Genomic DNA, 53,844 nt, shown 5'->3' with positions numbered 1-53,844 from the left:
TTGTACGGCCCCGGCGTCGCGTGGTGGGCGATTCGATCGTGGCGTCGCGTCTCGTCGGTCACGGCCGGAGGTTCGAGGGGTTCGGTCTTGAAGGTGGCTGGTCCGGGTCGGCTCACTCCGAGAGCATCCGGAACACGGGATCGAGATCGGCGGCGGCGTCGGTCAGCTCGACGCGGCTCTCGGCCGGGTCGTAGTCGACGACCCCTGCCTCCGCGAGCCGGGGCAGGTGGCGGTGGTGGAGCGCGGTCGCGGTCCGCTCGCGCTCGTCGTCGGCCACCCCCTCGGGGTCGCGGTCCTCGGCGATCGCGACCGTCGCCGACGCGAGCTCGCCGAGCGACACGGCGCCGTCCGCTCGGCGGAGCACGACGAGCGCACACCGCCGGTCGGCGTCGCTCAGTAGCTCGAAGACCTCGTCGGTCGTCAGCGTCGCCGATCGCTCGCCCGAGTCGAACATATCCTCTGTGAACAGGCTACCGGGCTTTGTTATGTGTCGCTTTCGACTCGACAAGCCCGACTTGACTACCGGCTCCGGAGGTCGGCGACGTGGTCGATCCGCCGCTGGACCAGATCGGGTTTGCCGATGTCGTGGCGCACGTCGAGGCCCTCCTCGCCCGCGACCGCGAGGGCGTCCTCGGCGATCGCCTCGGCGTCGGTGACGGTGTCGGCGACGCCCACCACCGCGAACGCCCGGGAGGTGGTGGTGTAGATGCCGTCCTCGCGCTGGTCGACGCTCGCGTAGAACAGGAGCGCGTCGCCCGCGTTCTCCTCGGTGATCTCGACCTTCGCGCCGGCCTCCGGATCGGTCGGATACCCCTCGGGAACGGCGTACTTACAGACCGTGGCGTTCGGCGCGAACGAGAGGTCGGGGAGCGACTCGCCCTCGCGGGCCGCGACCAGCACGTCGAGGAAGTCGGTGTCGAGCACCGGCAGGGTGTTCATCGCCTCGGGGTCGCCCAACCGGGCGTTGAACTCCACGACCTTCACGCCGTCGGCGGTGAGCATGAACTGCCCGTAGAGGACGCCCTTGTAGCCGTCGAGGGCGTCGACGGTCGCCTCTAGCACGTTGAGGGCCGCCTCGTAGTCGTCGTCGGTCATGAACGGCAGGGCGGAGTCGGCGTCGCTGTAACTCCCCATACCGCCGGTGTTTGGCCCCTCGTCGCCCTCGTAGGCGCGCTTGTGGTCCTGCACCGCCGGGGTGACCCGGAGGTCGCCGTTCGCGACGAACGCCTGGACGGTGAACTCCTCGCCGACCAGTCGCTCTTCGAGGACCACCCGGTCGTAGTCGGCGTCCCGGAGGTACGTCTTGGCCTCCTCGGCGGTCACCTGATCGCCGATCACTCGGACGCCCTTCCCGCCGGTGAGTCCGGCGGGCTTGACCGCGAGGTCGCCGTCGGCGGCGTCGATGTACTCGCAGGCGGCCTCGACGTCGTCGAACGTCTCGAACTCCGGACACCCCGGGACGTCGTGGTCGCGCATGAACCGGCGCTGGTAGGCCTTGTCGGTCTCGATGCGGGCTTGGGCCTCGTTGGGCCCGAACGCGTAGATGCCGGCGTCGTCGAGCGCGTCGGCGACGCCCGCCGCGAGCGGCCCCTCCGGGCCGACGACCGCGAGGGTCGCGTCCACGTCCTCGGCGTAGGCCACGACCGCGCTCGGGTCGGTGGTTTCGAGGGTCTCGAACCCCTCGGCGATCGACGCGATGCCGGGGTTGCGGTTGCCCGCGCAGGCGTACAGCGTGGCGTCGCCGTCCGCCAGCGCACGCGCGATGGCGTGTTCGCGGCCGCCGCCGCCGACCAACAGCACTGTCTCGCTCATGCCCGGAGAGTGTAGGCACGGGAGTGTAAAGTTTGCTCTTGACGAACGAAGATGTATGCACGAGTATGGGGGACGTCGGCGGGAGAACTATTAGCTGTCGGACGCTACCGAGTCACATGACCGAGTTCACGGGCGCGTGGGCGGAGCCGGCGGTCGAGTCGTATCTCGCGGAGGCGGCGATCCCGATCCGGCTGGCCTGCCACCGCCCCGACGGGTCGCTGTGGCTTGTCGCGCTGTGGTACCGCTACCGCGACGGCGTCTTCGAGTGTGCGACCGGGGCGAACGCCGACGTGGTCGGCTACCTCCGGGGCGACTCCGCGGTCGCGTTCGAGGTGTCCGAGAACCGGCCGCCCTACCGGGGCGTCCGGGGCAACGGCACCGCCGCACTCTCGCCCGACGCCGACAAGTCGGTCCTCCGGGATCTCGTCGAGCGGTACCTCGGCGACGCCGGCTCGCCGCTCGCCGAGTGGCTCCTCTCGGAGGACCGCGAGGAGGTCCGGATCCGCATCCGGCCCGACCGCGTCCACAGTTGGGATTACAGCGACCGGATGGCGGCCGACGGGGCGTAGGGTGGCCGGTCGGCCGGTCGCTCCATCGGAACCCCGACTTTACGTCGGTCAAGCCCCTCCGGTCGCCCATGAGCGAGCCCGACGCCGACCCGACCGACCGCAATCGGCTCGACGACGAACAGAGCCCCTACCTCCGCCAGCACGCCGACAACCCCGTCAACTGGCAGCCGTGGGACGAGACCGCGCTCGCCGCGGCCGAGGACCGGGACGTGCCGATCTTCCTGTCGGTCGGCTACTCGGCGTGTCACTGGTGTCACGTCATGGAAGAAGAGAGCTTCGAGGACGAGGGCGTCGCGGAGGTGCTCAACGAGCACTTCGTCCCGATCAAGGTCGACCGCGAGGAGCGCCCCGATCTCGACAGCGTCTACCAGACCATCTGTCAGGCGGTCACCCGCCGGGGCGGCTGGCCGCTCTCGGCGTGGCTCACGCCCGACGGCCGGCCGTTCTACGTCGGGACCTACTTCCCGAAGGAGGCCAAGCGCGGCCAGCCCGGCTTCCGGGACCTGCTCGAGAACATCGCCGACTCCTGGGGCGACGAGGACGACCGCGCCGAGATGGAAAACCGGGCCGACCAGTGGACCGACGCCATCGAGGGCGAACTCGAATCGGTGCCCGAGGCGAGCGAACTCCCCGGGGACGGCGTCCTCGAAACCGCCGCCGACGCCGCGGTCCGGAGCGCCGACCGCGAACACGGCGGGTTCGGCACGGGCCAGAAGTTCCCGCAGGCCGGACGGATCCACCTGCTCTTGCGGGCCGCCGCCGATCTGGGCGACGAGGAGTACCGCGAAGTCGCCGCCGAGGCGCTCGAAGCGATGACCGACGGCGGGTTGTTCGATCACGTCGGGGGCGGCTTCCACCGCTACACGGTCGACCGGGAGTGGGTCGTCCCCCACTTCGAGAAGATGCTGTACGACAACGCCGAGATAACCCGGGCGTTGCTCGCGGGGTATCAGGCCGTCGGCGACGACCGATTCGCCGAGGCCGCCCGCCGGACCGTCGGGTTCGTCGAGCGAGAGCTCACCCACCCGGAGGGCGGGTTCTACAGCACCCTCGACGCCCAGAGCGAGGGCGAGGAGGGCGCGTTCTACGTCTGGACGCCCGACCAGATCCGGTCGGCGGTCGCCGACGAGGACGCCGCCGACCTCTTCTGCGAGCGGTTCGGCGTCACGGAGTCGGGCAACTTCGAGGGGTCGACGGTGCTCACGATCTCCGAGTCGATCCCCGAACTCGCCGACGCCTCCGACCTCGAGGAGTCGACCGTCCGCGAACGCCTCGAAGACGCCCGCGAGCAGGTCTTCGACGCCCGGGCCCAGCGGGTCCGACCCCGCCGCGACGAGAAGGTGCTCGCGGGGTGGAACGGTCTGATGATCTCGGCGCTGGCCGAGGCCGCCCTAGTGCTCGACGATCGCGACCGGTACGCCGGCCTCGCGACCGACGCGCTGGAGTTCGTCCGCGAACGCCTCTGGGACGACGAGGAGAATCGGCTCTCTCGGCGGTACAAGGGGGGCGACGTCGCGATCGAGGGCTACCTCGAAGACTACGCCTTCCTCGCGCGGGCCGCGCTGAACTGCTACGAGGCGACCGGCGACCGCGACCACCTCGGGTTCGCGCTCGACCTCGCCGACGCCGTCGCGGCCGAGTTCTACGACGAGTCGGCCGGCACGATCTACTTCACGCCCGACAGCGGCGAGGAGTTGGTCGCGCGCCCCCAAGAGCCCCACGACCAGTCGACGCCCTCCAGCCTCGGGGTCGCGGTCGATACCCTCCTCGCGCTCGATCCGTTCCGGCCCGACGACGAGTTCGAGGCGATCGCCGAGCGCGTCCTCGAAACCCGGGGACGGGGAATCACGTCGAACCCGCTCCAGCACGCCTCGCTCGCGCTGGCGGCCGACCGGTACGCGACCGGGTCGCTCGAGGTCACCGTCGCGGCCGACCGACTCCCCGAGGCGTGGCGCGAGGAACTCGCCGCCCGGTATCTCCCGCGGCGCGTGGTGTCGGTCCGACCGCCCGCCGACGAGGGCCTCTCGTCGTGGCTCGACGCGCTCGGGCTCGCGGAAGCGCCGCCGATCTGGGCCGACCGGACCGCCCGCGAGGGCGCCCCAACCGCGTACGTCTGTCGCGGGTTCGCGTGCTCGCCGCCCGAGACGGACGTGACGGCGGCCCTCGACTGGGCCGACGCGTCGTAGCGGCGGGCCCGCGATCACTCGCGCGGGACCGCGATGTTGCGTAGTGGGCCGTCACACTCCGGGCAGGACCCGGGGTGGTCGGGCGCCTCCGCGCGGTGGAGACACCGCCGGCACTCGTAGGTTCCGCCGTCCGGACTGTATGTGTCAGTTCTCACCATGACAATTGGTGGCACTGACCGAATGTTAACGGTTTCCCTAAGTGCATACCGGGCACTACTAGGTGTTTAATCACGGACGAGGGGCCGGCGGTCGGACCCGACTCGCCGGGCGCTCAGGCCAGCACGTCCGACGAGAGCAGTCGGTCGGCGACGTACTCGGCGGCGGGTCGGTCTTCGCTCTCCTCGAAGCGGGCCAGCTCCTCGCCGTCGCGCTCGACGACGATAGTCGGGATGTGGGTCACGTCGTACGCCTCGACGCCTTCGCCGTCCTTGTTCTCGTCGACCTCGTGGACGGCGATCTCGTCGTCGGGGACGCCCGCGGCTTCGAGCGCCGCGAACAGGTCCGGGAGGACCGCCCGGCAGTCGCCACACCAGTCGGCGCCCCAGATCCGGTAGGTGACCTCGCCGACGCCGGCCTCGATGGCGTCGACGGCTTCGCTGTGTGCCGCTGTGTCCCACGTCGGACTCGGTTCGGTCGTCTCCATGTGAGACCTGTAGTGGCCGGACGGATTTAACCACACAGGCCCCGGCGAAAATCCCGGCACGACCTGCCGACGAGCAGTACGTGTTTATGCCTGCCGGCCGTACTCCCGACGATGAGAGAGTCCATCCTCGATACGATCGGTTCGCCGCTCGTCCGGGTGGCCTCGCCGGAGGGTGCGACCGTCGCGGCGAAGGTCGAAGCGTTCAACCCCGGCGGGTCGGCCAAAGACAGACCGGCCAGAGAGATGATCGCCGCCGCCGAGCGCGCCGGCGAGATCGAGCCCGGCGACCGGCTGGTCGAACCCACCAGCGGCAACACGGGCATCGGGCTCGCGGTCGCGGCGGCCGCCCGCGGCTACGATCTCACTATCGTGATGCCCGCCTCGAAGTCGCCCGAGCGCCGCGAACTGCTTCGGGCGTACGGCGCGGACGTGGAACTGGTCGAGGGGAACATGGAGTCGGCCCGCGACCGGGCCGACCGACTCGCCGAGACGGAGGGCGCCGTCCAGATGGGGCAGTTCGAGAACCCCGCGAACGCCGCGGCCCACTACCGGACGACCGCCGAGGAGATCCTCGAACAGGTCGAGGGCCGCGAGATCGACGCCTTCGTCGCGGGCGTGGGGACCGGCGGCACGATCACCGGCACGGCGTCGCGCCTGCGCGAGGCGTTCCCCGAGATGGAGGTCGTCGCGGTCGAGCCCGAGCGCAACGCCGTCCTCAAAAAGGAGTTGGACACCGAGAGCGGCGCGTCCGGCGACGACCGTCCGATCGGCGACGACGACTATCAGGGGATGGGGCCGGGGTTCGTGAGCGAACTGCTCGACACCGATCTGCTGGACGCCGTCGAGACGGTCGCCCTCGACGACGCCGAAGCGGAGGCCCGACGACTGGCCCGCGAAGAGGGGATCCTCGTGGGTCAGTCCTCGGGGGCGGCGTCGGTCGCGGCCCGCCGGGTCGCAGACCGCATCGCCCGACCCCAGCTCAACTGCCCGGAGGTGCCCGACGAGCTCGCCGATCTCACGGGATCGGACGGCGAGGACGGCGCGGCCTCCGCGGAGCTGTCGTCCGACGGCGGCGTCGACGACGGCTACGACGACTGTCCGCTCGTGGTGACCGTCTACCCCGACAGCGGCGAGCGGTACCTCTCGACCGGGATGTTCGACTGAGCGGCCGCGACTCCGTCTCGATCGGTCGCGTTCGAAACCGACGGCTCCGAACGCTCGGCGGGCGACGGTCCCAGACTCTGCGAGTAAGTGAAACGATCCAGCGAAGACGTCGGCGAGATATAGGTCTATCCGCCGAACTCAGACTCGGTGACCCGAACGACGACGGTGTCCGGGACGTCCCGCAGGTCGTACGCCGGGATGTCGCCGTCGGTTCGCGAGAGGTACATCGGCTCGACCAGCTCGTCCTCGGCGGTCAGGCCGTACACCTTGAGGTACTCGTCGGTCTCGGCCGGGTCGACCGCGCCGTCCCGAACCGCGGTCGCCAGCTCCCGGGAGAGCCACTCCTCGTCGGTGACGCTGGGCTCCATCACCAGCGCGTCGTCGGCGAACCGCACCAGATACCAGTTCAGGTCGTTGCACAGCGCGATCGCCGACCCCAGACTGATGGTGTCGACCGCCAGCGAGTTGCGGTACGGCTCCCGGAGGTCGTAGGTCGCGAGCGCCTCGCGGGCGGTCTCGCGCGATCGGAGCTCGGTCCGGAGATCGACCCCCGGCGAGCCGACGAAACAGACCCGAGTCACACGCTGTGGAAGGAATCTGCGCCGTAAAGCGATTTCGTTCGGCGGCCGGGAGACGTCGGCCGCAGGAACGGGTCTGTTCCGAGCGCTCCCGGAGTCGCGCCCACATCGAACACGTAAGCCCTTTGGTGCTAATCTGGAAACACGTCGGACGTGACGAACACGGGCGAGAGCCGGACGTTCCTGCGCGGCGTCGCCGTCGTCGGTCTGCTCGGCGCCGGCGCGTCGTATCTGTACGGCGGGTCCGACTCGTTCGGGACGTACGTCGAGGTACTGATTCCCGTCGTCGTGGTTCTTTCGATGCTGACGCTGGCCGTCCACGGCGACGAGTCGTAACGACGGCCCCGATCAGACCTCGACGACCGTCGCGTCCTCGGCCGCCTCGCGGGCGCGCTCGAACAGCCCCGCCGGCCGGGCGTTCTCGACGATTTCGAGCGTGGCGTTCGTCTCGGGGTAGTCGGGTGCGATCCGGTTGCATCCCGCGGGGATCGTCGAGTCCCGGTACGTGCCGATCCGGCGGGCACGCTCGGTGATCTCGGACTTGTCCATCGTCAACAGCGGACGGTGGATCGGCAGCGCGGTCGCCTGACTCGTCGCCCCGAGGTTCCGAGTGGTCTGAGAGGACTTCTGGCCGATCGCCTCGCCGGTCACGATGCCGGCGGCGTTGACCTCGCGGGCGACGTGCTCGGCGACCCGGTACATGAACTGGCGATACACCAGCATCCGGGCGGGTCCGACCTCCTCGGCGAGCAGGTCCATGACGTCGCCCGCGGGAACCTTCCGGATCGCCAGCTCGAAGTTGGGGGCGTACTCCCGGAGCCGCCGGACCGTCTCCATCGCGCGGGCCTCGTGGTCGGCGCCGCCGTAGTCGCCGAGTTCGAGGTAGACGGGCACGATTGGCGAGCCCCGCTTCATCAGCTCCCACGCCGCGACCGGCGAGTCGATGCCGCCGCTCACCAGCGCGACGACCGGCGCCTGCGTCCCGAGCGGAAGCCCGCCGGGACCGGGCCGCTTCTCGGTGAACACGTACGCCTCGTCTTCGCGACACTCGACGTAGAAGACCGCATCGGGGTCGTCCAGATCGACCTCGGGATCGTCGAGCGCCTCGAAGACCGCCGCCCCGGCCTCGTTTTCGAGGTCCTTGCTCGTGAACGGGTGGGCGTCGGTCGTCCCCGCACGGCGGGCGTCGACGGCGAAGGTATCCCCGACCGCCCCGCGGTGCTCGCGGGCGGTCCGGCCGAGCGCCGACACGATCGCGTCGGCCTCGGCCGGCACCACGAGCGCGGGGCTGGCCGACCGGACGCCGAAGGTGTCGGTCGCGGCGTCGGTGGCCGCGTCGACGCTCTCGGGGTCGGCGTGGACGAACAGCCGGGACCACCGGCGCTCGACCGTCGCGTCGACGCCCCGATCCTCGACGATCGCTTCGAGGTTGTCCCGGAGCCGCCGCTCCATCTCGGCCTGCACCTTCCCGCTCTTGACGCCCACGTCCGCGTGACGGACCAGGACGGTGTCGGCTTCCGGGGGTCGCATGTCCCCCCGTAGACGCGAGCCGGATAAACGGCCTTCGGTTGGCCGACGCGCCGACGACGCTCGCCCGCCTCAGAACGTCGACAGCTCGCCGTCGATCACCCGCTCGGTGATCGAGGTGACGTCGGCGAGCTCGCGGTCGATGATGGCCGCGATGTCGGCCTCGATGTCCGACAGCGCGACGCCGTCGGCGGTGACGACCTCCGCGTCGGCGACGTGGGGCTGGTCGATGGGGCGGCCGATCTGACTGAGCAGTCGGATCCGGAGGTCCCGGATCCCGTCGACCTCGGCGACGACCGACTCGGCGATCTGGGTCCCGAGCAGGTTGTAGATCTTCCCGATGTGGTTGACGGGGTTTTTGCCCGAGGTGGCCTCCATCGACATCGACCGGTTCGGGGTGATGAGCCCGTTCGAGCGGTTGCCCCGACCGACCGAGCCGTCGTCGCCCATCTCGGCGCTGGTACCGGTGGTCGTGAGGTAGACGTTCTCCTCGCCCTCGCCGTCGGTGTCGGCGGTGTTGACGTAGACGGTCACCTCGCGGTCGGTGTACTCGGTCGCGACCTCGCGGACGAACTCCCGGATCGACTCGACGGTCTCGTCGTAGGCCGCGCGGTCGTCGACGTACTTGTCGATCAGCGCCGCCGCGACCGTGATGTCGATGCTGTCGCCCTCGCGTTTGCCCATGATCTTCACGTCCTGACCGAGCGCGGGGTCGTCGTCGGCGAACTCGCCGTTGAGCCGGCGTTCGGCGTTCAACACGATCTGTTCGGTCTCGGTCAGCGGCGCGTGGCCCACGCCGAAGCTGGTGTCGTTCGCCATCGGAACGGTCGCGCCCTCCTCGCCGAAGACCTCCTTGAGGTCGCCGCTTCCCTCTCCGAGCTTCACGTCGACGATGATGTCGGTCCCGAACTCGAGTTCGGGGAAGTGCTCGTCGATGTACTCGCGGGCCGCCTCCAGCGCGATCTTCCCGGTCGGGATGGTGAGGCCCTCGTACTCTTTGGTCGCGCGACCGACGATGAGCAGATAGATCGGATCGATCATCTCCCCGCCCCCGAACGCGGGGTCGGCCCGGCCCGCGACGAGTTGTGTCTCGTCGGTGTTGTAGTGGAGCACCTTCCCCACTCGATCGAGGTACGCCTGCGCGAGCGCCCGAGAGACGCTCTCGGCGATGCCGTCGGAGATCGAATCCGGGTGGCCCAGCCCCTTCCGCTCGACGATCTCGATCTCCTGGTCCTCGACCGCCGGTCGGTCGATGGGTTCGACTTCGATGTTCCTGTCAGTCATTACTCGGTCTTCCCGGCGCCGGAATCTATAACTTGCGGAAACGGTTCCGTCCCGTAAAATGACTACCAGTTATCTCCCGCCCCGAGTCTCTCACTCGCCGGCGAGCAACAGGCCGAGATACGACGTCCGGATCTGATCGTCGGCGTCGAGTCCGAGTGCCGCGAGCACCTCGATCGCACCTTCTCGGGCGGATTCGACGCCCTTCTCCTCGGCGTCGGTCTCGACCTCGACGAACTCGCCCAGCCCCTCGACCGCGTCGAGCGTGACGGTGTAGCCGTCAAGGGCGAACCGCTCGCGCTCCTTGCGGACCGTCGCCGCGGGCTCGAACCCGAGCGCCTCGAAGATTTCCGCGGCCGCCTCGCCGTCGGCGACCGCGGTCTCGATCTCCCGGCGGGTCTTCGACTCGGCCTCCACCAGCGGCCCCTTGTAGGTGAGTTCGGTGGACGCCTCGCCGGCCGCGGTCGTCTCCTCTCGGAGCCGCAGGGCCTCGTCGGTCTCGGCGAACTCGCGGTGGGGCGCGTCGTAGTAAGTGTCGATCTGTGTCACCTCGTCGACGGGATCGGCGTCGCGGTCGGCGAGCCGGTCGCGGACCCGGTCGTGGTCGGCGCGGACCTTCAGTTCGACCTCGTACATTCGTCTGGTAGTCGGGGCGTCGGCGTCTTTGGGGTTGTGCTTCGGTCGGCGGCCTCGTCGGTCCCTGGCGGTTATCCCAGCTGGATCGCGCGCTCTTGTGCGTTCGAGCGGTAGACGCCGTCGATGACCCGCTGGACCTCCAGGGCCTGCTCGACCGTGTTTCGCCCGGGCGGGGTTCCGGTCCGAACCGCGTCGAAGAAGCTCCGCTGTTCGGCCTTGTGGGGGTCCTCGTGGCGCGTCTCGATCTGGGAGTCCGAGAAGTGGTCGGTACCCTGCCGGCCCGTCTCGTAGAGCGTGAGCGAGTCGTCGGCCTTGTCGAAGCACGCGCCCGCGTCGGTGCCCCGGATCACGAACTCCTCGTTCGGCGCGCGGTTGGCGGCCCACGCCACTTCGAGCGAGACCGTCTTGCCGTCCGCACACCGCAGGAACGCGCTCACCGAGTCGTCGACCGAGAACTCCCCCGACTGGGTGTCCTCGCCCCACATCTCCAGATAGGCGTAGTCCTCGCGGGAGCCGAACTGCGACCGGATGGTGCCGGTGACTTCGGTCACGGTCGGGAAGTCGTGGAAGTGTAGCGCCAGATCGATGGCGTGGACGCCGATGTCGATGAGCGCGCCCCCGCCCGCGATGTCGTCGTTCGTGAACCACGATCCCCGGCCGGGGATCCCCCGCCGGCGGACGATGTTGGCCTCGACGTGACGGGTCTCGCCGAACCGTCCCGACTCCTGGTACCCTTTGATGACCTCGATCGGATTCCGAAACCGGTTGTGGAACCCGACCATGCAGAAGCCCTCGGCGTTGCGGGCCGCCTCCGCGATGCGTTCGGCGCTCTCGAGCGAGTGAGCGAGGGGCTTTTCCAGCAGGACGTCGAGGCCCGCCCGGAGCGCGGCCACCGCGTACTCCTCGTGGAACTTGTTCGGGGTCGTGACCACGACCGCGTCGACGTCCGACTCGTAGAGGACCTCGTAGCTCTCGAACGACTCGACGCCGTACTTCTCGGCGAAGCGAGCCCGGGCCTCCGGGTTGATGTCGACGCCGCCCGCAATGTCGACGCCCGACAGTTCGACGACGCGGTCTGCGTGGTAGTGACCGATGTTCCCCAACCCGACGAACCCCACCCGGACCAACTCACTCGATCCAGTCATAACTAGTCGTAGCCAACCGTGAGTTGTTGTTAGGTGTTTCCCTTCGCCCGTTCGTCAGGCCGCGGTCACGTCGCGACCCCCGATAGGTCGCGACCCGACGCCGGGCGGCGCGTTTCCCGACCATCTAGTACAACTGCCGTTCGGTCTCTTCGCGTTCGGCCTCGGCCTCCGCGTCGGCCCGCGCCCGCTTTCGCGAGTCACGCCACTGCTTGGCCGCCGGAACGAACTTGTTCTTCACGTCGAGCGCGAACGAGACGATGCCGTACGCCCAGAAGAAAAACAGGACGGTGCCCCCGACCAGATAGAACCACCCGAAAGTCGTCACCATCAGTCGTCGCCCTCCGCTTCGGTGCCGGTCCGACCGGGCTCGACCGTCGCGAACTCGAGGCCGTGGCTGAGCGCCTCGCCGGACTCGGTGTCGAACAGGTGGATGCGCTCGCGGTCGAGCACCACTTCGACATCGGTGTCGGCCGCCACGTCCGAAGCCGGGTCGACGCTCATCAGGAGCTGGTTCTGGGGCGCCTCGGCCTCGGCGTCGATCTCCATCTGTGCGTCGCCGTCGCCCGTCAGGAGGTAGACGAAGATCTCGTCGCCCATCGGCTCCAGCACGTCGGTCCGAGCCGGGATCGGCTGAGTCGGGTTGGCGACGGTCTCGCGGTCCTCGCGGAGGTAGACGTCCTCGGGGCGGACGCCGAGCGTCACCGCGTCGCCCTCGGCGATCTCCGAGAGCTGTGTCGGGTCGAACTCCACGTCGAAGTCCCGCGTGAGGAGTCCGCTCGCGGTGACTTCGGCCTCGACGAAGTTCATCGAGGGCGATCCGATAAAGCCCGCGACGAACAGGTTCGCCGGCTCGTTGTAGCAGGTCAGCGGCGGCGCGATCTGCTGGAGGTGGCCGCCGTCGATGACCGCGATCCGATCGGACATCGTCATCGCCTCGGCCTGATCGTGGGTGACGTAGATGATGGTCGTGTCCAGTTCCTTGTGGAGCCGCTGGAGTTCGGTCCGCATGTGGACACGGAGCTTCGCGTCGAGGTTCGCCAGCGGCTCGTCCATCAGGAACACCTCGGGCTCGCGCACGATCGCTCGCGCGATCGCGACCCGCTGGCGCTGGCCGCCAGACATCTCGTCGGGCATCCGCTCTAGCATCCCTTCCAACTGGACGATGTCGGCGGCGCGCTCGACCCGGCGGTCGATCTCCTCTTTGGGGTAGTCCCTGAGCCGGAGCCCGAAGCTGACGTTGTCGTAGACGTCCATGTGCGGGAACAGCGCGATGTTCTGGAACACCATCGCGATCCCCCTGTCTTTGGGCGGCAGGTTCGTGACCTCCCGGCCCGCGATGGTGATGGTCCCGCTGGTCGGGGTGGTCAGTCCGGCGATCGTCTCCAGCGTGGTCGACTTCCCACACCCCGAGGGGCCGACGAAGGTGACGAACTCGCCGTCCTGGATGTCGAGGTTCATCTCTTCGACCGCGGTGACGTCGCCGTAGCGTTTCGTGACGTTGCTGAGTGTGACTCGTCCCATGGTTACTCTTTGAGTGCGCCTTGCGTGAGGCCGCTGACGATCTTCTCCTGTGCGACCACGACGAGGACCGCCACGGGGAGCACGCCGACGATGCTCGCGGCGGCCATCAGGTTGTACAGTTGCGTGTACTGGCCTTGGAAGCCGAGGATGCCCTTCAGGAGGGGCGCCCAGTGGTTCTCGTTCGAGAGGTAGAGGAGCTTGCCGCTCTCGTACAGCATCTCGGGGATCTGGCCGTCGTTCATCAGAAACGAGAAGAAAAACTCGTTGTACACCATGATGAACGTCAGCACGCCGGCGGTCGCGACCCCGGGCGCCGACAGCGGGACGATCACCCGGAAGAGCGCCCCGAGCCGGGTCGTCCCCTCGATGCGGGCGGCGTCCTCCAGACCGTCGGGAATCTGGCCGTAGAACGTCGTGAGGATGAAGATCGACAGCGGCATGAACAGCGCGCTGAACGGGAGCACCATCGCCCACGGCGTGTTGAACAGGTTCGGGCTCGAGATCGACGCGCCGAACAGCCCGATCGTGACGTTGCCGTTGAACAGTCGGAACAGCGGCAACAGGAACGCCGCCGGCGGGAAGTACGAGATCGCGAGCACCGCCAGCATGAGCGGCCCCCGGCCCGGGAACTGGAGCCGGCCGAACACGTAGCCCGCGAGGCTCGCGATCACCAGCACGAACACGGTCGTCATCGCCGCGAGGATGAAGCTGTTGAGCATGTAGATGTGGAACGGCAGGATCTCGAAGATCCGGACGAACGCCTCGGGGTTGAACCCGTTCGGGAACAGCCCGACGTTCGCGAGCCGGTTGAACGGCGTCAGCGCCAGCACCAACAGCCAGTAAAACGGGAACAGCGTCGTGAACAGGAAGACGATCATGGCGGTGTAGAACATCGCCCGGTAGGCCCGCTCTGGGTTCCTGATGACTCGGCGAACCCACCGCTCGAACGGGCCGCGGTCGACCTCGTCGTCGACCGGCGTCTCGGTCGCCATCTCAGATCCCCTCCTGTCCGCTCGTCGCGTAGTTGTAGATGTAGACCAGCACCAGCGCCCCGATGATCGCCGCGGTCAGGAACGCGACGGCCGCGGCCGTGCCGTACATCCGGTTGCTGAACGTCGTCACGACCAGACACGACAGCGACGGCACCACGTTACAGCCCGAGACCGTCTCGATGACGCCGAAGATGCGCATCGCGGCGATGGTCCGAAACAGCATCGCGACCATCACCGTCGGGAACACGAGCGGTAGCGTGATGTACTTGAACTGTTGCCACTTCGAGGCTCCCGAGACGCGGGCCACGTCGTAGAGGCTCCGGTCGATGCTCTGGAGGCCCGCGAGGATGAGCAACGCCATGAACGCCGAGGTCTTCCAGACGTCGGCGACGATGATGATGACCATCGAGTCGACCGGGTTGGCCAGCGGCGTCTCCGAGAACGAGAAAAACGGGAGTTGCTGGACGAGGTCGACCCCGAAGCCGATGCCGGGCTGGAACATGAGGTAGAAGATCATCCCCTGAATCACGATCGGAACCGCCCACGGGATGATGATGGCGACCCGGACCCACCGACGGCCCCGGAAGTCCTGATCGAGCACGAGCGCCTGCCCGAACCCGATCACCGTCTCGAACGCCACGCTGACGACGCTGAAGATCAGCGTCGCGGAGATGGCGCTGACGAACAGGTTGTCGAAGTGGACGAACGGGAACGTCGCGTCGACGGCGACGTCGGGCAACAGCGGCCGGACCAGCAAGGCGTCGCGCTCGCCGGTCAGCAGTTCGACGAAGTTGTTCAGACCGACGTACTCGCCGAGTTGCGCCCGGCCGACGAGCGCGTCGGCGTGCAACGCCATGTCGAACGTACGAACGAGCGGCCAGAACGCGATGAGTCCGAGGATGAGAAACGTCGGGACCAAAAGCAGGTAGGCGAACTGCGTCTCGCTCAGGTTCTCCATCCACCGGACCGTCGCGGCGTAGGGGCCGCCCCTGTCGCCGCCCCGAAGCGTCTCGCCGGATTCTGCGCCCATCAGCGGTCCCTCCGATTCATGCGTCGTCACCGACTGTCATGTGAACTCTCGAACGAGGTGATCAGACGCTCTGTTCGATCTGCTCGACGGTCGCGGCCAGTTGGTCGAGCGCGGGCGCCGGTTCGGACTCCTGAGCGAGAACGCTGTTGACCGTCTGGGCGATCTGCTCGGACTCCTGGGGCCAGACCGCGGTGGCGGGCCGCGGGATCGCGTTCTCGACCGACACCTTGATCGTGTCGATGTACCGGCCCAGAACGGGCACGTTCCGGACCGTCTCGGAGTCGTACACCGCCGGTTTCGGCGGCAACCATCCCACCGCCTCGAACTGCGCGGCCTGATAGCTGTCGGTGGACATCGCCTCGATGACCTCGACGACCGCGTCTTTCTTCTGGGAGTTCGGATTCACGGTGAGGTTCCAGCCGCCGAGCGCCGCGGCCGCCCCGCCGGTGCCCTCGTATTCGGCCTCGTCGGGCGACACCCCGGAGGGGATCGGCATCGTGCCCAGATCCTCGCCGAACCCCTCGTCTTCGCTGCCGTTGATGTTGATGGCGTAGGGCCAGTTGCGGTGCATCACGGCGTTGCCGTTGGTGAACGGCTGGCGCGAGGGCTCTTCGGACCACTGCAGGACGGCCTCCGGCGCGATGTCTCCGGCGAACCCGTCGAGCGCGACCGGGTCGTCCGAGCCGTTGATGAACGTCCGGACCATCCGGAGCGACCGAACGACCTGATCCTGATTGATCGTGATCGGCCGGTCGCCGATCGGCCCGAACAGGTTGTCGAGGTCCCCGAAGTACGCCCCGCCATACGAGCTCATCCACTCGTTGAAGTTACAGCAGGCAAGCCCCTCGTAGGCCTTCCCCTGGAAGGTGAATCCGTAGTCGATGTCGTCGTTCTGGTCGAGCACGTCGCTGGTGACCTGCGAGAACTCTTCCCACGACAGCGGCTCGGTCTGCCAGCCGCTGGTGTCGTAGCCGGCGTCCTCGACCAGATCCTTGCGGTAGTTCATCGTCGGGACGCCGAGGAACATCGGAACTCCGTACAGATCGCCCTCCGGCCCCGTCACGCTGTCGACCGCTCGGGCCTGATAGTCGGAGTTGACGGTCTCTTGGAGATCCGACGGGAGGAGATCGCTCATGTTCTGGACCTGCTTGCGTGCGATGAACGGCTGGGTCCAGCCACTGTCCATCATCAGCAGGTCCGGCTCGTTTCGGCCGGCCGAGAGCCACTGCTGGTACTGGTTCTGTCGCCTGCCGGTCTCCCACGCGCCGGCGATGATGTCCAGTTCGATGTTCTCTGACAGGCCGGCGTCGTACAGCGCCTGCTGGAGCGTTTCGCTGTTGTCGTTCGCCAGACTGTCGGAGGCGAACTGGACCACGGTGGTGTCGTCCTGGGCGCGGGCGTACCCCGAGAACGCCGCGACCGCCCCGGTCGCGCCGGTGGCCTGGATGAATCGCCGCCGGGTAACCCCCCTGTCGGTCCGCTCGCCCCGCGTTGTGTGTCTGTGAGACATTCCCTCATACTTCAACAATAGAACGGAACTTATAACTAACGAGCGAACCGACGCGCGCCACGGCCGTCCCCCGCCGCGAACGGGGCCGCGACCGGCTCAGGTCCACGGGCCCGGGGCCGAGACGCCGAGTCGTCTCGGTTGGGCTGTCACTGCGAGTCCGCCGACTTGTCCAGCACCCTCCGGGTCCACGGGCCGATGGGGTCGTCGGTCCGGTCCATCCACTCGCCCAGTTCCGACCGTAACTCCCGGTACACCTCGCGGTAGTCGGGATGGTCGACGAGGTTCCGGAGCTCGTGGGGGTCCTCGGCGAGGTCGTACAGCTCGTCGGTGTCGAAGGCATTGTACACCAGCTTGTAGTCGCCCGCCCGGACCATTCGCTGGCTGTACAGGCCGAACTCCTCGCCGTGGTACTCGGCGACCAAGCGCTCGCGCCAGTCGTCCGGGGCGTCCCCGGTGAGTAGCGGAACGAGGCTCCGGCCGTCGACGCTCGACGGTGAGTCCACGCCGGCGAGGGCGCAAAACGTCGGCATCAGATCGTGCAGGCCGACGAACTCCTCGACCGTCCGGCCCGCGTCGGCGGCGTCCGGCCACCGGACCACGAGCGGAATGTGGTACACCTCCTCGTACATCAGCGGGCCCTTGTTGAACTGCCGGTGGCTCCCGGTGAAGTCTCCGTGGTCGGCGCTGTGGACGACGACGGTGTCCTCGTCGAGCCCCAGCCGATCCATCGCGTCGAGGACGCGGCCGATCTGCTCGTCGATGAACGTCACGAACCCGAAGTAGTGGCTGATCGCCCGCGCCCACGTCTCCCAGTCGAACCCCTCGACGCCGCGGTAGGCGAGGTGTTGCTCGTGGACGTACGGCTTTCCGTCGAACGTCTCGGCGTAGTTTCCCCATCGGGGTATCTCGTCGGGGTCGTACATCGAGGCGTACGGCTCGGGGACGACGTACGGATGGTGGGGCCCCGGGAAGTCCGTCCGGTGGAAGAACGGCTCGTCGCCCGACGCCGCCGACTCCAGTCGGTCGACGGTGACTTCGGCGAGATAGTAGGTCAGGGTGGCCTCCTTCGGGACCGGCGTCGTCGCGGACACGAGGAGGTCCTCGCCGGCGTACTCGGCGTAGATCTCGTCTTCGAGTTCGATCCCGTCGGGGTCGACGCCGTGCGCGCGCTGGTGGGCCGCGAACCCGCCGTCGGCTTCGGTCGTGTCCTCGCGCGCGAGCGTCTCGAACCCGAAGTCCTCCGGGCGCTGGTCGCGACCGACGTGCCACTTCCCGGCGTAGCTGTTCGCGTAGCCGGCGTCAGCGAGCAGTTCGCCGAACGTGACGTGGTCCTCGGGGAGGTTGGGCCGGATCGCGTCGGGCTCGTGGCAGTTGTTGAGCATCCCGTGATTGTGCGGGTAGAGCCCGGTCAACAGCGACGCGCGCGCGCTCGAACAGATGCCGATCGGCGTGTACGCGTCCTCGAACCGGACGCCCTCGCGTGCGAGGCGATCCATCGCGGGCGTGTCGACGGCGGGCCCGTCGGCGGCCGAGACGTCGTAGCGCTCCTGGTCGGTCAGCAACAGCAGGATATCGCGACGGTCGGTCACCCCCGACACCTCCGGCGGGCCCGTCCCGACGAGTCGGCCGCTATCGTGGGATCGACTGGCATGACGGGGCTACGCCGTCACGCCGGATAAGCGACGTGGGAATCTGGACGGCCCCGCGGGGCGTCCCCTTGGGTCCGCCGGGACTCCCGGACGGTCAGCGCTCGGGCGGGCCGTCCCGACCGATCATGATTTCGTGAGCCTCTATGTCCTCGATTGCGGCGACCTGTCCGCCGACGGTGACCTCGCCGGCGTCGATCTCGACGGTCATGCCGGCGACGCGCTCGCCGCCCTCGAACGAGAAGCCCACGACCTCCCCTTCGATCACGCGCGTCGATCCGGTCTCGATGTCCCGACCCTCGATGGTGGCGTAGAAGTCCCCCCCGAGCGCCTGCAACTCTTTGACACACCGACGGATGGAGGCGTAGCGCCGGGGGAACGGGCGGTCCTCGCCGTCGGCCGCGAGCGTGCGCTCGGCGGTGGTCCAGAGCACGGTGCCGAAAAAGCCCGAGACCAGAAAGCCCAGCGCCGACCGATTGAAGATGACGCCGTACCGGTCCTCGTCGTCGCGCAGGGCGTCCTGCGTGGCGTAGATCGAGTACTCGCCGTCCGCGACCGCCACGACCGGCGTGGTGATCCCCCGGCGCGCCCGGGCGGTCGTCGCCACGTCGAGGTACTCGTACTCGTCGGGGTCGGGCGCCTCGGAGGCCGGCGTGACCAGCAGTTCGACGCTGACACCCGAGTCGACGGCGTCGGCGAGTCGGTCCTCGAAGCGCGCCAGGAGGTCCGGCGTCAGCGAGAGCGCGAGCTCGAACTCGGCCGCCTCGATCACGTCTTCGAAGTACCGGAGGATCGTCGACCGGGACTTCACCAGCGACACCGCCTCGGTGTCGCGGGCCGGCGCGGTGTAGCGGGCTTCGAGCTCAGAGACCATCTCCGAGAGCGACGACTGGACGCCCGAAAACGCCTCGTCGGGGTCGACCGCGATGACTTTCATCGGGCGCGACTCCCGGAGTTCGACGAGTCCGCGGTCGCTGAGGCTCCGGACCGTGTCGTACACCCGCGGCTGTGGGATGTCGGTCCGGTCGGCGATCTGGCTCGCCGTGAGATCGCCGTGTTCGAGGACGGTGAGGTAGGCGTCGATCTCGTACTCCCCGAGGTCGAACCGCTCGCCCACCCGTTCGATCGTCGCGTGGAGGTCGTCGGAGGTCATAGGTGGGCGGTCACACCCGAGCGGTAAATGGTTTACCCACTTTCGAGTAGCACCGGCTTTCGAAACCGGGTTGCATTAGCGTCCGGACCCGGTAGGTCGCCGACGCGTTTCGGGGCGAGTCACCGTCACATGTACATCCGATCGTCCGGAACCTCGGCCTGAGTCTGCTCGGCGAGCCGCTTCGAAAGCTCCTCGTAGTACTCGCGGATCTCCCCGGCGAACGCTTCGAGGGGCCCGGTGTCGAGTTCGAGGCCGTAGACCGACGAAACCGCATCGAGGAGTCGGATCGCGGCCTCGACGTCTGGCGCCTGCGAGTGGACCGGCGTGAGGTACACCCCGGTCCTGAGTGACGATTCGAGCCCCCGGGCGACGAGTTCGGCGTTCACCCCGTCGAGGAACCCCTGAGCCATCGGCGTGACGTCGGCGTCCCCGAGCCGGTGGTCGCGGTAGTCGTCGGTCGCGACGTAGAACACCTCGTGTTCCTCGGGGGCGTGCGGGATCGTCATCCCCTGGAGGATCGCGATCTCCTCGACCCGGTTGGTCCGTGTCCACTCGAGGACCGCCTCACTGAGCGACTCGGCGGCCCACGCCGGGACGAACAGTTCGCCGACGAGCACCGTCAGGTCGCGGTCGGCGTGCGAGAACAGCCGGGTGTGGTGGCGCGGCCGGCCGTTCTCGAAGGGCGTGATCGCGGGAAGCCGGTCGGCGGTGACGTTGCCGACCGGCTCGAACTCGAAGTGGTCGACGAGGTAGTCGACCGCGGTCAGCCCCGCGAGACCGAACTGAGAGAACCCCGCGATCAGCGTCTCGTCGGCGGTTTCGGCGTTGACTTCGAACGAGGCCGCCCGCGGTGGGGCCGATGGATCGGTTGCCATACCGACGTGTACGGAGACCGGTCGGTTAGTTCTTTGTAGGCTACGGGTCGGGACCGACGTCGGGCCGCGGCCGCCGTTCGGGCGGATGACTTTATGAGTGACGCCCGCGAATCCGTAGCCGATGAGCATCCGGCGGTTGGTTCGGGGAACCATCGAGTGGGAGCGACTCGAGACCGTCTTCGCGGAGGTGGCTCGGCGGTACGACCAGCCGACGGTCCGCGTCGAGTTTCTCGACGCCGACAACTGGCTCTCGACGCCCGCGGTCGTCGACGACCGGTGGTTCGTGAAGATCGTGACCGAACAGAACTCGCTGGTCCACGCGCTTTTCACCGGCGCGCGCAACCTCGGGGTGTTCTCGTCGGGCACCGAAGGGTTCTTCGAGCACTTCGACGACCCGATGGAGATGGCCGACCACGAACTAGACGCCACCCGGCGAATGCGCGAGATCGGGGTGAACGTCCCCGCGCCGGTCGAGACGTTCGAGGTCGACGGGATGGGCGTCCTCGTGATGGAGTACCTCCCGGAGTTCCGGCCGCTCGACGAGATGAATCCGGATGCTGTCCGGCGGTTCGCCCCCGAGGTGTTCGGGGCGCTGGCGGCGATGCACGATCATCGGCTCGCCCACGGCGACCTCCGGGGCGAGAACGTGTTGGTCCGCGACGAGGAAGTGTACTTCATCGACGCGACCAACGTCCGCGAGAACGGGCTCGCGGAGGCCCGCTCGTACGATCTCGCGTGCGCGCTCGCGGCGCTCGAACCCCTGATCGGCGCGAGCCCCGCGGTCGCGGCGGCGACCGACCACTACTCGTCCGACGAACTGCTCGCGGCTCGGGAGTTTCTCGACTTCGTGAACATCCGCCCCGACCACGACTTCGACGCGGTCGAGGTCAAAGCCGAAATCGAGAAGCTCGCGGAGGCCAACAGCGCCGGCTGAGGCCGGGTCGAGCCACGCGACGGGGGGTTCCGGATCGTTCGGCCGGAATAGGGAGTCTTTTTTATCATGGCGGTTCCACGTTCGACCAGAGATGAGCCAACAAGCCAGCGAGCAGACGTACGAGCACTATATCGGCGGCGAGTGGACGGCCGGCGACGGCGACGAGACGTTCGAGAGCGTGAACCCGGCGAACAAGGAGACGCTCGGGGAGTTCCACCGCGGGACGCCCACCGACGTCGACGCCGCGCTCGCCGAGGCCGCCGAGGCCGAAGACGAGTGGGCGTCGCTGTCGTACATCGACCGAGCCGAGTACCTCTGGGACATCTACCACGAGCTCCGCGAGCGCACCGACGAGCTCGGCGAAGTCATCACCAAAGAGTGCGGCAAGGAGATCTCCGAGGGGAAAGCCGACGTTGTCGAGGCCGCCCACATGGTCGAGTGGGCCGCGGGCAACGCCCGCCACCCCCACGGCGACGTGGTCCCGTCCGAGATTCCGAGCAAGGACGCCTACATGCGCCGGAGCCCTCGCGGCGTCGTCGGCTGTATCACCCCGTGGAACTTCCCGGTCGCCATCCCGTTCTGGCACATGGCGCTTGCGCTCGTAGAGGGCAACACGGTCGTCTGGAAGCCGGCCGAGCAGACCCCGTGGTGCGGTCAGATCATCGCCGAGATGTTCGAGGACGTCGGCATCCCCGACGGCGTCTTCAACATGGTTCAGGGCTTTGGCGACGCCGGTAACGCCATCGTCGAGGACGAGCGCGTCGACACCGTCCTGTTCACCGGCAGCAGCGAGGTCGGACACAAGATCGCGGGCAAGGTCGGCGGCGAACCCGGCAAGCTCGCGGCCTGCGAGATGGGCGGCAAGAACGGCATCGTCGTCACCGAGGAGGCCGACCTCGATGTCGCGGTCCACTCGGCGATCATGTCCTCGTTCAAGACGACCGGCCAGCGGTGTGTCTCCAGCGAGCGGCTCATCGTCCACGAGGACGTCTACGACGAGTTCAAAGAGCGCTACGTCGATCTCGCCGAGGACGTGTCGGTCGGCGACCCCCTCGACGAGGACACCTTCATGGGGCCGATGGTCAACGAAGATCAGGTCGAGAAGTTCGGCAAGTACAACGACCTCGCCCGCGAGGAGGGCGCGAACGTGCTCGTCGACCGGGAGGAACTCGACGACAGCGAGATCCCCGACGGCCACGAGGACGGCTACTGGGTCGGTCCGTTCGTCTACGAGATCGACTACGACGAGGACCCCCGGTGCATTCAGGAGGAGGTCTTCGGTCCCCACGTCGCGCTCATCGAGTACTCGGGCGACATGGACCGCGCGATGGAGATCCACAACGACACCCCCTACGGGCTGGCCGGGGCCGTCATCTCCGAGGACTACCGCCAGATCAACCAGTTCCGCGACGAGGCGGAGCTCGGACTGGCGTACGCGAACCTGCCGTGTATCGGTGCGGAGGTCCAGCTCCCGTTCGGCGGCGTCAAGAAGTCGGGCAACGGCTATCCGAGCGCCCGCGAGGCCATCGAGGCCGTCACCGAGCGCACCGCCTGGACGCTGAACAACAGCAAGGACATCGAGATGGCACAGGGCCTCTCGGCGGACATCAAGACCTCCGGCGACGACTGATCCCGAGCGACGATCACGCGCATTTTTCGGCCGACCGAACGCGAACGCCTCCGACGGTTTTCGAGAAGCGAGTGGACCCTGCGAGCGGTTCGGTCGCCGTCTCGCTCGTGAGCCGGTGGGACGGCCGCGAGCCGACCGACGGCGGCCTCAGGCGGGGAACCAATCGGTGGTGTAGCCCGCGGCTTCGAGATGCCACCGCTGGATCGGACCGTCGGCGCCAACGCCCACCTCGACGACCGCGTCGAACAGCGGTTCGAACGTCCGCACGACCTCGGCGTCCCGCGGGGCCGGGAGGACGTAGTGGCCGATCCCCGAGACCCGATCGACCGACCGGATCACCGACCGGAGGAACGACGCGACGTCCGCCGAGTCGTGGGACCGAGCGAGCGAGCCGAGCGAATCCAGACAGAAGCGGAGTTCGGCGGGGTCGAGCTCCGACTGGCGCTCGAACGACTCGATCGCGTCGTCGATCCTCGTCGCCAGGTCGTCGAGGCCCCCGTCCGCCTCCGAGACGCGAACGCCGGTGTCGGGGTCGACCGCCGTCGCCGAGCGAGCGCTGGCCCGGGAGTCGATGACGTGTGCGTCCGCTCCGGTGGTCTCGACCGACCGCAGGCGCGCGCAGGCGGTCTCGACGGTCGTCCCGTGGAGCGCGATCAGCCGCGTCCGATCGAGGTCGGGGGCCCCGAGAAGCGGCGCGCTCACGGCGCCGATCACGTCGTCGGGGACCGACCCGACGACCAGCACGTTCCCGCCCGTGCGCTTGAGCCGCGACAGCGTCGGCCGGAGCTCGATCGTCCGATCGGCGAACACGGTCACGTCGTACTTCCGGAACGGAAACCAGACCGCACCGACCTCCCGGCGGCGGTCGTTCGCTCTCGGCCGAAACAGGGTGTCGATCGCGTCGGTTCCGAGGAGGTCCGCGAATCGGTCTGTCACGGCGGCCGGTTCGAGTCCGGTCGTGCTCGCGACGGCTCTCAGGAGGCCCTTGGACAGCCGTTCGTCGTCGTCGGCTCGGTGGACGACGACCGAGTCCCGGACGGTGGGCTCGGGGCGGAGCCGCTCGCGGCGGGCGTCGCGCGCGACCGGGCTCGAAACGCCGATCCGACCCGCTCGGGTCACGGAGACGAGCCGGTCGTGAAACGGGAACGCGACCGTGACGTGGCCGGCGCGGTCGGACGCGTCGGTCGCGGACGCGACGAACTCGTTTAGCGCGTCCGGACTGACCTGCTCGTACAGCGGGGGTAACTCGAGCGAGTCAGCGTCGGCCGCCGCCGCGACGGTCTCGATGACCGTTGTGGTGACCGGGCGGTCGCTCCGGGGGTCGTGACACGTCCTGCGAGCCGCGTCGACGAGGGGAGCGGGGTCAGGCGGGGACCTCTCGTTCATTCTGGTTGGCTGTACTCGGGACTACAGCGGTGAATATCCATCGTTCGTTTGTTCGCGACGATCGGTCCGACGCGGGGCGGCTGTCCGGTTCCGGTGATTTATGATCGTCCGTCACGTCCCGACCAGTAATGGCTGACAACGGTCGCGGCCGCGACGAGGACACATTCGATCCGGAAACGCCGCTCGACCTCGCCGAACGGTTGGCGTCCGACGAGACGCGCTCGCGGCTCGACGCGACGCTGAACGCGCTGGCCCACCGGCGCCGTCGCGACGCGCTCTACTGTCTGGCCGAGCGCGATCCGGAGACGGTGTCGGGGCTCGCGAGGGAGCTGGCGGCCCGCCAGACGGGCGTGTCAGTCGACGAGATGTCGAGCGAGGGCGTCGATCGCATCGAGACCGACCTGTATCACGTCCACCTCCCGAAACTCTCTGAGGCGGGCATCGTCGAGTACGACGACCGGAGCGGCGCGATCAGCTACTCCTGGCCGCCGGAAACGGTCGAGACGCTTCTGGACGTCTGTCGGACGATAGAACTGGACGACTGAGCGGACGTTCGCCGGCGCATCGCTCCGGACCGCCCCGTCTCCTCACCGGTCTCACTCGGACTGTAGAATCTTCCGGCCCTCGACCGCCATCACGAACGAGACGCTGAGCATCATGAACGCCACCGTGAGCAGGCCGTAGAGGTCCTCGGTCGCGAGGTGGGTCGCCGGCGTCGTCCCCAGCCAGTGGCCCGCGATCACCGCGCTGCCGACGACCGCGGTGAGGAAGAAATACCGGCTCCACCGGCGGGTGTCTCGGGGCCGGGCCGGCTCGGTCACGTCGAGGAACCGCCGGAGGTACGCGGCGTCGCCGGTCAGTTCGACAACGCGGTCGTCGGCGTCGTAGCGCGCCAGCCCGTGGTCGTCGAGCCGCGGGACGTGGGTCTGGTAGAGCGAGGAGTACACCTGCTTGCGCTGGCGTCCAGAGACCGCCTCGACGGTCGTGTCGTTCTCCCACGCGGCGATCCGGGCGCTGAGGTCGGTGATCGGGATGCGCGACTCGTCCAGCAGGTGGCGGAGCGTCCGCCGACGACGCGCGTTTCCGAGCAGGTCGAACATCGCGTCCCGCGAGGGTCGGGCCGTGCTCCGGTCACCGTCGACGGTCCCGGAGTCGGTTCCACTTACCGCCCCAGACATCTGTCTATTGTCGTATATTTGTACAGAGAGTAATTAACGTTCGGGTTTCGACGGCCGACCGACTCAGTTCCCGGTCACTTCTTCGGCGAGCTCGTGAGCTTCGAGTCGGACGTAGCCGGCGTCACAGTTCTCGCCGCCGACCACCCGGTAGCCCTCGTCGAGCGGGAGAGCGCCGGCCGAAACCGGCGTGAAAAGCCTCGTCTCCGTGACGCTCCCGATCCCTCCGGTGAGCGCGTCCGGGAACTCCACGTCGCCTTCGAGCATCCGGCGTATCCGTTCGAGAGCATCGTCCCCGCCGAACAGTTGGAGCGAGTCGGTGGCGTCGACCACGACGCCGTCCCACACGTACGCCCCTTCGTCGAAGTTGTCCACGTCTCGCTCCTCGGTTCGTTCGAAACACCCTGCGAACGGGACCGACTCACGCTCGCGCCGGGAAGCCGTCACGAACAGGAACTTGTTGACGTAACTGGTCCCCGGAACCGAGTCTTCCGGGACGACGAAGTCGTAGGTCTGGATGCCCGGCTCCTCGGGCGTCGACTCGTCTTGGGAGCCGAATCCGAGGCCGAGACCGACGCCCACCGACCCCGCGGCGCTCCGTTTCACGAACGTCCGGCGATCGAGCGATACCCCCCGCGTCCGTTCCGGATCAGATCCCCCCATTACGGGCCTGTCGTACAGCGACGACGAGGATAGGCGTTTTCGTACGCTGAGTGAGCTGTCAGCGCCGCCGATCGTGCCACGCCGGGAACTCCTCGCGGACCCGACCCACCCGGTCGAGGTCGACGTCCGTCACCACGAGGTCGGGCTCGTCGCCCGTGCTCGCGAGCGCGGTCCCCCACGGGTCGAACACCGTCGACCGTCCGAGCAACGTGGCGTCGTCGTCCGACCCCGAGCCGTTGACGGCCGCGACGAACAGTTGGTTCTCGACCGCGCGGGCCCGCGGGAGGAGCTTCCAGTGTTCGACCCGGGGGTACGGCCACGCGCTCGGCACCACGATCAGGTCGGCGCCGCGCTCGGCGAGTTCGCGGTACAGCTCCGGAAACCGCAGATCGTAGCACGTAGTCATCCCGACGGTCGCGCCGTCGAGGCTCGCGACGCCGAGGGACTCGCCCGGGACCAGCAGTTCGGCCTCGGCGGACTCGTAGCCAAAGAGGTGGTGCTTGCGGTACACCGCCCGCCGGATCCCGTCCCGATCGAACAGCACCGAGGTGTTGGCCAGCCCCTCGTCGGCCGGCGTCTGGACGCCCTCCGTCTCGGCGAGGTCCTCGACGATGCTCCCGGCCAGCACCGCGACGTCGCGGTCGGCGGCGGCGTCGGCGATCGCCGAGAGGGTCGGCCCGTCGAGGGGTTCGGCGGCCCGGGCGTAGGCGTCGAACGCGAAGTAGCCGACGTTGAAGATCTCGGGCAACGCCACGAGATCAGCGCCCCGGTCGGCGGCCGCGCCGACGGCGTCGAGCGCCCGCCGTCGGTTGCGCTCGACCGCGCCCGACTCGATGTCGAGCTGGGCCAGCGCCAGCCTCACGCGGTCGCCTCCTCGCTGAGGGCGTCTTCGAGGTTGTCGAGTTCGTCGTCGAGGTTCTTCTTGAAGTAACCCTCGATGCCGGGGACCCTGCCCTCGACGACGAACTGGTTCACGAGCCGGCTCCCGGTCTCGGTCTCCTGTATCTCGTGTTCGCCGGTCACTCGGAGCGCCGAGGATTTGCCGACGAACTTGACGTGGGTCGGCGGGTCGCGTTCGACGTCTTCGGTCTCGACCTCCACGGTCGCGTCCAGAAAGGGAATCGGGACCGAGATGTGCCAGATCGAGGAGTGTTCGCCCGTCCGCTCGTAATCTTTGACGACGCTGATGACGCTTGCCCGTCGCTCCGGGTCGGAGATGAATTCCCACACGTCTTCCGGCGGTACGTCGAGCTCGAACGTCCGCTCCACCCGGACTGTCATATCGGGCCTTGGGGCCACGCCGCCAAAAAGCCGCCGGACTAACTCGGCGTTACCTTCCACGTCGTCGAGCGCGCACGCCCCCACTTCTCGATGTCGACCTCCTCGGTCTTCTCGGCGAGCCGCGGGAGTCGAACACCGACCTGTTTGGACGACAGACCAAGCTGCTCGGCGATGTTCTTCGCGCGGAAGTATCGCTCTCCGCGCGAGACGCTCTCGCTGAGGTACGCGATAATGCGCCGTTCCTCGTCGGTGTAGTCAGTCATCCTCACCGCCCTATAGGGCGCTCGCACCCTTAACGATTTCCCGCCCGGCGAGAAACGTGCCCGACCCGGTTACCGCCAGAAGAGGTGGACGGCCGCGACTGCGAGTACGCCGCCGATCATCGCACCCGCGAACCCCCACGCGGCGAGTTGGCTCCCCGGCGTGAGGAGCATCGCCCCGGCGGCGACGACGGCCAACAGCGTGAACAGCGTGGCGAGTCCGATACCTTTGTCGGTCGAAACCGTCTCGTGTTCGGCCATGCCGAGTGCTTTCGCCGGCCCCAACTTAGTTCATTCTACTCGCCGCCCAGACCTCGCGTCGCCGGCCTCGCCCGCGACGGCGTAGCCCCAACCCACCGTTACTCGACGGTATGCCCGGAGTACTCCGAGCCCCGCCCGTCGAAGTCTGCGCTCGCCACCACACGGGCTTGCGAGCCGTCGAACCCCGCGAGGACGGACGCGTCGGCGTAACCTTTGCGCTCGCCGGTAGAACTTTAATGCCCGAGGTAAGAGATACGAGTACATGACCCGGAGTGTTCAGGCTCCTGATCGAGTTCTTCTCGGTCGATGAGAACGACGTAACGGTACGACGAGACGGTGAATCGATAGTTCTGGCGGTCGACGGTGACGACTACGAACTGAGTAGAGACGAGGCCGCGGACCTGCAGGAGGCGGTCGGGTCCGCGCTGACCGAGCGCCGGGAGTTCTTCCGGACCGCGGGCGTCCACCGCGAGGACGGCACCTACGAGGTGTCCCGGCGGGGCGCCGACTCGGCGGGCAACTCCAAGGTGTTCGAGAGCTTCGGCGCGTTGCGCCGGATGTTCGACCGGCTCCCCGCGGAGTTCACCGCCGACCACGTCGGCCGGACCGGGATCACGGGCTCGCGGCGCCACATGCTGGTGCGTCACTTCGCCGAGCACCCCGCGTTCGACTGCGGAATCACCCGACGGAACCCGCTGACCGCAGAGAAGACCACCGAGGCGGCGGCGAGCGAGGACGGCGAGCTCGCGAGCGCGGACTGACCGACCGCGGCCCGACGACGGGCCGGACTTACTCTTCGAGGGAGTGAATCTGGTCGACCAGCGTCTTGAGCTTGTGGACCGTCTTGTCCTCGAACGCGTTCGGATCGAGGTGGAAGTGAGTGACGGCGTTCACCTCGGCGAGCCGCCCGGTGAACATGTGCAGGAACTTGTAGGTCGACTGGACGTCGTTGTACTCGAGCAACGGCGTGAGCGAGTCGAACCCCACGGTGAGCGGCCGGTCGTCCGACAGCCCCTCTTTGACGATGTCTCGCAGTCGCATCGCGAGCCCCGTCAGATCGTTGGGATGGGCGGTCACGACCGTCACGTTCTCCTCGACCGGCGACTCGTCGTTGAGCCCCCGACTGCTCTGGGTCGCGACGACGTAGAGGTTCGCCGGAAGGGTCCCGACGTGCTCTCGCCACTCGGCGACGATGTCCTCGGCCGACTTCGTGTACGAGACCTGAATCACGTTGATCTCGGAGGGGTCGACCGAAGGCGCCGTCAGCAGACGGTAGCACAACCGCACGCGCTCGGGGTTCATCCGATCGCTCAGAACGAGGTGATTCGTCCCCGGACCGACCGCGCCGTCGGGGGCGTCGGCCATCAGCGGCCACCCCCGTCGGCGGGACGGGGCGGCGACTGAACGGTCATGTACGGCTCGTCGTCGGTGTACTCGACGAGCCGCGTCGAGCCCATGTAGCCGCTCGGGGACTTTTCGAGCTTGACGTACTGGAGCCCGGTGGCGTCGATCCAGGTCCGCAGGACCTGCCACGCGCCGTTCTTGTAGAACATCGACAGCTCCTCGCCGACCGTCTTCGGATTGAAGAAGTACACCGAGGTGTCGCCGGGTCGGTAGAAGTTCTCCTCCTCCCAGAAGCGGACTCGACGGAGCTCGTCCTCGTCGAGGACCGGGAGCTGTGCCTCGATGTTGACGAGGCTCAACACCGGCCGGTCGGCCGACCGATCCTGGACCGTCCGGAAGACGCTCTCGGTGGTCTCGTCGTCGTGGGCGACCGGCTTGAACACGTTGCGTCTGGTGTTCTCCCAGATGTTGGTGTAGTCGAGCAGAAAGAGCCGGTCGTCGTTCAGCAGGTCGTCCATGTACCCGACCCGTTCGTCGATGATCGACCGGAGCCGCTTGGGGGGGAGTTCGACCGGCGGGACGATCAGGATCGACATGTCCGCCTCGATCGCCCGGGCGATCAGGTTCGTCAGCACGGAGTGAGGGCTGGCCTGACCGTCGTGTTGCAACAGGAGACTCCCCCCGAGCGCGACGCCCCCGCCCATGAGCGCGTCGAGGCCCTCGATCCCCGTCTCGAAGTACTCGTCGGGCCGGAACTCGCCGGGGTGGGTCCGCATCCGCGGGTAGGTCCGGAGCCCCGCGTCGTCGAAGCCCAGTTCGAAGACCCGCGTGTCGTGATCGACCCCGCGCATCTTCATCACCTCCACGAACCGGTGGTAGTCGCCCTCGACGTTCTCGCGCCACAGTCGGATCACGCCGTGGGTGTTAAACTGGATCGCGTCGGACGCCGCGACCGACTGGGTGCCCTCGACCGAGCCGGTGGCCTCGCTCTGCTCTGCGGTCAGCATGGCGGTCGCGCCGAACTCGTCGTTGAACAGCCTGACGAGGTCGAACACCGCCCGGCGGTAGGTGTCGTAGTCCTCGCCCATCGCCGACAGCCCCGAGACGCTGTCGAGCACCACGCGGTCGACCGGTCCGTACGACGAGAGCTCTTCGACGATGTACTGGGGTTCGAACGGCGCCGCGTAGTTGTCGTCGAGCGTTGGCCCGCCGTCGAGCGTCTGGAGGGTCAACACCTCCTCGTCGTCTTCGAGCGTCTCGCCCGACCGGGCGTGGAGCGACGTGAGCGTGAGGTCGGGGTGGTCGAGATCGAACGCGAACGACTCGAACGACGCCCGCACTTCCTCGTCGGTCTGTTCGGTACTGACGAACAGGCAGCGCTCGCCCGCCTCGAGGCCGGCCTGCAGGAACTGCATTCCCAGCGTCGATTTGCCCGTTCCCGGGCCGCCGGTGACCAGCACCGTCCGCCCCTCGGGAAGCCCGCCGTTCAGCGCTCTGTCTAACACGGTACTGCCCGTCGCGTCTGTCATTGACCAACGGTCGAACCAAGCGCGTAAAAATCTGCGGGAACGCAGAGAGCCGCGATCGGCGTCGGCGATCGCCCACCGGACCGGACGGCGGCTCAGTTGATCGTCGTGTGCTCGCTCTCCTCGTTCAGCGCGAGGTTCGCGGCGATCTCGGCGTTCCGAACGGCGTACTGGGCGGTCTGTTGGAGGCTGACCAGCACCTCCCGGACCGCCAGCAGCGAGTCGTTGTCCATCTCGGGCAGATCCGAGAGGATGTCGGACTCCCGGTCGCCGATCTCGTGGAACAGCGCGCCGACCTCACGGGTCTTGTCGTAGTCGCGCTCGACCGCGGCTTCGACCGCGAGCGCGGTGATCTCGTCGACCTGATCGGTGAACTCCCGGATGCGCCGCATCGTCTGGCCGTCGACGTCGAGGGTGTGACTGTCGGATTCGAGGACGATCTCCGCGATGTCCTCGGCGTTGTCCGCGGTGAGTTCGAGGTTCTTCGCGATCGAGCGATAGCCGATGAGCGGGAAGCCGGTGTCGAGGTCGACCGCCCGAGCCAACACCGGGTTCTGGTAGGCGGTGAAGATCAGCCGGAGCAACAGCACGAAGATCTTGTTCGCCTGGCGCTCGCGGTTGAGCGCCCGCTGGGCCAGATCAGGGTTGCCGTGGGCGAGCGCCTTGACCGCCTCTCCGCGCATCGTCGAGCCCGTGTTCTCGAGGCGTTCGAGCAGGTTGTCGAGGTTGAAGTCCTCGGGGTCGACCGAACACCGGATGGCGATGCTGTCGGGAGTCTCTTCGACCACGCCCAGTCCCATGAGCTGGGTCTCGGCCTTGTACACCGCGTTGATGTGTGCACTCTCGAGGGTGTCCTCGCTCTCGACGTGGATCACCCGCCGTCCGAGTACGTACTGGGCGACGATGGCGCGCTCGACCGCGTCCGCGTCGAGGTTCTCCGCGTGAATGACCGCTTCGGACTCTTCGGTGTGGGCCGACTCCGGCAGGACCGTCAGGGTCCCCTTGCCGCCCATCCGGAGCGACACCTCGTCGCCTTTCTCCACGCTGTTCTCCGAGGCCCACTCCGCCGGGAGCGTCATCGCCAGCGTCGAGGGGCCGAGCCGTTGGACCTTCCGCGTCTCCATACGCCCCTAGTCAGAGAGCGAGCACCTTAAGCTTCCCTAGATGCCACTTATTGCCCCTTCGACGCTACTCCACCTTCATCATCCGGCGCTCGAACCGGCCGACCCGGACCTTCCGCCATCCACGGAGCGACTCGTCGACCGCCTCGTCGCCCGTATCGACTCGGAGGACGCCGATGTCGTCGAGCTTGCGCTTCGAGGCGACGACTTCGACGGTCGAGCGCCCGAGCACGTCCGGCGAGATCTGATCGTTGCCCCGGCCGAAGACGAACCCCTGCCCGCCGATCGGCGAGACCACGACCACGTTGCGCTCGCCGAGATGTGAGAGGATCTCGTCGGCGCTGGCGTCCCGGACGAGCACCTCGCCGTCCCGCCACACGTCGACGCCGAGCGGCGAGCCCTCGAAGCCGAGCGCCTCCTTGATCGCGCCGACCGTCCCGCCCGGCCCGAGGACGTAGGTCGCTCGCTCGCTCGCACCGTCGCCGGCCTGCCGTTCTGACTCGGCGCGGGCGTCGTCGGCGACGCCCTCGGCGAGGCTCTCGACCGTGCCGCCGCCGACCTGCTTGCTCGACTGGAGGTCCTCGGCGACCGGCACCGTCGCGAGCGCCTTCAGTTCGGCCCGGACCTCGCCCTCGCGGTAGGCCGACTCGTCGATGTCGTTCACCTCACGTCGCTCGGTCCGGTCGAAGTCGGCGGCGACCCGGCCCGCGGCCTCGGGCGTGACCGCGAACACCGCCGAGTACACTTTCACGCCGGCCGGGACGCCGAGCATCGGGACGTCGGCGTCGAGGTCCGCGAGGGTCTGGGCCACGTCGACCGCGGTGCCGTCCCCGCCGACGAAGAGGACGAGGCCGACGCCGGCTTCGGCGAACGCCCGGACGGCGTCGCGGGTGTCGCCGGCGCTCGTCTCCGTGCTCGCGGGGTCGCCGACGATATCGGGGTCGAACCCCGCCGCCTCGGCCGCCCGCTCGCCCATCTCCCCGCCGTAGGTCACGATCTCGGCGTCGGGCGCCCGTTCGCCGAGCGCCGCCAGCGCCGCCCGCGCCCGGTCGGGAGCGCGCGGGTCGGCGCCGCGTTCGCGGGCCTCCTCGACCTTGCCGTCGGTGCCCTTCAGCCCTACGCGGCCGCCCATCCCCGCGATCGGATTGACGACTACGCCGATGCGTCGCATGGGCGTGGCTACGGCCGTCGGTCGCAAAAGCCGTCCGGTCCCAGAAAAATGAGCGACGTCGGGGTCAGTACGACTGGCCGCCCTGGAACGACTGGGGCTGTGGCGTCTGGGTCTGCTGGCCCTGGGGCTGGTGGCTCTCTGTCAGCTCCTGGAACCCCTGCTGGCCGGCCGCCTCCTGCGGACCGCCGATGGATTTCAGGAGCTTCTCGGTCGAGTCGATCGCGAAGTTGACCGCCTGAAGCGTCTCCTGAACGTGCGGGGACTGCTGGTGTTGCTGGAGGATCGGCATCCCCTGGCGGGCGATTCGCAGGAAGGTCTCTGCGACCTCCGGGCCGTTGATCGAGTCGCGGGCGATCAGTTTCTCGTTTAGCTCAGCCAGCTCGGAGAGGTCATCACACAGCCGGGCGCACTCGGCCATCTGCGGTCCGCTCTCGATGCACTTGTCGGCGCACCACGACGCGATCTCGACGACGCGGTCGAACGATTCGAGCGCCTCGTTGAGCTCCGGGGTGATCTCGGCCTCGAACTGCTGGCCGACCTGCTGGTGTGTCGTCCGGTGTGCGCCGCCCATCTGTCCGCCGGTCTGGCCCTGCATCCTCTGGGACTGGCCCGTCGGCTGTTGGCTCGTCTGGCCCGTCGATTGGTGGCTCATCTGACTCATTGGCTGTTGGCCCATCTGGCCCATTGGCTGTTGGCTCGTCTGGCCCGTCGATTGGTGGCCCATCTGGCCCGTCGGCTGTTGGCTCGTCTGGCCCGTCGATTGGTGGCCCATCTGTCCTGTCGACTGCTGGTGGCCGGACTGCTGGGTCGGTTGGGCGCCGTACGTCTGCTGGCCGCTGGTCGGTGATTGCTGATACTCTTGTGTCATTGGTCTACTCCCGCCCTTAGGCGGCTCTTACGGCCGCTTCGTCGGGCGACCCGAGCTTCACCCGACTTATAAATAAACGGCTCAGACCGTTGGCGTCAGTTCAGCCCGGAAAGGGGGCATTTCGGCCGCGTCTGATTCCGAAAATCGGCTTCGGGCGTCGACGTGTGAACGACGGTACGTCCCCGTTACGGCGGTGAGTGTCGATTCAAGCGTCCGTTTCGGACCGACCGAACGGCCCGTAGTCTCCCCGTCGCCGGACGCCGCGGTTGGCAAGGGTTAAGAGCGCGGGACCGGTAGCGTCGGACATGTTCACACTCGCAGGATCGGTTCCCGCCAACGCGTCGGGGATCGTCGCCTCGGTCGTCGGAATCGCCATCACGGTCGCGTGGCTCGCGTACCTCTATCGCTGAGGCGTCTCGACCCGCTCGCGGAGCCACGCCGCCGCGGCGTCGAGTTCGGCCTCGTCGGTGCTCTGGAGTTTGACCCGAACGTGGTCGCCGGGGTAGCTCCCCACGGTCACGTCGAAGCGGTCCCGTAGCGTCGCGAGGCGTTCGACCAGTGCGCTCTCGGGTTCGTCGGCCTCCACGACCGCGACGTGGCGATAGGCCCCGGCGAATTCGTCTTCGATCCGCTCGAACATCGCCTCCATCTCGTCGGGGACGCCCGGCAGGACGTAGACGTTCTCGACCGCACACCCCGGCGCGACCCCTGCCTCGTTGGGAAGCAGTCGCGATCCGGCCGGGAGGTGGGTCGTCCCCTCCACGAGGTCCGCACGCGAGTAGTCGGTGTTGTCGGCGATCCACTCGACCGCGTCGGGATGTTCCTCGACCGAGACGCCGACGGCGGCCGCGACCGCCTCCATCGTCATGTCGTCGTGGGTCGGCCCGAGACCGCCCGTGACGATCACGGCGTCGTACGCCGCCCGGAGTTCGTTGACTTCGCGTGCGATTTCGCCGACGCTGTCGGGAACCACGACCACGCGCTCGACGCTCGCGCCCCGGTCGGCCAGTCGCCGACCGAGCCACGCGGCGTTCGTGTTCACGGTGTCGCCCGCCAGCAGTTCGTCGCCGACGGTGACGAGAGCTACCTCCATAGCGAGACGTAGTGACCCGACGACCAAAAAGAGGCGGTTACCCCATCCCCGGCGGCGGCCCCTGATCGAACTCGTCGTCGTCGGTGTCGACGTTCAGCCCCATATCCTCTCGCTGTCGTTCGAGCTCCCGGATCTGGAGCCGGAAGTACGCGAGCCCGACGAGCGCGACCAGCACGGCCCCGCCGACGACCGCGGTGAAGATGGTGAGGTCGCGCGCGAGGTAGTACCGGACCGACACGGTGTCGGCGGTCACGTCGTTCCAGACGAGGTGGACCCGGCCGTCGGACGTCTCGGTGTGGCTCTCGGTGGTGTAATCGCCCGGTCTGACGTTGCTCAGCAAGAAGTGGCCGACCCGCATCCCCTTCGGCAAGACGACCTCGTAGGACCCCTCGGCGGTGACCGGCATCGTGAACGTCTTGCCGCGCCGAGAGACGGTGTACGCCAGCTTCCCGGTGTCGCTCGGCGTCCGGATGACCGTCGCGGAGTCGCGACGCTCGACGTCGAGGCGCTCGGCGGTCACGACCGTCCCGTTGGGGTACCGAAACTGGACCGCGGCGACCTCCACCGGCGCCTCGCCGCCGAGCGCCTCGTACTGGTAGGCGGTCACCTCCGAGCCGTTCGAGAGGTCGTAGATCGCCTGATACTCGTCGCCGGTGACGTTGACGGTCACGTCGGTCGACGTGTCCCAGTCGTAGTCGGCCTCCTGCGAGAGCTGATCGTCGCTGAACTCCCCGGACCCGAACAGGCCGGTACAGCCGGCCGTGATCGCGAGGGCCGCCACGGTGACGAAGCCGAGCAGGAGGCGCCGATTCATGGGATCAGACAGCGGATCTCCGCCGGCAGGTAGTCGCCGATGGCCGCGAGCAGCCCCGGCGGGTCGGTCTCGTCCTTGCAGACGATGCTCTGTTCGAGGAGCCCGAGGCGTTCGACGGTCACGATGTCTCTGGCGTGGCCCGCGCGGTTGACCGTCGCCCGAACCTCGCCGCGGGTCGCGCTGTTGACGTTGACCCGGCCCGATCCCCGGGTCCACTCGTAGAGGCGGTCGCGCTCGGCGTCGGCGAGCCTGCTGGGCTCGCCCGCCGCCTCGTCTCCGCCAGCGGAGCCGTCCGACGACGTGTTCGCACCGCCGTACACGAACTTCAGGGCCATGTGCTGGACCAGCCCGAACCGCTCGACGATCTGGATCGGCGTCCCCTGTCCGAGTTCGAGCTCGCTCGCGGGGATCCGCACGTCCTGGCCCGCGTCGAGGACGAACCCGTCTTCGTCCCACGATTCGAGCGTCCCGACGTACGTCTCGCCCGGTTCGAGGTCGGGCGTGATCTCGCCCCACTCCTCGCGGAGGAGGTTGCGCGCGACCACCGCGTCCTCGCCCTCGACGGTCACGACCGCGAAGTCGTCGTGGCGGACCCCGACGGTGTAGTCGGCGTCGAGGTCGCCGACGGCGTTGTCGACGAGCGACCGCAGTCCGTCGAGCGCGCGTTCGCGGGCGTCGCCCCGGACGTACAACTTGGTCGCGAGGACGACCATTATGCCTCGGCCTCTTCGAGGTGTTCGACGTTGAGCTCCTCGCGGAGCCGGTCGATTCGCTCGTTCATCGAGTCGATCAGCCGGGAGTTCTCCATCGACTCCAGCGGCGAGCCACACTCGGGACACTCGAAGCCAAAGTCCATCGCCTCGCCGAACTCGAACCGGATCGAACAGACCTCACACAGGTAGAACTCGTGTTGGCGCTCGTACTCCTGGCGGTGTTCGAGCGCATCGAGGAGTCGGTGCATCTCCTCTTCGAGGTTGCCCGGGATGTTGTCGTACTCGAACGTCCAGAGGTACGTCAGCCACCCGGAGTCCTCGTCGCGGAGTCGGCGGTACGTCGCGAGGTCGTTCTCGTAGAGGATGAACAGCGCGCGCCGAACGTCGTTGAGCTCCAGATCGAGCTCCTCGGCGAGCTCCTCGTCGGTCACTTCGCCGTCCGGCGGCGCGGCGGCGACCGGCATCCCCTTCGGCCCGACCAGTTCGTGAAGATATTTCTGGATTACCGGGTCCTCCAGCAGGTCCTCAAAAGCCATTATGGTATACCCGGGCGTTCAGCCGTTTAAAACCATCGGGAGCCGACCATTCGGCGCGGTCTCGGCGCCGAACTCGGAGACTGCTCACCGGGTCCGCAGGTGGTGGAACACGTACGTCTGGGCGTACCCGGCGTGCTCGCCGCCGAACGCCTCCCGGATCGCCCGCGAGGTCTCGGCGTACGACCCGCGGTCACAGTCCGGGTAGTGGTCCTCGATGGCGGTCTGGATCCAGGTGTCGAGCGGGACCGCTTCGAGGAAGCCCAGCGAGAACAACAGGACGCAGTCGGCGACCTTGTCGCCGACGCCGACGAACGTCTGGAGCGCCTCGCGGGCGTCCTCGTAGTCCAAGTCCCGGACCTCGGCCGCCGAGAGCTCGTCCGCCGCGGCCAGCTCGGCCGACCGCTGGACGTACGGCGCGCGGTAGCCAAGCCCCAGCTCTCGGAGCTCCGCCTCGGTGGCGGCCGCGAGGCGCTCGGGGGTCGGGAACGCGTGGTAAGTCTCGCCGTCGAACCGGATCGACTCGCCGAACGTCCGGGCCAGCGCGGTCTGCATCGAGTGGATGCGCTCGACTCGCATCTGGGCCGAGCAGATGAACGAGATCAGACACGGGAAAAACGGGTCGTCGACGATCCTGAGTCCGGCGTGGGCCTCGCGGGCCTCGACCAGCAAGGGGTCGTCGGGTATCGACTCGAAGATGGCCGGGAGGTCGTCGTCCAGACGCAGGCGTTCGGCGAGCAGACCGTCGGCGTCGGTGGTCGCTTCCCACCGGAGTTCGCCCGCGTGCTGGCGCGTCCGGATCACCTCGCCGTCGGTCACCGTGTAGTACCACGGCGACGCTGTCTCGGCGGTCGTCGACTCGTACGCGCGGCCGTCCTCGCGCCGCCAGAGGAACGTCTGGCCGCTCTCGAGGGTCGTTCGTACGTCGAGGCCGCCCGGCACGTCCGAAAGCGGTATCGAGCCCGTTTCCATCGGGAGAACCGAGGGGCTGGGCCGTCGGAAACCTTTCGTTCCGTGGCTAAAGTTGATACTGTTGGCGCTACAACTTTCGACCCGAGCATGAACTGCAGAGTTGTCGTCGAAGCGGCGGTTCCGGTCTACGACGTCGAAACGCCCGACGAGGCGGTTCGGATCGCCATCTCGAAGACCGGCGAGTTGCTCAACCCGGACCTCAACTACGTCGAGATAAACATGGGCGAGCGGTCGTGTCCCCACTGCGGCGAGGGCCTCGACCCCGCGTTCATCGCGGCCGACGAGAGCCTCGTGGCGCTCGAACTCGAAATGACGGTGTACAACGTCGAGCGCGAGGAACACGCCTCTCGGATCGCCCGGAAGGAGATCGGCCAGCGCCTCGAGAACATTCCGCTGACGGTCCTCGAAGTCGAAGTCATCGAAGACGACGACGAGGGCGACGCCGACTCCGAGATCGAGACCGACTCCGGAGACGACGTGAGCGAGGCCGACGAGAGCGACGACGACGAAGTGCTTCCCGAGTTCGAGGACCTCATCGAGTAATCGGGGTCGCGATCGACGACCGCCTCGCGCGCCGAGACCGGCGCGTACGGCGCTCTGCACTCGTTCTGTTCGATTTCGATTTCGACAGCCGTCGGTCCGTCTGCTGAGTCGGCGAGTTTCCGGCCGTCGGTGTCGGAGCTAACCGGGCTGTCGGGAGCCGCGGCTGGGCGGGTAGGTGTATCGTGAGGGTTAGGGTACGTCCGCGCGTTCAGTCGGCTTTGGCGGCGACTTTCTCGCCGCTCTCGACCTCGCTCATCTCCGATGTGATGGACTTTGCCATAGCAAACACCGCCGCCTTGTGGTCGGTTTTCGACTTGTGAATAGACGTCGGTCGTACGCCAAGAGATTCGTAGTCTTCGAGATCGACTTCCGTGCTGTGCTCTTCTTCGTAGTAGTTCCCGACCTCCGCAAGCAGGCCGTGAAGGTGGATGAGCTCCTGCTTCTTCATGAGCAACCGTGGCTAACAGTTGCAGGGTTATAGTATTATCTTGAGTCCCGTTAACACGACGTGTGAAATTCGCGGGAAACGACCGGTTTCGTCCCGCCAAACGTTCCGTTCGTCTTCGAGAATAGTTCACATCGTTTCGATCCGTTTTCCGCGGAAAGACTACCTTACTGACCGAGAAACGGCGGTGAAATCACACGATCTGAAAGACTTTTATCCGGACCGGACCGTCTACTCACCTATGGAGGGTTACGACGATCAACTCGACCGGGCGCTCGAAGCGACGCCCGACATCGAGGGGAGTTCCGACCGCTTCGACGTGCCCGACGCCGAGGTCCGCCAAGAGGGCAACGTCACCGTCTACGAGAACTTTCAGGAGACGCTCGACCGACTCGACCGCGACGGCGAACACGTCCTGAAGTTCCTGCAGGACGAACTCGGAACGAGCGCCCACATCGACGAGAGCGGGCGTGCGCGCCTGACCGGCGAGTTTCGACAGGATCGCATCGAGGACGCGATCGCCGAGTACAGCGAGGAGTTCGTCCTCTGTTCGGAGTGTGGACTACCGGACACGCGGCTCGAACGCGAACAGGGAGCGGTGTTACTCCGGTGTGAGGCGTGTGGCGCCCGGTCGGCGACCGGGGAGTGACTACTGGAACTGTTTCAGCGTTTCGAGGTCGCGTTCGGTGCGAGTGAACTCCGACGTCCGGCGGGTCGCGTGGCAGTTCGGGCAGTGAAACATCTCCTCGGGCGCCGGGAGCTCGTCTGGGCCTTCTTGCCAATCTTTGGCACACTCTGGGCAGAGCAGCCGGACGTACGTTTCGTTCATACGTGGATACGTGTGCGAGGCTGATAGAAAAAACTTGCCGCGGTTACGACCCCGCGGGACCGACCGGGCCGGCACGCCTAAGGAAACGCTCGGGGAAGTCTATCTGGAGGAGTACACCATGGCGAATCCGCACCACGACCAGCGGCGCGACGAGACCGACGACCGACGGGACGACGACCGGACCGACCGAGACCCATCCGATGCGCGCCACGCCAACCGGTACGGCGACGCCGCCGACCGCGACCGGGCCAGACGGGCACGCCAGCGCGACGACGAGGACCGCACGAGCCGGTACGCCGGTGGGCGTGAAACCGACGCCGACGCGTCCCAAAGCCCGCATTCGGGCGAGTCAAGCCGGCGCCACAGCGGCGACGAGGGCCGACACGGCGACCCCGCTTCTGGAGGCCGAGAGTCGAACGCCGACCGCGAGGACCACCGCCCGGAGGGAGACGCCCGCTCGCGCGGCGGCGAGCCAAAACAGGGTCGGGGATCGTACGTCGAGGAGGGCGGCCACGGACCGAGCCGACGCGAGCGCGCACGCGATGACATCATTCCAACGAGTCGGGAGACCGGCGGGACCATCGACTACGGCCGGGAGAACGACGACCGGCAGTCCGACCGCCGGTACGGCCGCCGTCGACGCCAGCGGGGCGCGGGCGGCCCGGAGGGCGGCCAGCACGACGACGGCGACCGACGGAACCAAACCGACGGGGACAGCGACCGACGTTACGGCAGTCGCCGCTGACGCGCGAGCCCCGGCCCCGTCGCACTTGACGAGGTTTCTTGTAGTCGCCGGGAACGGCGACCTCGGCGCTACGTCACACCGTAAATAGGTGGCCGTCCCGGGGGACGTCGAACAGTCCGACCCGAGCGCCCGCGTCCAGCCACGCGTGGCCGTACGAAAAAGACGCGAGGGCGTTTACGAGGTCGTCGTTCGTCCGGAAGTGACGACCGTCTTCGAGGTACGAACTCGCCATCTCCAGACACTCCGCCGCGGCCTCGCCCATCGGCGAGTCCGGCGGCGGAGCGATCTCGGCGGCGTCGAGCGCCTCGGCGAGCAGGCCCTCGTAGCGGTCGGTCTTCTCACCCAGATCGGCGGCCATGGCCGAACCCACGCCCGGCCGAACCGTAAGCCCTTCGAGAGCGGTGGCGGCCGCGTTGGGGGCCGAGGCGGTCGCGACCCCCGTCTGAACTACCGGAAAGACGACGACACAACACAAGCTAAATACCCACCGCACGTCAATATTGCACCATGATCGAACACCCGCGGGTCGAAATCTACACGAAGGACGACTGCTCGTACTGCGAGAAAGCGATGGACCTCTTCGATCAGAAGGGAGTCGAGTACGAGACGTACAACGTGACCGGCGACGACGAACTGTTCGAGGAGATGGTCGAGCGCGCCGACGGCCGCAAGACCGCGCCGGAAGTGTTCATCGACGACGAACTGATCGGCGGCTGGGACGACACCAGTGCGCTCGACGAGACGGGCGAACTCGACGAGAAGCTCGGCGTCGAGACCGGCGTCGCCGACGGCGCAGTCGAACACCGCCGGCTGATCATCGCCGGGAGCGGGATCGCCGGGCTGAGCGCCGCCATCTACGCCGCGCGGTCGAACAACGACCCGCTGGTGCTCGAAGGCGACGAGCCGGGCGGCCAGCTCACCCTGACGACCGAAGTCGAGAACTACCCCGGATTCCCCGAGGGACTCAGCGGTCCCGACCTCATCAACCGGATGAAAGAGCAGGCCGAGCGGTTCGGCACCGAGATCCGCAACGGCGTCATCGAGTCGGTCGACGACTCCCGACGGCCGTTCCGCGTCGAACTGACCAACGGCGACGTCTACACCGCCGACGCGTTCATCGCGGCCTCGGGCGCCAGCGCCCGGACGCTGGGCATCCCGGGCGAAGACGAGCTGATGGGCTACGGCGTCTCGACCTGCGCGACCTGCGACGGCGCGTTCTTCCGCGACGAGGAGATGCTCGTGGTCGGCGGCGGCGACGCCGCGATGGAGGAGGCCAACTTCCTCACGAAGTTCGCCGAGAAGGTGTACATCGCCCACCGGCGCGAGGAGTTCCGCGCCGAGGACTACTGGATCGACCGCATCCAGGAGAAAGTCGAGGAGGGCGAGATCGAGATCATGAAAAACACCGAGGTCACCGAGATCCACGGCTCGGTCGAGGATGGCGTCGACTACGCGACGCTCGTCCGCAATCCCGAGGGCTACCCCTCCCAGAAGCTCGAGGACCCCGAGACCGAGGAGATCGAGTTCGACGTCGGCGCGGTGTTCCTCGCCATCGGCCACACCCCCAACACGGAGTACCTCGAAGGGACCGGCGTCGAGATGGACGACGCCGGCTACCTGCAGACCGAAGGCGGGACCGGCGGCGGCCAGACCGCGACCGGCGTGCCCGGCCTCTTCGGCGCCGGCGACGTGGTCGACTTCCACTACCAGCAGGCGGTGACCGCCGCGGGAATGGGCTCGAAAGCCGCGCTCGACGTCGACGACTACCTCGAAACCGCGGAGCTCGAAGCCGAGGAGCCCGCGGCCGAAGCCGCGGCGGGCGACGACTGAGCGGTCAGGCCGTCTCGTTCGTCGCGCCGTCGGTCACGTCGACCACGGCGATCCCGTTTACCGCCTCGTTCGAGTCGACTTTCGTGTACGGGCCGTCGGCCGTCCGGTTCGACGTGACGAAGTCGAACGTGCGGTTGTCGTTCGTGTCACGGTACACCACCACGACGACCTCCTGAGACTGGTTCAGGGGTCGATCGAGCGGGACGGTGAGGTTCTCGGTCGTGCCGGCGTCCAGATACTCCGACGTGCCGAGGATGCTGTCTACCACGTCGCCTTCCACGACGCCGTTGTCGTGGATCACGACGAAGCCGCCCTCCGGAACGGCGACCGAACGGACGGTGACCGCGCTCCCGTTCGAGCGCTGGTCCTCGAAGTCGAGACTCGCCGTCTCGTCGGCCGTCGCTTGCGTGGTCGTCTGATCGGGTGGCGCCTCGGTCGTCTCGTTGGCCGATTCGGCGGTCGTCTCGTTGGTCGCCTCGTCGCCCGGCGTGGCGGTCTCGCCGGGGGCGGTGAGCGTCAGATTGGTCGTGACGTTCGCACCGTCGGTGAACACGCCCTGCGTGAACGTCCCCGTCGGGAAGCCGGACGTGTTGGCGTCCGTGACGTTGAACGTCACCGTTTCGGCGTCGCCCGGCGAGAGCTGGACGACCGTCGACTGGATGACGTTGCCTGCGATCCGGTATCTGACCCGCCTGACGTCCTCGGCGTCGCCGCGATTCACCAGATCGGCCCGGACGGTGAACGCCGAGCCGACTTCTACCTCGGCGGGCGCGCTCAGATTCCGGAGCATCACCGCCGTCTCGTTCTGCGCAGTCGTCGTCTCCTGAGCGTCCGCGACGCCCGGAGCGTCAGTCGCGTCTCCGGCGCCCGTCCGTGCCGATACGACGGCACCCATCGCGGTGACGACGAACACGGCGACGGCGACCGCTCCGATCTGGCTCCTCACGGCCATCGCTGTCCCACCCCAGTGTGTTTTGGTTCCCTCTGATCCATGGGAGTGTGTATTAACTCGATTCCAGCGAATATAGGCCGCCGACCGTTCAACGGATAATTGTCATACTAGCGACGGGCATCGACACCGCCGAGGGAACCGGGAGCTTCGTCGCCAGTCGTGGCGTCGAAACCGTCGCAGAACTGAGTTCGGACGACTGATTTCGGAACCCCGACTCTCCGTTAGGTCGCTCCTAATCGACGGTGGAGTCGCTTGTAGGCAGTCATGGACCGACGGGATCTCGGTCGACTCAGAGTTCCGCCAGAGCGGGGTCGGTAAGGTGATTCCGCCGGTCGAAGGCTCGGACTATAAACGGCGACGTGTCGATAGGTAACGAATAATACAGTCTGGAAAGCCGATGTAATATCTTCGGCCGAACGCGCCAACAGGCGTTACGAGTCAGAACAGTCGTCGTTTTTTATGAACCTCACCGTGGCACGTACGAATCGCCCCAGACGGGGTGAGGGGAGAGAACTATGGCACGAGAGGATACGACAGAGGACGTCGACGATTCGCGGCGCTCGTTTATGAAAAAGGGTGCGCTCGCATCGAGCGCGGCCGCACTCGGACTCGCTAGTAGCGGGAGCGTGGCGGGCGACACGCTGAAACAGCAGGACGGAGTCCAGCAGGCGAGCACCGGACTGGTGTTCGTCGACGACTACAAACCCGGCGTCGAGTTCGAGGCCGTGAGCCGTGTTCAGCAGCCGACTGTCAATCAGATTCTCGGCTACGTCGACCCGTCTCAGCAGGGCGAGGACGGAAACCAACAGCAAAGCCAAGCGGTCGTCGACCCGACCGACTGGAACGGCTACATCTTCAATTACACCGGATGTGGCCCCGGAAACTACAATCTCGTCTTCCTGCGCGAGGGCGCGCTCGCCGAAGGTGAAACCTATTCGTTCACTACGAGCGCCGTCTTCTTCGACAACGAGGTCCAGTTGCTCGAATCCCAGATCCAATCGGGTGGCGGCGGTGGCGGTGACGGCGGCGGGGACGGCGGGGACGGCGGCGGTGAGAACGGCGGCGACGGCGACAACGAGGAGGGTGGAGGCGGATAGACAAACCCCCTCTAACTCGCACAGTGACCACTCCGGTCACGAGCGACGAACCGGACGATCCGCGCTCGTCGCGCCAACGGGACCGCCGGGGTGAGACAGCCGACCCCGGACCGCTCCCTCCTGAGAGACGACGCGTCAGTGAACCCATGCAACAACTACAGACCACGGCGCTGGTGTTCGTGGACGACTACGTCCCGAACGTCGACTTCCAGACGGTGAGCAGAGTTCAACAGCCGACGGTCAATCAGATCCTCGGGTACGTGGATCCGTCCGATCCCGACGCGGGAGACGGCGCCGTCGTCGACCCGACCGACTGGAACGGCTACATCGTCAACTACACCGGGTGTAGCCCCGGCGAGTACAACCTCGTCTTCCTGCGCGAGGGCGTGCTCGAACAGGGCCAAACTTACTCGTTCACCACCAGCGCCATTTATTTCAGCGACACGCTCCAGCTCCTCGAAGCCCAGTTGGAGACGGGCGGCGGGGACCGAGCACAGGCCGAAGACCAAACCCAGCAGGCCGAGGAGACAGAGCAAACAGAGACCGAAACGGAGACGACCACAGAGGAAACAACGACGGAAACGACCACAGAGACGACGACCGAACAAACGACGACGGAAACGACAACCGGAGAGACGACCACCGAGGAAACGACCACAGAGACGACGACCGAACAAACGACGACGGAAACGACAACCGGAGAGACGACCACCGAGGAAACGACCGCGACGACGGTCGACGGGAACGCCACGACCGAAGAGACCACGACGGTCCAAGACGTCATCGTGAACGCCACCGAGACCGGCGACTCCGGGTGAGTCGACCCGCCGGCGTCGTGTTCGAACGCGGCCGCGACCGCGCCGCCGGGCGCGTACCCGCACTTCTTTACGTCCGCCGGCGAAAGTGAGCGTATGACCGACCCAGACGACGTCGAGACCGCGACGTACACTATCGAAGCGCCCGACGGCGAAACCGACGAACTCACCGTCCCGAACGGCCTCGTCGACATGCTCCGCGAGGGCGAGGACACCCGCACCGAAGTGCTCGGCGACCTCGCGATGCTCTCGCTGGCCCAGCAGGGCCACGCGGTCGTCCACCACGCGCAGGGCGAGGTCGACGAGGAAGTAGAGGCCTACGAGGAAGCGACGATGGACCTCTTCGAGGAGCGGTTCGGGACCACGTTCGGCGAGATGACCGGCCACGACCACTGAACCGGACGCCGACAGTTTTTCGAACCCGTTAGTCGACGACGTACTCCAACAGGACGCCGTCGTCGAGGCGCTCGACGCCGGTCAGCGACAGCGCCGGGAACGACTCGACGAACCCCTCGCCGTCGGCCAGCGTCGGGGCTTCGCGGCCGCCGATGATCGTCGACCCGACGAACAGCCGGAGTTCGTCGACCAGTTCGGCCTCGAACAGCGAGAAGATGAGTTCGCCGCCGCCCTCGACCATCACGCGCTCGACGCCCGCCCGCTCCAGTTGGGCGAACGCCGCGGTCAGGTCGACTCGATCGTCGCCCGCCGTGACGATGTGCGCGCCCGCCTCCCGGAGCGCGGCGACCCGCTCGTCGGGGGCCGCAGTCGAGACGAGGAGGTAGGTACTCGCCCGCTCGTCGAGCACCCGCGCGTCGGTCGGCGTCCGGGCCCGCGAGTCGGCGACGACTCGCGCGGGCTGGTCGGACTCCCCCCGGTCGCTGTCGGGGTCGTCGACGGTGAGGTTCGGGTCGTCGGCGAGCACCGTGCCGACCCCGACCGCGACCGCGTCGCTGTCCGATCGGAGCGCGTCGACCCGGTCGAAGTCCTCGGGGCCTGAGATGGCGATCTGTTCGCGCCGGCGCGAGGAGAGCTTGCCGTCGGCGCTCGTCGCGGCGTTGACGACGACGTGCATGCGCGGGGCTACTCGCCCGCCGCGAAAACAGCTTTCGGTCGTTTTATGCTTCCAGTCGCGGACGTTGGGATAGATGCGACGCCTCCGAGCAACCGCGATCGCGGTCCTCCTCGTCTGTCTCGCCGTGCTCGGCCACGGGTACGCCACCGGGCCAGCCCACGCCGCCATCGAGACGTACGAGACCCAAGCCTCGCTCGCCCCGGCCGAGCGCACGCCGGTCGTCGAACCCCGCGAGGACGTCACCGTGGTCGCCGGCCACGGTCAAGACGGCAGGTCGGCGGCTCTGACCGCGTTCGGCCCCGACGGGACGGTGGTCTACCGCAACGACACCCACGACGGCTACTTCGACGTGGACCCGGTCGACGCCGGCCGGGCAACCGTCGAGTACGTCGCCGAGCGATCGTACGACAGCCCGCACTGCAACGCCAAGTGCACCCAGTCGCTGGTCGAGCGGGTCAACCTCACGACCGGCGAGGTCACCCGCCGCTACTCGCGGGTCGTCCCGCAGGACCGGGGCGCAAACTGGCACGACGTCGACCGGCTGAGCGACCACGAACTGCTGGTCGGGGACATCCACCGCGACGGGCTGTACGTCGTCGACACTGAGACCGGCCTGAAGACGTGGGAGTGGTCGGCCCAGACCGACTTCCCGCTGTCGGGCGGCGGCGAGTACCCCGCCGACTGGTCGCACCTGAACGACGTCGAACGCCTGCCCGACGGCCGGTACATGACGAGCCTCCGGAACCAGGATCTGGTGGCGTTCGTCGACCCCGAAACCGGGCTCCAGTCCAACTGGACGCTCGGCGCCGACGGCGAGTACGGCGTCCTCTACGAACAGCACAACCCCGACTACGTCCCGGAGGCGCGGGGCGGTCCCGCCGTCGTCGTGGCCGACTCGCTCAACGACCGGGTGATCGAGTACCAGCGCGAGGACGGGGGTGAGCGAACGAACGGTTCGCGAGCCTCGTCGGACTCGTCCGACGGCGCGTGGGAGCAGTCGTGGGTCTGGTCGGACGAGGAGATGCTGTGGCCCCGCGACGCCGACCGACTCCCGAACGGCAACACCCTGATCGCCGACACCAACAACCACCGCGTGGTCGAAGTCGACCCGGACGGGGAGATCGTCTGGGAGATCGAGACGTACTCGCCGTACGACGTCGAGCGGCTCGCCACCGGCGACGAGAGCGCGGGAGGCCCCGCGGCCTCGGCGGCCGAACTCACCAGCCGCGAGCGCGAGGAGATCGGCGACGACCCGCTCGAAGTCGCCGGGATCACCCCCCGAAAGGCGATAAACAGCGTCTCGTTCGTCCTCCCGGTGTGGATGGGGTTCGGCCACGCCGCGGCGGCGCTCGTCGGCGCGGTCACCGCGCTGGCGTGGCTGGTCGCCGAACTCCGGGCGTCGTCGGTGTCGGTGTCGCTCCGGTGGCCGGTTCGGTTCCGGTGACGAACACTTTTAGTCCGCCCCGAGCAAGGTGTGGACGATGAGTCTCGACGACCATGCCGAGGACCTCGCCTCCGACCTCGGCGTCGACAAGGAGGAGGTCAAAGCCGACTTGCAGAACCTCGTAGAGTACAGCGTCCCGGTCGATGAGGCCAAACAGAGCCTCCGCCGGAAGTACGGCGACGGCGGCGGGGGATCGAGCGAACCCGCCCGGGCCGACGTCGCCGACGTGACGACCGACGACGCCAACGTCACCGTCACCGGGAAAGTGTTGACCGTCGGGAAGCGCTCGATTCGGTATCAGGGCGACACCCAGGTCATCTTCGAGGGCGAACTCGCCGACGAGACTGGGACGATCTCCTACACCGCGTGGGAGGACTTCGGGCTTTCTGCGGGCGACACCATCACCGCGGGCAACGCCGGCGTCCGCGAGTGGGAGGGCCGCCCCGAACTCAACCTCGGCGAGAGCACGAGCGTCGCGATGGAAGACGACATCGAGGTGCCCTACGAGGTGGGCGGGGACGCCGACCTCGCCGACCTCGAACCCGGCGACCGCGGGATCAACCTCGACGTGTCGGCGGTCGACTCGGAGACCAAGACCATCGACGGCCGCGACGGCGAGACCGAGATCAAAAGCGGCGTGCTCGCCGACGAGAGCGCGCGGCTCCCGTTCACCGACTGGGAGGCCCGCCCCGAGGTCGCGGAGGGCGCACAGCTCCGGCTCGAAGACGTCTACGTCAGGGAGTTTCGCGGCGTCCCGTCGGTGAACCTCTCGGAGTTCACGACGGTCGCGGGGCTCGACCGCGAACTCGACGTGAGCGACACCGGCACCCGGATGACGGTCCGGGAGGCCGTCGACACCGGCGGCGCGTACGACGTCGAGATCCTCGGTAGCATCGTTGCGGTCCGTGACGGCTCGGGCCTCATCGAGCGGTGTCCCGAGTGTGGCCGGGTGACCCAGAACGGTCAGTGCCGGAGCCACGGCGACGTCGACGGGCAAGACGACCTCCGGGTGAAGGCCATCCTCGACGACGGCACGGGCACGGTCACCGCGGTGCTCGACGCCGAGCGCACCGAGGAGGTGTACGGCGGCGACGTCGAGGACGCCAAGGCCCAGGCCCGCGAGGCGATGGACAAGGAGGTCGTGGCCGACGACATCCGCGAGGAGATCGTGGGTCGGGAGTTCCGCGTCCGGGGGAACCTCTCGGTCGACGATTACGGCGCGAACCTCGAAGTGACCGAGTTCGAGGCCTGCGAGGACTCGCCGGTCGAGCGGGCCGAGCGCCTGCTCGCGGAGGTGGCAGAATGAGCGACCCAGAGAACGGGCAGGGCGGCGCGGGCCGCCGCGAGGTCGCGTGGCGACTCTTCGCCGCGGAGTTCGACGACGCCGACTTCGAACACTCCGAGAGCGACGAGGAGCGCGCGCCCAACTACGTCGTCACGCCCACTGGCGCGCGCGTGAACCGACTGTTCGCGGTCGGCGTGCTCACGCAGGTCGAGCAGGTCAGCGACGACGTGCTCCGGGCCCGCATCGTCGACCCGACCGGCGCGTTCGTCGTCTACGCCGGCCAGTACCAGCCCGACGAGATGGCGTTCCTCGAGGGCGCCGAGCCGCCGATGTTCGTCGCGGTGACGGGCAAGGCCCGGACCTTCCAGCCCGAGGACAGCGATCGGGTGTTCACCTCGGTCAGACCCGAATCCATCAACGCGGTCGACGCCGACACCCGCGACCGATGGGTGGTCCAGACCGCCGAGCAGACGCTCGGACGGGTCTCGACGGTCGCCGACGCGCTCGAATCGGGCGCGACCGGCGACGCGCTCGGCGAGTCGCTCGAATCGGCCGGCGTCGACGCCGGCCTCGCGGCGGGGATCCCGCTCGCGCTCGACCACTACGGGACGGCCGAGACGTACCTCGCGGCGGTCCGCGATCTCTCGCTCGACGCCGCCCGCGTGGTCGCCGGCGACATCGACGCCGACGACGTGGGGCCGCTCGACCTCGCGCCCGACGAGGGCGGCGACGCCGACCTCGATCTCGACTACTCGGTCGCCGAACTGGACTCGTCCGACGCGGACTCGATCGACGAGCCGAGCACGGCGGCAGAGGCGCCGTCGGCGGACGGCGAACCGAGCGAAGCCGCCGAAGGCGAACCCGCCGGCGACGGGGCAACGGCGCCGAAGGCGACCGAGACGACCGCGGCGTCCGAGCCCGCTCAGGCCGAGACGGGTGAGGCCGAAATGGCCGAGACCGAGACGAGCGAAACAGAGACGCCCGACCTCGGGGAAGCGCCGACCAGCACCGTCGGGGACGCCGGCTCGGACGGAGAGCAACCGAGCGTCGAGGACGCCGACGACGCCGCGGCCCTTCAGGACGAAATCGGGACCGACGAGCCGCCGACAGTCGAAGACGAGGTCGACGCCCCGACCGACGAGGTCGACGAACCCGACCCGGACGACGAGGGGCCGGACATCGGCACCGCGGGCGCGGGCGACGAGATGTACGAGTTCGACGACGAGGAGCGCGAGGAGGTCGAAGCGGAGTACGGTCTCGAGTTCTCCTCGGGGACGGAGGTCGACGACCCCGGCGAGGCCGACATCGAGACCCCCGACGCCGAGCAGGAGGCCCCACCGGACGCCGACGAAAGCGAGCCCGCCCAGCCGACCGCCGAGGACGTCGCCGCCGAGACGCCCCGAGACGGTGAGCCCGCACCGGACGACGCCGAGGGCGCCGCGGAGCCCGACGAACCGAGCCCGGCGGCGGAGAGCGACGAGGGCGACGCCGAAGACGCGGCCGGCGCGAGCGACGCCGAAGACGAGGACGACGCCGAGCCCGAGAACCTCGAAGAGGTCGTGATGGAGACGATGCGCGAGCGCAACGAGGGCGACGGCGTCGCCCGCGAGACCCTGCTGGCGGCGGTCGTCCAGGAGTACGACGTGACCCCCGCCGACGTGGAGGACGCCCTCGAATCCGCGCTGATGGGCGGACGGTGCTACGAGTCGGGCGAGGACACGCTCAAGCCGATCTGATGGCGCTCGTGGAGCCGGTCCCCGACAGCCCGGCGGCGGTCGCCGACCTCGGGACCGAGCGCGCGCTGGTCGTGGCCGACTTCCACGCCGGCATCGAGCAGGCGCTCCGCGCGGAGGGCGTCTCGCTCGACAGCCGGGCCGGCGAGCGCCGCGGCCGACTCCTCTCGCTGGTCGAGCGCACCGACCCCGACAGCGTGGTCTTTCTGGGCGATCTGATGCACGCCATCGGCGCTCCGGGCGGCGCCGAGCGCGGCGAGGTCGAAATCTTACTCGAACGACTCGACGACCGCGGGGTCGCGGCCACGCTCGTGAAGGGAAACCACGACGGCGACATCGAGTCGTGGATCGACTGCGAGGTGACCGACGGCGGCGGGCTCAGACGCGGCGACGTCGGGTTCGCGCACGGCCACACATGGCCCGCGCCTGCGGTGCTCGGCGGCGGCGCCGTCTGCGTCGGCCACGAACACCCCGCGGTCAGATTAGCGGACGCGGTGGGCGGGAGCCGGGTCGAACGGGCGTGGCTCCGGGGCGGACTCGATCCGGCGGCGTTCGCCGACCGCGAGGGCGGGGCCACGGGAGACGCCGAACTGACCGTGTTCCCGGCGTTCAACGACCTCGCGGGCGGGACGTGGGTCAACGTCGAGGGCCAGGAGTTCCTCTCGCCGTTTCTCCCGGCGGCCGCGCCCGGCGCGGAGGCGTACCTGCTCGACGGGACGCGACTCGGCCCGTACCGGACGGTGTGATCAGACCTCCCGGTCGGTGGCGGTCTGGATCGCCGCGAGGAGTTCGTCGGGGCGATCCGAGCCGACGAACACCGACCCGCCGGACGACCGCTCCAGTCGGACGCCGCTGGCGTTGCTGGCGGTGTAAGCCAACGCGCGCGGACGCCACCGAATACCCCAGCCGCCGTACCGGAGCGGACTGTACCCCGTCGCCTGCACGTCTTCGATATCCGCGAGCGGGATTCGGCGGAACGTCCGGTGGAGCGGCGCGAACTTGACGTACACGCCGTCGGGCCGTACCTCGGTGTAGAGCCGAACCGATCGGAGTACCAGCGCGACCGCCCCGAGGCCGACCAGCCGTTTCAGGGCGGCCCGCCCCGACCGCCGACCCCGGACGACTCCCGCGAGCGCGAGGATCGCCTGTACGAGTAGGGTCGCCCGGGCCCACGGTCGGCGGAATCGTTGGACCTCTCGGAATCGGACTTCGGTGCCCATGCGGGGGGTTCGTCCGGCGTCCCAAAGACAGTTGTCGCCGCCGATCGTGGTACGTCCACCCGTGACTAGCGTTGGGCTTAATCCCCTCGCGTCCCAACTCCGAAGCGATGACTGAGACGTCGGCCGCGGGTTTTGGGGCCTTCGCGCACCTCGGCGATCAGGTCCGGGCGGCGCTCTCCGAGCGGGGGTTCTCGACGCCGACCGAGCCACAGCGCCGGGCGATCCCGCCGCTGGCCCGGGGCGAGAACGGCCTCGTCGTCGCGCCGACCGGCACCGGCAAGACCGAGACCGCGATGTTGCCGGTGCTGGACGCCATCGCGGAGAATCAGGCCGAGAAGGGCCCCCGGTTCGGCATCTCGGCGCTCTACGTCACGCCGCTCCGCGCGCTCAACCGCGACATGCGCGAGCGCCTGGAGTGGTGGGGCGAGGAGTTGGACCTCGACGTCGACGTGCGCCACGGCGACACCACCGACTACCAGCGCCAAAAGCAGGCGAACGACCCGCCGGACGTGCTGGTGACGACCCCCGAGACCCTGCAGGCGATGCTCACCGGCTCGAAGCTCCGAACCGCCCTCGAAGACGTCCACCACGTCGTCGTCGACGAGGTCCACGAGCTCGCGAGCGCGAAGCGAGGCGCCCAGCTCACCGTCGGGCTGGAGCGGCTGGTCGAGCTCGCCGGGGAGTTCCAGCGGATCGGCCTGTCGGCGACCGTCGGCGACCCCGAGGAGGTCGGTCGGTTTCTGACCGGCGACCGGGGGTGTGAGATCGTCGAGGTCGACGTGGGGAGCAAAGTCGAGTTCGAGGTCCGCGAGCCCGAGGTCACCGACGCCGACGAGACGCTCGCGGGCGAACTGGCGACCGAGGTCGAGTACGCCAGCCACGTCCGGGCGATCCTCGACATCGTCGACGACCACGACTCGACGCTGATCTTCGTCAACACCCGCCAGACCGCCGAGGCGCTCGGTTCGCGGTTCAAGGCCCTCGACGCCAACGTGGGCGTCCACCACGGCTCGCTGTCGAAAGAAGTCCGGATCGACGTCGAAGACCGGTTCAAGGCGGGCGAGCTCGACGGCCTGCTCTGTACGTCCTCGATGGAACTCGGCATCGACGTGGGTCGGATCGACCACGTCGTCCAGTACACCAGCCCGCGGGAGGTCGCCCGACTGCTCCAGCGCGTCGGGCGCGCGGGCCACCGGAGCGACGAGGTCTCGCGGGGCACCATCGTCACGAAGCGCCCCGACGACACCCTCGAAGCGCTCGCCATCGCCCGCCGGGCGAAAGACGGCGACGTGGAGCCGGCCCGGATCCACGACGGGAGCCTCGACACCGTCGCCAATCAGGTCGTCGGGCTCGTGATGGACTTCGGGGACCTGTCGGCGATGAAAGCCTACGACATCGTGACGCGGGCCTACCCGTTCCGGGACCTCCCGGAGTCTCGATTCAAGGAGGTGTTGCGGGAGCTCAAGGGCAACCGACTCGTCTGGGTCGACGAGGACGAGGACACGATCGAGAAGTCCTCCCAGACGTGGCAGTACTTCTACGCCAACCTCTCGATGATCCCCGACGAGCAGACCTACGCGGTCGAGGACATCGCCAGCGGCTCGCAGGTCGGGACCCTCGACGAGCGGTTCGTCGTCAACTTCGCGGCGCCCGGCGAGGTCTTCATCCAGCGCGGGGAGATGTGGCGCATCTCCGAGATCGACGACGAGGAGGAGACGGTGCAGGTCTCGCCGATCGAGGACCCCGGCGGCGAGATCCCGTCGTGGGTCGGCGAGGAGATCCCCGTCCCCTACGAAGTCGCCCGAGAGGTAGGCGAGATGC

The 53,844-nt window shown here is 68.0% G+C and carries 61 protein-coding genes (2 of these 61 running past the window's edge); 20 read left to right on the top strand and 41 right to left on the bottom strand.

Features of this window, described 5'->3' with window-relative positions; genetic code table 11:
* From EPY72_RS03395 to purD, 3 genes are all read right to left on the bottom strand, one after another.
* Positions 1–62: the beginning of an acyltransferase gene (locus EPY72_RS03395; RefSeq protein ID WP_135805566.1), read on the bottom strand. It extends 454 nt beyond the left edge of the window; 62 of the gene's 516 nt are visible here — the first part of the coding sequence; its start codon is at positions 60–62; its stop codon lies off the left edge, out of view.
* 50 nt (positions 63–112) lie between these two features.
* A complete protein-coding gene (locus EPY72_RS03390) occupies positions 113–454 on the bottom strand; it encodes a DUF7344 domain-containing protein (RefSeq protein WP_134670514.1) in 342 nt (113 codons plus the stop codon).
* Positions 455–519: 65 nt separating this feature from the next.
* Positions 520–1,812 carry a phosphoribosylamine--glycine ligase gene (purD, locus tag EPY72_RS03385; protein WP_135805565.1) on the bottom strand — a complete coding sequence of 431 codons (1,293 nt, stop codon included), beginning with the start codon at positions 1,810–1,812 and terminating at the stop codon, positions 520–522.
* A gap of 116 nt (positions 1,813–1,928) precedes the next feature.
* On the opposite strand from purD, the gene EPY72_RS03380 reads away from it, so the two are divergent.
* Together EPY72_RS03380 and EPY72_RS03375 are read left to right on the top strand one after the other, a co-directional pair.
* Positions 1,929–2,381: a pyridoxamine 5'-phosphate oxidase family protein gene (locus tag EPY72_RS03380; RefSeq protein WP_134670516.1), complete on the top strand. Its 453-nt coding sequence runs from the start codon at positions 1,929–1,931 to the stop codon at positions 2,379–2,381.
* Between the two features lie 68 nt (positions 2,382–2,449).
* A complete protein-coding gene (locus EPY72_RS03375) occupies positions 2,450–4,567 on the top strand; it encodes a thioredoxin domain-containing protein (RefSeq protein WP_135805564.1) in 2,118 nt (705 codons plus the stop codon).
* Positions 4,568–4,581: 14 nt separating this feature from the next.
* Here EPY72_RS03375 and EPY72_RS03370 read toward each other — a convergent pair whose 3' ends face one another.
* Both EPY72_RS03370 and EPY72_RS03365 read right to left on the bottom strand, forming a co-directional pair.
* The gene (locus EPY72_RS03370) at positions 4,582–4,725 is read right to left on the bottom strand and encodes a rubrerythrin-like domain-containing protein (RefSeq protein ID WP_135805563.1); all 144 of its coding nucleotides are present in this window, start codon (positions 4,723–4,725) and stop codon (positions 4,582–4,584) included.
* A gap of 113 nt (positions 4,726–4,838) precedes the next feature.
* Positions 4,839–5,210 (bottom strand): thioredoxin family protein, encoded by a 372-nt coding sequence (locus EPY72_RS03365; protein WP_135805562.1) that lies wholly within the window; start codon positions 5,208–5,210, stop codon positions 4,839–4,841.
* 111 nt (positions 5,211–5,321) lie between these two features.
* Here EPY72_RS03365 and EPY72_RS03360 point away from each other — a divergent pair, with 111 nt between their 5' ends.
* Positions 5,322–6,374 (top strand): PLP-dependent cysteine synthase family protein, encoded by a 1,053-nt coding sequence (locus EPY72_RS03360; RefSeq protein WP_135805561.1) that lies wholly within the window; start codon positions 5,322–5,324, stop codon positions 6,372–6,374.
* Between the two features lie 125 nt (positions 6,375–6,499).
* On the opposite strand, the gene EPY72_RS03355 is transcribed toward EPY72_RS03360, so the two are convergent.
* Entirely contained in the window at positions 6,500–6,955 is a 456-nt protein-coding gene (locus tag EPY72_RS03355) for a DUF5804 family protein (protein ID WP_134670521.1), read from the bottom strand.
* Between the two features lie 150 nt (positions 6,956–7,105).
* Between EPY72_RS03355 and EPY72_RS03350 the strand changes: the two genes are divergently transcribed.
* Positions 7,106–7,288, top strand: a complete 183-nt coding sequence (locus EPY72_RS03350) for a hypothetical protein (protein WP_135805560.1) — start codon at positions 7,106–7,108, stop codon at positions 7,286–7,288.
* 12 nt (positions 7,289–7,300) lie between these two features.
* Here the strand turns inward: EPY72_RS03350 and EPY72_RS03345 are convergent, their stop codons facing one another.
* The 12 genes from EPY72_RS03345 to EPY72_RS03290 form a co-directional block, all read right to left on the bottom strand.
* The gene (locus tag EPY72_RS03345; protein WP_134670523.1) at positions 7,301–8,482 is read right to left on the bottom strand and encodes a tRNA sulfurtransferase; all 1,182 of its coding nucleotides are present in this window, start codon (positions 8,480–8,482) and stop codon (positions 7,301–7,303) included.
* A 69-nt stretch (positions 8,483–8,551) separates the two neighbouring features.
* On the bottom strand, positions 8,552–9,763 hold the full coding sequence (locus tag EPY72_RS03340) for a methionine adenosyltransferase (protein ID WP_134670524.1): 1,212 nt from the start codon (positions 9,761–9,763) through the stop codon (positions 8,552–8,554).
* A 90-nt stretch (positions 9,764–9,853) separates the two neighbouring features.
* Complete coding sequence (gene cyaB, locus EPY72_RS03335) at positions 9,854–10,396, bottom strand: class IV adenylate cyclase (RefSeq protein ID WP_135805559.1); 543 nt, start codon at positions 10,394–10,396, stop codon at positions 9,854–9,856.
* Positions 10,397–10,467: 71 nt separating this feature from the next.
* The gene (locus tag EPY72_RS03330) at positions 10,468–11,541 is read right to left on the bottom strand and encodes a Gfo/Idh/MocA family protein (RefSeq protein WP_134670526.1); all 1,074 of its coding nucleotides are present in this window, start codon (positions 11,539–11,541) and stop codon (positions 10,468–10,470) included.
* A 124-nt stretch (positions 11,542–11,665) separates the two neighbouring features.
* The gene (locus EPY72_RS03325; protein ID WP_134670527.1) at positions 11,666–11,869 is read right to left on the bottom strand and encodes a DUF8005 family protein; all 204 of its coding nucleotides are present in this window, start codon (positions 11,867–11,869) and stop codon (positions 11,666–11,668) included.
* Positions 11,869–13,062 (bottom strand): ABC transporter ATP-binding protein, encoded by a 1,194-nt coding sequence (locus EPY72_RS03320; RefSeq protein ID WP_134670528.1) that lies wholly within the window; start codon positions 13,060–13,062, stop codon positions 11,869–11,871. The genes EPY72_RS03325 and EPY72_RS03320 overlap by 1 nt, the downstream gene beginning before the upstream one ends.
* A 2-nt stretch (positions 13,063–13,064) precedes the next feature.
* Positions 13,065–14,054 (bottom strand): carbohydrate ABC transporter permease, encoded by a 990-nt coding sequence (locus EPY72_RS03315; RefSeq protein ID WP_135805558.1) that lies wholly within the window; start codon positions 14,052–14,054, stop codon positions 13,065–13,067.
* Between the two features lies 1 nt (position 14,055).
* Positions 14,056–15,084: a carbohydrate ABC transporter permease gene (locus EPY72_RS03310; protein ID WP_134670530.1), complete on the bottom strand. Its 1,029-nt coding sequence runs from the start codon at positions 15,082–15,084 to the stop codon at positions 14,056–14,058.
* Positions 15,085–15,145: 61 nt separating this feature from the next.
* Entirely contained in the window at positions 15,146–16,594 is a 1,449-nt protein-coding gene (locus EPY72_RS03305) for an extracellular solute-binding protein (RefSeq protein ID WP_135805557.1), read from the bottom strand.
* A gap of 146 nt (positions 16,595–16,740) precedes the next feature.
* The gene (locus EPY72_RS03300) at positions 16,741–18,183 is read right to left on the bottom strand and encodes a sulfatase family protein (RefSeq protein WP_135805556.1); all 1,443 of its coding nucleotides are present in this window, start codon (positions 18,181–18,183) and stop codon (positions 16,741–16,743) included.
* A 154-nt stretch (positions 18,184–18,337) separates the two neighbouring features.
* Positions 18,338–19,393, bottom strand: a complete 1,056-nt coding sequence (gene trmB, locus EPY72_RS03295; protein ID WP_135805555.1) for an HTH-type sugar sensing transcriptional regulator TrmB — start codon at positions 19,391–19,393, stop codon at positions 18,338–18,340.
* Between the two features lie 125 nt (positions 19,394–19,518).
* Positions 19,519–20,268, bottom strand: coding sequence for a proteasome assembly chaperone family protein (locus EPY72_RS03290; RefSeq protein WP_134670534.1), 750 nt, complete (start codon positions 20,266–20,268; stop codon positions 19,519–19,521).
* 121 nt (positions 20,269–20,389) lie between these two features.
* Here EPY72_RS03290 and EPY72_RS03285 point away from each other — a divergent pair, with 121 nt between their 5' ends.
* Both EPY72_RS03285 and EPY72_RS03280 read left to right on the top strand, forming a co-directional pair.
* Entirely contained in the window at positions 20,390–21,202 is an 813-nt protein-coding gene (locus EPY72_RS03285; RefSeq protein WP_134670535.1) for an RIO1 family regulatory kinase/ATPase domain-containing protein, read from the top strand.
* Positions 21,203–21,293: 91 nt separating this feature from the next.
* Positions 21,294–22,832, top strand: coding sequence for an aldehyde dehydrogenase family protein (locus EPY72_RS03280; RefSeq protein ID WP_135805554.1), 1,539 nt, complete (start codon positions 21,294–21,296; stop codon positions 22,830–22,832).
* 147 nt (positions 22,833–22,979) lie between these two features.
* On the opposite strand, the gene EPY72_RS03275 is transcribed toward EPY72_RS03280, so the two are convergent.
* Positions 22,980–24,218 carry a DUF7504 family protein gene (locus tag EPY72_RS03275; RefSeq protein WP_135805553.1) on the bottom strand — a complete coding sequence of 413 codons (1,239 nt, stop codon included), beginning with the start codon at positions 24,216–24,218 and terminating at the stop codon, positions 22,980–22,982.
* Positions 24,219–24,346: 128 nt separating this feature from the next.
* On the opposite strand from EPY72_RS03275, the gene EPY72_RS03270 reads away from it, so the two are divergent.
* Positions 24,347–24,763, top strand: a complete 417-nt coding sequence (locus EPY72_RS03270; protein ID WP_135805552.1) for a DUF7344 domain-containing protein — start codon at positions 24,347–24,349, stop codon at positions 24,761–24,763.
* A gap of 51 nt (positions 24,764–24,814) precedes the next feature.
* On the opposite strand, the gene EPY72_RS03265 is transcribed toward EPY72_RS03270, so the two are convergent.
* The 6 genes from EPY72_RS03265 to EPY72_RS03240 all read right to left on the bottom strand — a co-directional run bounded on the left by EPY72_RS03265 (position 24,815) and on the right by EPY72_RS03240 (position 27,858).
* On the bottom strand, positions 24,815–25,396 hold the full coding sequence (locus EPY72_RS03265; RefSeq protein WP_135805551.1) for a DUF7344 domain-containing protein: 582 nt from the start codon (positions 25,394–25,396) through the stop codon (positions 24,815–24,817).
* A gap of 63 nt (positions 25,397–25,459) precedes the next feature.
* The gene (locus EPY72_RS03260; RefSeq protein ID WP_135805550.1) at positions 25,460–26,056 is read right to left on the bottom strand and encodes a twin-arginine translocation signal domain-containing protein; all 597 of its coding nucleotides are present in this window, start codon (positions 26,054–26,056) and stop codon (positions 25,460–25,462) included.
* Positions 26,057–26,114: 58 nt separating this feature from the next.
* Positions 26,115–26,918, bottom strand: a complete 804-nt coding sequence (locus EPY72_RS03255) for a carbon-nitrogen family hydrolase (RefSeq protein WP_135805549.1) — start codon at positions 26,916–26,918, stop codon at positions 26,115–26,117.
* Positions 26,915–27,337 (bottom strand): SRPBCC family protein, encoded by a 423-nt coding sequence (locus tag EPY72_RS03250; RefSeq protein WP_134670541.1) that lies wholly within the window; start codon positions 27,335–27,337, stop codon positions 26,915–26,917. Before EPY72_RS03250 ends, EPY72_RS03255 begins: the two co-directional genes overlap by 4 nt.
* Positions 27,338–27,375: 38 nt before the next feature.
* On the bottom strand, positions 27,376–27,600 hold the full coding sequence (locus EPY72_RS03245) for a DUF7123 family protein (RefSeq protein WP_134670542.1): 225 nt from the start codon (positions 27,598–27,600) through the stop codon (positions 27,376–27,378).
* Between the two features lie 69 nt (positions 27,601–27,669).
* Entirely contained in the window at positions 27,670–27,858 is a 189-nt protein-coding gene (locus tag EPY72_RS03240) for a DUF7525 family protein (RefSeq protein ID WP_134670543.1), read from the bottom strand.
* Positions 27,859–28,235: 377 nt separating this feature from the next.
* Here EPY72_RS03240 and EPY72_RS03235 point away from each other — a divergent pair, with 377 nt between their 5' ends.
* On the top strand, positions 28,236–28,619 hold the full coding sequence (locus EPY72_RS03235; protein ID WP_134670680.1) for a DUF7528 family protein: 384 nt from the start codon (positions 28,236–28,238) through the stop codon (positions 28,617–28,619).
* 28 nt (positions 28,620–28,647) lie between these two features.
* Here the strand turns inward: EPY72_RS03235 and EPY72_RS03230 are convergent, their stop codons facing one another.
* From EPY72_RS03230 to EPY72_RS03185, 10 genes are all read right to left on the bottom strand, one after another.
* Positions 28,648–29,223, bottom strand: coding sequence for a DUF7504 family protein (locus tag EPY72_RS03230; RefSeq protein WP_135805548.1), 576 nt, complete (start codon positions 29,221–29,223; stop codon positions 28,648–28,650).
* Positions 29,223–30,731, bottom strand: a complete 1,509-nt coding sequence (locus tag EPY72_RS03225; RefSeq protein WP_135805547.1) for a DUF7125 family protein — start codon at positions 30,729–30,731, stop codon at positions 29,223–29,225. Before EPY72_RS03225 ends, EPY72_RS03230 begins: the two co-directional genes overlap by 1 nt.
* A gap of 92 nt (positions 30,732–30,823) precedes the next feature.
* Positions 30,824–31,852 carry a phosphate uptake regulator PhoU gene (locus tag EPY72_RS03220; RefSeq protein WP_134670546.1) on the bottom strand — a complete coding sequence of 343 codons (1,029 nt, stop codon included), beginning with the start codon at positions 31,850–31,852 and terminating at the stop codon, positions 30,824–30,826.
* Positions 31,853–31,916: 64 nt separating this feature from the next.
* Positions 31,917–33,020 (bottom strand): ATP-NAD kinase family protein, encoded by a 1,104-nt coding sequence (locus EPY72_RS03215; RefSeq protein ID WP_135805546.1) that lies wholly within the window; start codon positions 33,018–33,020, stop codon positions 31,917–31,919.
* 64 nt (positions 33,021–33,084) lie between these two features.
* Entirely contained in the window at positions 33,085–33,888 is an 804-nt protein-coding gene (locus tag EPY72_RS03210; protein WP_210423482.1) for a hypothetical protein, read from the bottom strand.
* Positions 33,889–34,288: 400 nt separating this feature from the next.
* Entirely contained in the window at positions 34,289–34,981 is a 693-nt protein-coding gene (locus EPY72_RS03205; protein WP_134670549.1) for a competence/damage-inducible protein A, read from the bottom strand.
* A 37-nt stretch (positions 34,982–35,018) separates the two neighbouring features.
* Positions 35,019–35,795 (bottom strand): DUF5803 family protein, encoded by a 777-nt coding sequence (locus tag EPY72_RS03200; RefSeq protein ID WP_135805545.1) that lies wholly within the window; start codon positions 35,793–35,795, stop codon positions 35,019–35,021.
* On the bottom strand, positions 35,792–36,508 hold the full coding sequence (locus EPY72_RS03195) for a DUF2110 family protein (RefSeq protein ID WP_134670551.1): 717 nt from the start codon (positions 36,506–36,508) through the stop codon (positions 35,792–35,794). The genes EPY72_RS03200 and EPY72_RS03195 overlap by 4 nt, the downstream gene beginning before the upstream one ends.
* Positions 36,508–37,044, bottom strand: a complete 537-nt coding sequence (gene tfe, locus EPY72_RS03190) for a transcription factor E (protein ID WP_134670552.1) — start codon at positions 37,042–37,044, stop codon at positions 36,508–36,510. Before tfe ends, EPY72_RS03195 begins: the two co-directional genes overlap by 1 nt.
* 84 nt (positions 37,045–37,128) lie before the next feature.
* The gene (locus EPY72_RS03185; protein WP_135805544.1) at positions 37,129–38,013 is read right to left on the bottom strand and encodes a DNA-3-methyladenine glycosylase family protein; all 885 of its coding nucleotides are present in this window, start codon (positions 38,011–38,013) and stop codon (positions 37,129–37,131) included.
* An 87-nt stretch (positions 38,014–38,100) separates the two neighbouring features.
* On the opposite strand from EPY72_RS03185, the gene EPY72_RS03180 reads away from it, so the two are divergent.
* Positions 38,101–38,556 (top strand): DUF555 domain-containing protein, encoded by a 456-nt coding sequence (locus tag EPY72_RS03180; RefSeq protein WP_135805543.1) that lies wholly within the window; start codon positions 38,101–38,103, stop codon positions 38,554–38,556.
* Positions 38,557–38,764: 208 nt separating this feature from the next.
* On the opposite strand, the gene EPY72_RS03175 is transcribed toward EPY72_RS03180, so the two are convergent.
* On the bottom strand, positions 38,765–39,004 hold the full coding sequence (locus tag EPY72_RS03175) for a UPF0058 family protein (RefSeq protein ID WP_134670555.1): 240 nt from the start codon (positions 39,002–39,004) through the stop codon (positions 38,765–38,767).
* Between the two features lie 238 nt (positions 39,005–39,242).
* Between EPY72_RS03175 and EPY72_RS03170 the strand changes: the two genes are divergently transcribed.
* Positions 39,243–39,650 (top strand): translation initiation factor IF-2 subunit beta, encoded by a 408-nt coding sequence (locus EPY72_RS03170; protein WP_134670556.1) that lies wholly within the window; start codon positions 39,243–39,245, stop codon positions 39,648–39,650.
* Here EPY72_RS03170 and EPY72_RS03165 read toward each other — a convergent pair whose 3' ends face one another.
* On the bottom strand, positions 39,651–39,830 hold the full coding sequence (locus EPY72_RS03165) for a DUF7836 family putative zinc-binding protein (protein WP_135805542.1): 180 nt from the start codon (positions 39,828–39,830) through the stop codon (positions 39,651–39,653).
* Between the two features lie 118 nt (positions 39,831–39,948).
* On the opposite strand from EPY72_RS03165, the gene EPY72_RS03160 reads away from it, so the two are divergent.
* A complete protein-coding gene (locus EPY72_RS03160) occupies positions 39,949–40,575 on the top strand; it encodes a hypothetical protein (protein WP_135805541.1) in 627 nt (208 codons plus the stop codon).
* Positions 40,576–40,648: 73 nt separating this feature from the next.
* Here the strand turns inward: EPY72_RS03160 and EPY72_RS03155 are convergent, their stop codons facing one another.
* A complete protein-coding gene (locus EPY72_RS03155) occupies positions 40,649–40,933 on the bottom strand; it encodes a DUF357 domain-containing protein (RefSeq protein WP_134670559.1) in 285 nt (94 codons plus the stop codon).
* Between the two features lie 149 nt (positions 40,934–41,082).
* On the opposite strand from EPY72_RS03155, the gene EPY72_RS03150 reads away from it, so the two are divergent.
* Entirely contained in the window at positions 41,083–42,405 is a 1,323-nt protein-coding gene (locus EPY72_RS03150) for an FAD-dependent oxidoreductase (protein WP_135805540.1), read from the top strand.
* 4 nt (positions 42,406–42,409) lie between these two features.
* Here EPY72_RS03150 and EPY72_RS03145 read toward each other — a convergent pair whose 3' ends face one another.
* Positions 42,410–43,357: a DUF7282 domain-containing protein gene (locus EPY72_RS03145; protein WP_135805539.1), complete on the bottom strand. Its 948-nt coding sequence runs from the start codon at positions 43,355–43,357 to the stop codon at positions 42,410–42,412.
* A 515-nt stretch (positions 43,358–43,872) separates the two neighbouring features.
* Here EPY72_RS03145 and EPY72_RS19195 point away from each other — a divergent pair.
* From EPY72_RS19195 to EPY72_RS03130, 3 genes are all read left to right on the top strand, one after another.
* Positions 43,873–44,454, top strand: a complete 582-nt coding sequence (locus tag EPY72_RS19195) for a twin-arginine translocation signal domain-containing protein (RefSeq protein WP_168215992.1) — start codon at positions 43,873–43,875, stop codon at positions 44,452–44,454.
* A gap of 146 nt (positions 44,455–44,600) precedes the next feature.
* On the top strand, positions 44,601–45,272 hold the full coding sequence (locus tag EPY72_RS03135) for a hypothetical protein (RefSeq protein ID WP_135805538.1): 672 nt from the start codon (positions 44,601–44,603) through the stop codon (positions 45,270–45,272).
* Between the two features lie 93 nt (positions 45,273–45,365).
* The gene (locus EPY72_RS03130) at positions 45,366–45,665 is read left to right on the top strand and encodes a DUF7545 family protein (protein WP_134670564.1); all 300 of its coding nucleotides are present in this window, start codon (positions 45,366–45,368) and stop codon (positions 45,663–45,665) included.
* A 28-nt stretch (positions 45,666–45,693) separates the two neighbouring features.
* On the opposite strand, the gene EPY72_RS03125 is transcribed toward EPY72_RS03130, so the two are convergent.
* Positions 45,694–46,341: a 2,5-diamino-6-(ribosylamino)-4(3H)-pyrimidinone 5'-phosphate reductase gene (locus EPY72_RS03125; protein WP_135805537.1), complete on the bottom strand. Its 648-nt coding sequence runs from the start codon at positions 46,339–46,341 to the stop codon at positions 45,694–45,696.
* A gap of 73 nt (positions 46,342–46,414) precedes the next feature.
* Here EPY72_RS03125 and EPY72_RS03120 point away from each other — a divergent pair, with 73 nt between their 5' ends.
* From EPY72_RS03120 to EPY72_RS03105, 4 genes are read left to right on the top strand one after another with little or no spacing between them, the layout of a single operon-like run.
* Complete coding sequence (locus EPY72_RS03120; protein WP_135805536.1) at positions 46,415–47,785, top strand: arylsulfotransferase family protein; 1,371 nt, start codon at positions 46,415–46,417, stop codon at positions 47,783–47,785.
* Positions 47,786–47,822: 37 nt separating this feature from the next.
* Positions 47,823–49,091, top strand: a complete 1,269-nt coding sequence (locus EPY72_RS03115; RefSeq protein WP_135805535.1) for a Single-stranded DNA binding protein — start codon at positions 47,823–47,825, stop codon at positions 49,089–49,091.
* On the top strand, positions 49,088–50,806 hold the full coding sequence (locus EPY72_RS03110) for a hypothetical protein (RefSeq protein WP_135805534.1): 1,719 nt from the start codon (positions 49,088–49,090) through the stop codon (positions 50,804–50,806). The genes EPY72_RS03115 and EPY72_RS03110 overlap by 4 nt, the downstream gene beginning before the upstream one ends.
* Entirely contained in the window at positions 50,806–51,549 is a 744-nt protein-coding gene (locus EPY72_RS03105; RefSeq protein WP_135805533.1) for a metallophosphoesterase, read from the top strand. Before EPY72_RS03110 ends, EPY72_RS03105 begins: the two co-directional genes overlap by 1 nt.
* On the opposite strand, the gene EPY72_RS03100 is transcribed toward EPY72_RS03105, so the two are convergent.
* Positions 51,550–52,023 (bottom strand): DUF6141 family protein, encoded by a 474-nt coding sequence (locus EPY72_RS03100; RefSeq protein WP_135805532.1) that lies wholly within the window; start codon positions 52,021–52,023, stop codon positions 51,550–51,552.
* 107 nt (positions 52,024–52,130) lie between these two features.
* Between EPY72_RS03100 and EPY72_RS03095 the strand changes: the two genes are divergently transcribed.
* Positions 52,131–53,844, top strand: the 5' portion of a protein-coding gene (locus EPY72_RS03095; RefSeq protein ID WP_135805531.1) for a DEAD/DEAH box helicase. Its footprint extends 1,133 nt past the window's final position; only the first 1,714 of its 2,847 coding nucleotides appear in the window; it begins with the start codon at positions 52,131–52,133; its stop codon lies beyond the right edge, outside the window.

It is taken from the genome of Halorussus marinus (genome assembly GCF_004765795.1).
In the GTDB taxonomy this organism is placed as follows: Archaea; Halobacteriota; Halobacteria; order Halobacteriales; family Haladaptataceae; genus Halorussus; species Halorussus marinus.
Note: the sequence above shows the minus strand (reverse complement) of the source record. Positions and strands in the feature narration are given on the sequence as shown.

Bases quoted from the DNA above. Each gene is read 5' to 3' on its own strand.
- trmB (WP_135805555.1), bottom strand. From the start codon at position 19,393: ATGACCTCCGACGACCTCCACGCGACGATCGAACGGGTGGGCGAGCGG.
- EPY72_RS03275 (WP_135805553.1), bottom strand. From the start codon at position 24,218: ATGAACGAGAGGTCCCCGCCTGACCCCGCTCCCCTCGTCGACGCGGCT.
- EPY72_RS03250 (WP_134670541.1), bottom strand. From the start codon at position 27,337: ATGACAGTCCGGGTGGAGCGGACGTTCGAGCTCGACGTACCGCCGGAA.
- EPY72_RS03135 (WP_135805538.1), top strand. From the start codon at position 44,601: ATGCAACAACTACAGACCACGGCGCTGGTGTTCGTGGACGACTACGTC.
- purD (WP_135805565.1), bottom strand. From the start codon at position 1,812: ATGAGCGAGACAGTGCTGTTGGTCGGCGGCGGCGGCCGCGAACACGCC.
- EPY72_RS03330 (WP_134670526.1), bottom strand. From the start codon at position 11,541: ATGACTGGATCGAGTGAGTTGGTCCGGGTGGGGTTCGTCGGGTTGGGG.
- EPY72_RS03105 (WP_135805533.1), top strand. From the start codon at position 50,806: ATGGCGCTCGTGGAGCCGGTCCCCGACAGCCCGGCGGCGGTCGCCGAC.
- EPY72_RS03285 (WP_134670535.1), top strand. From the start codon at position 20,390: ATGAGCATCCGGCGGTTGGTTCGGGGAACCATCGAGTGGGAGCGACTC.
- EPY72_RS03110 (WP_135805534.1), top strand. From the start codon at position 49,088: ATGAGCGACCCAGAGAACGGGCAGGGCGGCGCGGGCCGCCGCGAGGTC.
- EPY72_RS03150 (WP_135805540.1), top strand. From the start codon at position 41,083: ATGATCGAACACCCGCGGGTCGAAATCTACACGAAGGACGACTGCTCG.
- EPY72_RS03145 (WP_135805539.1), bottom strand. From the start codon at position 43,357: ATGGCCGTGAGGAGCCAGATCGGAGCGGTCGCCGTCGCCGTGTTCGTC.
- EPY72_RS03100 (WP_135805532.1), bottom strand. From the start codon at position 52,023: ATGGGCACCGAAGTCCGATTCCGAGAGGTCCAACGATTCCGCCGACCG.
- EPY72_RS03205 (WP_134670549.1), bottom strand. From the start codon at position 34,981: ATGGAGGTAGCTCTCGTCACCGTCGGCGACGAACTGCTGGCGGGCGAC.
- EPY72_RS03280 (WP_135805554.1), top strand. From the start codon at position 21,294: ATGAGCCAACAAGCCAGCGAGCAGACGTACGAGCACTATATCGGCGGC.
- EPY72_RS03185 (WP_135805544.1), bottom strand. From the start codon at position 38,013: ATGGAAACGGGCTCGATACCGCTTTCGGACGTGCCGGGCGGCCTCGAC.
- EPY72_RS03180 (WP_135805543.1), top strand. From the start codon at position 38,101: ATGAACTGCAGAGTTGTCGTCGAAGCGGCGGTTCCGGTCTACGACGTC.
- EPY72_RS03195 (WP_134670551.1), bottom strand. From the start codon at position 36,508: ATGGTCGTCCTCGCGACCAAGTTGTACGTCCGGGGCGACGCCCGCGAA.
- EPY72_RS03130 (WP_134670564.1), top strand. From the start codon at position 45,366: ATGACCGACCCAGACGACGTCGAGACCGCGACGTACACTATCGAAGCG.
- tfe (WP_134670552.1), bottom strand. From the start codon at position 37,044: ATGGCTTTTGAGGACCTGCTGGAGGACCCGGTAATCCAGAAATATCTT.
- EPY72_RS03340 (WP_134670524.1), bottom strand. From the start codon at position 9,763: ATGACTGACAGGAACATCGAAGTCGAACCCATCGACCGACCGGCGGTC.
- EPY72_RS03360 (WP_135805561.1), top strand. From the start codon at position 5,322: ATGAGAGAGTCCATCCTCGATACGATCGGTTCGCCGCTCGTCCGGGTG.
- EPY72_RS03165 (WP_135805542.1), bottom strand. From the start codon at position 39,830: ATGAACGAAACGTACGTCCGGCTGCTCTGCCCAGAGTGTGCCAAAGAT.
- EPY72_RS03270 (WP_135805552.1), top strand. From the start codon at position 24,347: ATGGCTGACAACGGTCGCGGCCGCGACGAGGACACATTCGATCCGGAA.
- EPY72_RS03325 (WP_134670527.1), bottom strand. From the start codon at position 11,869: ATGGTGACGACTTTCGGGTGGTTCTATCTGGTCGGGGGCACCGTCCTG.
- EPY72_RS03175 (WP_134670555.1), bottom strand. From the start codon at position 39,004: ATGAAGAAGCAGGAGCTCATCCACCTTCACGGCCTGCTTGCGGAGGTC.
- EPY72_RS03380 (WP_134670516.1), top strand. From the start codon at position 1,929: ATGACCGAGTTCACGGGCGCGTGGGCGGAGCCGGCGGTCGAGTCGTAT.
- EPY72_RS03170 (WP_134670556.1), top strand. From the start codon at position 39,243: ATGGAGGGTTACGACGATCAACTCGACCGGGCGCTCGAAGCGACGCCC.
- cyaB (WP_135805559.1), bottom strand. From the start codon at position 10,396: ATGTACGAGGTCGAACTGAAGGTCCGCGCCGACCACGACCGGGTCCGC.
- EPY72_RS03210 (WP_210423482.1), bottom strand. From the start codon at position 33,888: ATGACACAAGAGTATCAGCAATCACCGACCAGCGGCCAGCAGACGTAC.
- EPY72_RS03155 (WP_134670559.1), bottom strand. From the start codon at position 40,933: ATGGCCGCCGATCTGGGTGAGAAGACCGACCGCTACGAGGGCCTGCTC.
- EPY72_RS03390 (WP_134670514.1), bottom strand. From the start codon at position 454: ATGTTCGACTCGGGCGAGCGATCGGCGACGCTGACGACCGACGAGGTC.
- EPY72_RS03225 (WP_135805547.1), bottom strand. From the start codon at position 30,731: ATGACAGACGCGACGGGCAGTACCGTGTTAGACAGAGCGCTGAACGGC.
- EPY72_RS03310 (WP_134670530.1), bottom strand. From the start codon at position 15,084: ATGGGCGCAGAATCCGGCGAGACGCTTCGGGGCGGCGACAGGGGCGGC.
- EPY72_RS19195 (WP_168215992.1), top strand. From the start codon at position 43,873: ATGGCACGAGAGGATACGACAGAGGACGTCGACGATTCGCGGCGCTCG.
- EPY72_RS03375 (WP_135805564.1), top strand. From the start codon at position 2,450: ATGAGCGAGCCCGACGCCGACCCGACCGACCGCAATCGGCTCGACGAC.
- EPY72_RS03160 (WP_135805541.1), top strand. From the start codon at position 39,949: ATGGCGAATCCGCACCACGACCAGCGGCGCGACGAGACCGACGACCGA.
- EPY72_RS03230 (WP_135805548.1), bottom strand. From the start codon at position 29,223: ATGGCCGACGCCCCCGACGGCGCGGTCGGTCCGGGGACGAATCACCTC.
- EPY72_RS03305 (WP_135805557.1), bottom strand. From the start codon at position 16,594: ATGTCTCACAGACACACAACGCGGGGCGAGCGGACCGACAGGGGGGTT.
- EPY72_RS03290 (WP_134670534.1), bottom strand. From the start codon at position 20,268: ATGGCAACCGATCCATCGGCCCCACCGCGGGCGGCCTCGTTCGAAGTC.
- EPY72_RS03365 (WP_135805562.1), bottom strand. From the start codon at position 5,210: ATGGAGACGACCGAACCGAGTCCGACGTGGGACACAGCGGCACACAGC.
- EPY72_RS03260 (WP_135805550.1), bottom strand. From the start codon at position 26,056: ATGGGGGGATCTGATCCGGAACGGACGCGGGGGGTATCGCTCGATCGC.
- EPY72_RS03265 (WP_135805551.1), bottom strand. From the start codon at position 25,396: ATGTCTGGGGCGGTAAGTGGAACCGACTCCGGGACCGTCGACGGTGAC.
- EPY72_RS03370 (WP_135805563.1), bottom strand. From the start codon at position 4,725: ATGGTGAGAACTGACACATACAGTCCGGACGGCGGAACCTACGAGTGC.
- EPY72_RS03320 (WP_134670528.1), bottom strand. From the start codon at position 13,062: ATGGGACGAGTCACACTCAGCAACGTCACGAAACGCTACGGCGACGTC.
- EPY72_RS03240 (WP_134670543.1), bottom strand. From the start codon at position 27,858: ATGGCCGAACACGAGACGGTTTCGACCGACAAAGGTATCGGACTCGCC.
- EPY72_RS03120 (WP_135805536.1), top strand. From the start codon at position 46,415: ATGCGACGCCTCCGAGCAACCGCGATCGCGGTCCTCCTCGTCTGTCTC.
- EPY72_RS03115 (WP_135805535.1), top strand. From the start codon at position 47,823: ATGAGTCTCGACGACCATGCCGAGGACCTCGCCTCCGACCTCGGCGTC.
- EPY72_RS03200 (WP_135805545.1), bottom strand. From the start codon at position 35,795: ATGAATCGGCGCCTCCTGCTCGGCTTCGTCACCGTGGCGGCCCTCGCG.
- EPY72_RS03245 (WP_134670542.1), bottom strand. From the start codon at position 27,600: ATGACTGACTACACCGACGAGGAACGGCGCATTATCGCGTACCTCAGC.
- EPY72_RS03315 (WP_135805558.1), bottom strand. From the start codon at position 14,054: ATGGCGACCGAGACGCCGGTCGACGACGAGGTCGACCGCGGCCCGTTC.
- EPY72_RS03125 (WP_135805537.1), bottom strand. From the start codon at position 46,341: ATGCACGTCGTCGTCAACGCCGCGACGAGCGCCGACGGCAAGCTCTCC.
- EPY72_RS03220 (WP_134670546.1), bottom strand. From the start codon at position 31,852: ATGGAGACGCGGAAGGTCCAACGGCTCGGCCCCTCGACGCTGGCGATG.
- EPY72_RS03345 (WP_134670523.1), bottom strand. From the start codon at position 8,482: ATGCGACCCCCGGAAGCCGACACCGTCCTGGTCCGTCACGCGGACGTG.
- EPY72_RS03215 (WP_135805546.1), bottom strand. From the start codon at position 33,020: ATGCGACGCATCGGCGTAGTCGTCAATCCGATCGCGGGGATGGGCGGC.